This window comes from Sulfitobacter sp. D7 (genome assembly GCF_003611275.1).
Taxonomy (GTDB): Bacteria; Pseudomonadota; Alphaproteobacteria; order Rhodobacterales; family Rhodobacteraceae; genus Sulfitobacter; species Sulfitobacter profundi.
The window spans coordinates 1,914,789-1,970,809 of sequence record NZ_CP020694.1 but is presented as its reverse complement, the minus strand read 5'-3'; the positions used below and the strand labels follow the sequence as shown (position 1 = coordinate 1,970,809).

Annotated in this window: 54 protein-coding genes, 2 tRNA genes and 1 pseudogene (2 of these 57 cut by a window edge); 38 read left to right on the top strand and 19 right to left on the bottom strand. The window is 61.4% G+C overall.

Annotated features, from left to right (window positions below; translation table 11 throughout):
• The 7 genes from B5M07_RS09565 to B5M07_RS09535 form a co-directional block, all read left to right on the top strand.
• Positions 1-148: the final stretch of a polysaccharide pyruvyl transferase family protein gene (locus B5M07_RS09565; RefSeq protein ID WP_120351135.1), read on the top strand. 659 nt of this gene lie to the left of the window's left edge; only the last 148 of its 807 coding nucleotides appear in the window; the start codon falls outside the window, past its left edge; the stop codon is at positions 146-148.
• Positions 149-231: 83 nt separating this feature from the next.
• Positions 232-987: a Fe-S cluster assembly ATPase SufC gene (sufC, locus tag B5M07_RS09560; RefSeq protein ID WP_067625310.1), complete on the top strand. Its 756-nt coding sequence runs from the start codon at positions 232-234 to the stop codon at positions 985-987.
• Positions 987-2,267: a Fe-S cluster assembly protein SufD gene (gene sufD / locus B5M07_RS09555; RefSeq protein ID WP_120351134.1), complete on the top strand. Its 1,281-nt coding sequence runs from the start codon at positions 987-989 to the stop codon at positions 2,265-2,267. Before sufC ends, sufD begins: the two co-directional genes overlap by 1 nt.
• A complete protein-coding gene (locus B5M07_RS09550; protein ID WP_120351133.1) occupies positions 2,267-2,749 on the top strand; it encodes a YIP1 family protein in 483 nt (160 codons plus the stop codon). The genes sufD and B5M07_RS09550 overlap by 1 nt, the downstream gene beginning before the upstream one ends.
• 1 nt (position 2,750) lies before the next feature.
• The gene (locus B5M07_RS09545) at positions 2,751-3,329 is read left to right on the top strand and encodes a YIP1 family protein (protein ID WP_120351132.1); all 579 of its coding nucleotides are present in this window, start codon (positions 2,751-2,753) and stop codon (positions 3,327-3,329) included.
• A gap of 3 nt (positions 3,330-3,332) precedes the next feature.
• On the top strand, positions 3,333-4,553 hold the full coding sequence (locus B5M07_RS09540; RefSeq protein WP_120351131.1) for a cysteine desulfurase: 1,221 nt from the start codon (positions 3,333-3,335) through the stop codon (positions 4,551-4,553).
• 74 nt (positions 4,554-4,627) lie between these two features.
• Positions 4,628-4,704: transfer RNA gene (locus tag B5M07_RS09535), tRNA-Arg, on the top strand.
• A gap of 282 nt (positions 4,705-4,986) precedes the next feature.
• Here B5M07_RS09535 and B5M07_RS09530 read toward each other — a convergent pair.
• Genes B5M07_RS09530 through B5M07_RS09510 form a run of 5 tightly spaced genes read right to left on the bottom strand, consistent with a single transcriptional unit; the run spans position 4,987 to position 11,277 of the window.
• A complete protein-coding gene (locus B5M07_RS09530; RefSeq protein WP_120351130.1) occupies positions 4,987-5,769 on the bottom strand; it encodes a carnitinyl-CoA dehydratase in 783 nt (260 codons plus the stop codon).
• Positions 5,766-7,784, bottom strand: a complete 2,019-nt coding sequence (locus B5M07_RS09525) for an acetate--CoA ligase family protein (protein WP_120351129.1) — start codon at positions 7,782-7,784, stop codon at positions 5,766-5,768. The genes B5M07_RS09530 and B5M07_RS09525 overlap by 4 nt, the downstream gene beginning before the upstream one ends.
• A 9-nt stretch (positions 7,785-7,793) precedes the next feature.
• The gene (locus B5M07_RS09520) at positions 7,794-8,954 is read right to left on the bottom strand and encodes an acyl-CoA dehydrogenase family protein (RefSeq protein ID WP_120351128.1); all 1,161 of its coding nucleotides are present in this window, start codon (positions 8,952-8,954) and stop codon (positions 7,794-7,796) included.
• On the bottom strand, positions 8,954-10,372 hold the full coding sequence (locus B5M07_RS09515) for a carnitine 3-dehydrogenase (protein WP_120351127.1): 1,419 nt from the start codon (positions 10,370-10,372) through the stop codon (positions 8,954-8,956). Before B5M07_RS09515 ends, B5M07_RS09520 begins: the two co-directional genes overlap by 1 nt.
• Positions 10,369-11,277, bottom strand: a complete 909-nt coding sequence (locus B5M07_RS09510; RefSeq protein ID WP_120351126.1) for a 3-keto-5-aminohexanoate cleavage protein — start codon at positions 11,275-11,277, stop codon at positions 10,369-10,371. The genes B5M07_RS09515 and B5M07_RS09510 overlap by 4 nt, the downstream gene beginning before the upstream one ends.
• Positions 11,278-11,350: 73 nt before the next feature.
• Between B5M07_RS09510 and B5M07_RS09505 the strand changes: the two genes are divergently transcribed.
• Entirely contained in the window at positions 11,351-12,298 is a 948-nt protein-coding gene (locus tag B5M07_RS09505) for a GlxA family transcriptional regulator (RefSeq protein WP_120351125.1), read from the top strand.
• A gap of 54 nt (positions 12,299-12,352) precedes the next feature.
• Here B5M07_RS09505 and B5M07_RS09500 read toward each other — a convergent pair whose 3' ends face one another.
• The 4 genes from B5M07_RS09500 to B5M07_RS09485 are packed head-to-tail and all read right to left on the bottom strand — an operon-like array spanning position 12,353 to position 15,519.
• Positions 12,353-13,123 (bottom strand): ABC transporter permease, encoded by a 771-nt coding sequence (locus B5M07_RS09500; RefSeq protein ID WP_067937438.1) that lies wholly within the window; start codon positions 13,121-13,123, stop codon positions 12,353-12,355.
• Positions 13,120-13,866, bottom strand: coding sequence for an ABC transporter permease (locus B5M07_RS09495; RefSeq protein WP_386283966.1), 747 nt, complete (start codon positions 13,864-13,866; stop codon positions 13,120-13,122). Before B5M07_RS09495 ends, B5M07_RS09500 begins: the two co-directional genes overlap by 4 nt.
• Before the next feature lie 15 nt (positions 13,867-13,881).
• Positions 13,882-14,655, bottom strand: coding sequence for a transporter substrate-binding domain-containing protein (locus B5M07_RS09490; protein WP_120351123.1), 774 nt, complete (start codon positions 14,653-14,655; stop codon positions 13,882-13,884).
• Between the two features lie 30 nt (positions 14,656-14,685).
• Complete coding sequence (locus tag B5M07_RS09485) at positions 14,686-15,519, bottom strand: ABC transporter ATP-binding protein (protein WP_120351122.1); 834 nt, start codon at positions 15,517-15,519, stop codon at positions 14,686-14,688.
• Positions 15,520-15,605: 86 nt separating this feature from the next.
• Between B5M07_RS09485 and B5M07_RS09480 the strand changes: the two genes are divergently transcribed.
• From B5M07_RS09480 to B5M07_RS09455, 6 genes are all read left to right on the top strand, one after another.
• Entirely contained in the window at positions 15,606-16,253 is a 648-nt protein-coding gene (locus B5M07_RS09480) for a TetR/AcrR family transcriptional regulator (protein ID WP_120351121.1), read from the top strand.
• On the top strand, positions 16,250-17,437 hold the full coding sequence (locus tag B5M07_RS09475; RefSeq protein WP_120351120.1) for a pyridoxal phosphate-dependent aminotransferase: 1,188 nt from the start codon (positions 16,250-16,252) through the stop codon (positions 17,435-17,437). Before B5M07_RS09480 ends, B5M07_RS09475 begins: the two co-directional genes overlap by 4 nt.
• The gene (locus B5M07_RS09470; protein ID WP_120351119.1) at positions 17,434-19,041 is read left to right on the top strand and encodes a 5-guanidino-2-oxopentanoate decarboxylase; all 1,608 of its coding nucleotides are present in this window, start codon (positions 17,434-17,436) and stop codon (positions 19,039-19,041) included. The genes B5M07_RS09475 and B5M07_RS09470 overlap by 4 nt, the downstream gene beginning before the upstream one ends.
• A 1-nt stretch (position 19,042) precedes the next feature.
• On the top strand, positions 19,043-19,825 hold the full coding sequence (locus tag B5M07_RS09465) for a dimethylarginine dimethylaminohydrolase family protein (RefSeq protein WP_120351118.1): 783 nt from the start codon (positions 19,043-19,045) through the stop codon (positions 19,823-19,825).
• Positions 19,826-20,144: 319 nt separating this feature from the next.
• On the top strand, positions 20,145-21,140 hold the full coding sequence (locus tag B5M07_RS09460) for a zinc-binding alcohol dehydrogenase family protein (RefSeq protein WP_120351117.1): 996 nt from the start codon (positions 20,145-20,147) through the stop codon (positions 21,138-21,140).
• Between the two features lie 64 nt (positions 21,141-21,204).
• Complete coding sequence (locus B5M07_RS09455; RefSeq protein WP_120351116.1) at positions 21,205-21,999, top strand: SDR family NAD(P)-dependent oxidoreductase; 795 nt, start codon at positions 21,205-21,207, stop codon at positions 21,997-21,999.
• Positions 22,000-22,133: 134 nt separating this feature from the next.
• Here the strand turns inward: B5M07_RS09455 and B5M07_RS09450 are convergent, their stop codons facing one another.
• Genes B5M07_RS09450 through B5M07_RS09440 form a run of 3 tightly spaced genes read right to left on the bottom strand, consistent with a single transcriptional unit; the run spans position 22,134 to position 24,480 of the window.
• Positions 22,134-23,213, bottom strand: a complete 1,080-nt coding sequence (locus B5M07_RS09450) for a methyltetrahydrofolate cobalamin methyltransferase (protein WP_120351115.1) — start codon at positions 23,211-23,213, stop codon at positions 22,134-22,136.
• A gap of 10 nt (positions 23,214-23,223) precedes the next feature.
• Positions 23,224-24,153, bottom strand: coding sequence for a methylenetetrahydrofolate reductase (locus B5M07_RS09445; RefSeq protein WP_120351114.1), 930 nt, complete (start codon positions 24,151-24,153; stop codon positions 23,224-23,226).
• A 30-nt stretch (positions 24,154-24,183) separates the two neighbouring features.
• The gene (locus B5M07_RS09440; protein WP_067625152.1) at positions 24,184-24,480 is read right to left on the bottom strand and encodes a virulence factor; all 297 of its coding nucleotides are present in this window, start codon (positions 24,478-24,480) and stop codon (positions 24,184-24,186) included.
• A 297-nt stretch (positions 24,481-24,777) separates the two neighbouring features.
• On the opposite strand from B5M07_RS09440, the gene B5M07_RS09435 reads away from it, so the two are divergent.
• The 3 genes from B5M07_RS09435 to B5M07_RS09425 all read left to right on the top strand — a co-directional run bounded on the left by B5M07_RS09435 (position 24,778) and on the right by B5M07_RS09425 (position 27,273).
• Positions 24,778-25,896, top strand: coding sequence for a Ppx/GppA phosphatase family protein (locus B5M07_RS09435; protein WP_067266266.1), 1,119 nt, complete (start codon positions 24,778-24,780; stop codon positions 25,894-25,896).
• Positions 25,896-26,621 carry an RlmE family RNA methyltransferase gene (locus B5M07_RS09430; RefSeq protein ID WP_067627424.1) on the top strand — a complete coding sequence of 242 codons (726 nt, stop codon included), beginning with the start codon at positions 25,896-25,898 and terminating at the stop codon, positions 26,619-26,621. Before B5M07_RS09435 ends, B5M07_RS09430 begins: the two co-directional genes overlap by 1 nt.
• Positions 26,622-26,715: 94 nt before the next feature.
• Positions 26,716-27,273 carry a hypothetical protein gene (locus tag B5M07_RS09425; protein WP_120351113.1) on the top strand — a complete coding sequence of 186 codons (558 nt, stop codon included), beginning with the start codon at positions 26,716-26,718 and terminating at the stop codon, positions 27,271-27,273.
• Between the two features lie 131 nt (positions 27,274-27,404).
• Here the strand turns inward: B5M07_RS09425 and B5M07_RS19590 are convergent.
• Positions 27,405-27,560 (bottom strand): annotated as a pseudogene (locus B5M07_RS19590) (MBL fold metallo-hydrolase); the annotation flags it as partial.
• 57 nt (positions 27,561-27,617) lie between these two features.
• Positions 27,618-28,535: an MBL fold metallo-hydrolase gene (locus B5M07_RS09415; protein WP_120351112.1), complete on the bottom strand. Its 918-nt coding sequence runs from the start codon at positions 28,533-28,535 to the stop codon at positions 27,618-27,620.
• Positions 28,536-28,727: 192 nt separating this feature from the next.
• On the opposite strand from B5M07_RS09415, the gene B5M07_RS09410 reads away from it, so the two are divergent.
• The 17 genes from B5M07_RS09410 (at position 28,728) to ccoS (ending at position 48,689) form a co-directional block, all read left to right on the top strand.
• Positions 28,728-29,789 (top strand): methionine ABC transporter ATP-binding protein, encoded by a 1,062-nt coding sequence (locus tag B5M07_RS09410; RefSeq protein WP_067629386.1) that lies wholly within the window; start codon positions 28,728-28,730, stop codon positions 29,787-29,789.
• A complete protein-coding gene (locus B5M07_RS09405) occupies positions 29,779-30,453 on the top strand; it encodes a methionine ABC transporter permease (RefSeq protein WP_067629388.1) in 675 nt (224 codons plus the stop codon). The genes B5M07_RS09410 and B5M07_RS09405 overlap by 11 nt, the downstream gene beginning before the upstream one ends.
• A 41-nt stretch (positions 30,454-30,494) precedes the next feature.
• On the top strand, positions 30,495-31,271 hold the full coding sequence (locus B5M07_RS09400; RefSeq protein ID WP_067629390.1) for a MetQ/NlpA family ABC transporter substrate-binding protein: 777 nt from the start codon (positions 30,495-30,497) through the stop codon (positions 31,269-31,271).
• Between the two features lie 428 nt (positions 31,272-31,699).
• Positions 31,700-32,692, top strand: coding sequence for a taurine ABC transporter substrate-binding protein (locus B5M07_RS09395; RefSeq protein ID WP_120351111.1), 993 nt, complete (start codon positions 31,700-31,702; stop codon positions 32,690-32,692).
• A gap of 112 nt (positions 32,693-32,804) precedes the next feature.
• A complete protein-coding gene (locus tag B5M07_RS09390; RefSeq protein ID WP_067629395.1) occupies positions 32,805-33,608 on the top strand; it encodes a taurine ABC transporter ATP-binding protein in 804 nt (267 codons plus the stop codon).
• The gene (locus B5M07_RS09385) at positions 33,608-34,873 is read left to right on the top strand and encodes an ABC transporter permease (protein WP_120351110.1); all 1,266 of its coding nucleotides are present in this window, start codon (positions 33,608-33,610) and stop codon (positions 34,871-34,873) included. Before B5M07_RS09390 ends, B5M07_RS09385 begins: the two co-directional genes overlap by 1 nt.
• Positions 34,874-34,964: 91 nt before the next feature.
• On the top strand, positions 34,965-35,552 hold the full coding sequence (locus tag B5M07_RS09380) for a helix-turn-helix domain-containing protein (protein ID WP_120351109.1): 588 nt from the start codon (positions 34,965-34,967) through the stop codon (positions 35,550-35,552).
• A gap of 88 nt (positions 35,553-35,640) precedes the next feature.
• Entirely contained in the window at positions 35,641-38,103 is a 2,463-nt protein-coding gene (locus tag B5M07_RS09375; protein ID WP_120351108.1) for a GcvT family protein, read from the top strand.
• 1 nt (position 38,104) lies between these two features.
• Positions 38,105-40,552, top strand: a complete 2,448-nt coding sequence (locus B5M07_RS09370; protein ID WP_120351107.1) for a GcvT family protein — start codon at positions 38,105-38,107, stop codon at positions 40,550-40,552.
• Between the two features lie 120 nt (positions 40,553-40,672).
• Complete coding sequence (gene ccoN, locus B5M07_RS09365; protein WP_120351106.1) at positions 40,673-42,283, top strand: cytochrome-c oxidase, cbb3-type subunit I; 1,611 nt, start codon at positions 40,673-40,675, stop codon at positions 42,281-42,283.
• A 5-nt stretch (positions 42,284-42,288) separates the two neighbouring features.
• Positions 42,289-43,125 (top strand): cytochrome-c oxidase, cbb3-type subunit II, encoded by an 837-nt coding sequence (gene ccoO, locus B5M07_RS09360; protein ID WP_205570854.1) that lies wholly within the window; start codon positions 42,289-42,291, stop codon positions 43,123-43,125.
• Between the two features lie 10 nt (positions 43,126-43,135).
• Entirely contained in the window at positions 43,136-43,324 is a 189-nt protein-coding gene (locus B5M07_RS09355) for a cbb3-type cytochrome c oxidase subunit 3 (RefSeq protein ID WP_120351105.1), read from the top strand.
• Entirely contained in the window at positions 43,321-44,223 is a 903-nt protein-coding gene (ccoP, locus tag B5M07_RS09350) for a cytochrome-c oxidase, cbb3-type subunit III (RefSeq protein ID WP_120351104.1), read from the top strand. The genes B5M07_RS09355 and ccoP overlap by 4 nt, the downstream gene beginning before the upstream one ends.
• Before the next feature lie 98 nt (positions 44,224-44,321).
• Positions 44,322-45,911 carry a cytochrome c oxidase accessory protein CcoG gene (gene ccoG / locus B5M07_RS09345; protein ID WP_120351103.1) on the top strand — a complete coding sequence of 530 codons (1,590 nt, stop codon included), beginning with the start codon at positions 44,322-44,324 and terminating at the stop codon, positions 45,909-45,911.
• The gene (locus B5M07_RS09340) at positions 45,908-46,384 is read left to right on the top strand and encodes a FixH family protein (RefSeq protein ID WP_120351102.1); all 477 of its coding nucleotides are present in this window, start codon (positions 45,908-45,910) and stop codon (positions 46,382-46,384) included. The genes ccoG and B5M07_RS09340 overlap by 4 nt, the downstream gene beginning before the upstream one ends.
• Complete coding sequence (locus B5M07_RS09335) at positions 46,381-48,501, top strand: heavy metal translocating P-type ATPase (protein ID WP_120351101.1); 2,121 nt, start codon at positions 46,381-46,383, stop codon at positions 48,499-48,501. The genes B5M07_RS09340 and B5M07_RS09335 overlap by 4 nt, the downstream gene beginning before the upstream one ends.
• Positions 48,498-48,689, top strand: a complete 192-nt coding sequence (ccoS, locus tag B5M07_RS09330; protein ID WP_067628064.1) for a cbb3-type cytochrome oxidase assembly protein CcoS — start codon at positions 48,498-48,500, stop codon at positions 48,687-48,689. Before B5M07_RS09335 ends, ccoS begins: the two co-directional genes overlap by 4 nt.
• A 52-nt stretch (positions 48,690-48,741) precedes the next feature.
• On the opposite strand, the gene B5M07_RS09325 is transcribed toward ccoS, so the two are convergent.
• Positions 48,742-49,425: a helix-turn-helix domain-containing protein gene (locus B5M07_RS09325; protein WP_120351100.1), complete on the bottom strand. Its 684-nt coding sequence runs from the start codon at positions 49,423-49,425 to the stop codon at positions 48,742-48,744.
• Positions 49,426-49,581: 156 nt separating this feature from the next.
• Between B5M07_RS09325 and B5M07_RS09320 the strand changes: the two genes are divergently transcribed.
• Positions 49,582-50,316, top strand: coding sequence for a response regulator (locus B5M07_RS09320; protein WP_205570929.1), 735 nt, complete (start codon positions 49,582-49,584; stop codon positions 50,314-50,316).
• Here B5M07_RS09320 and B5M07_RS09315 read toward each other — a convergent pair.
• From B5M07_RS09315 to B5M07_RS09300, 4 genes are all read right to left on the bottom strand, one after another.
• The gene (locus tag B5M07_RS09315) at positions 50,313-51,842 is read right to left on the bottom strand and encodes a PAS domain S-box protein (protein WP_120351099.1); all 1,530 of its coding nucleotides are present in this window, start codon (positions 51,840-51,842) and stop codon (positions 50,313-50,315) included. The genes B5M07_RS09320 and B5M07_RS09315 overlap by 4 nt on opposite strands.
• Positions 51,843-51,965: 123 nt before the next feature.
• A complete protein-coding gene (locus B5M07_RS09310) occupies positions 51,966-52,379 on the bottom strand; it encodes a c-type cytochrome (protein ID WP_120351098.1) in 414 nt (137 codons plus the stop codon).
• Between the two features lie 29 nt (positions 52,380-52,408).
• Positions 52,409-53,263, bottom strand: coding sequence for a universal stress protein (locus B5M07_RS09305; RefSeq protein ID WP_162931838.1), 855 nt, complete (start codon positions 53,261-53,263; stop codon positions 52,409-52,411).
• Between the two features lie 223 nt (positions 53,264-53,486).
• A tRNA-Ser gene (locus B5M07_RS09300) sits at positions 53,487-53,576 on the bottom strand.
• A gap of 145 nt (positions 53,577-53,721) precedes the next feature.
• Here B5M07_RS09300 and B5M07_RS09295 point away from each other — a divergent pair.
• The 3 genes from B5M07_RS09295 to B5M07_RS09285 all read left to right on the top strand — a co-directional run.
• Positions 53,722-54,564, top strand: coding sequence for a DUF2059 domain-containing protein (locus B5M07_RS09295; RefSeq protein WP_409202454.1), 843 nt, complete (start codon positions 53,722-53,724; stop codon positions 54,562-54,564).
• Positions 54,564-55,373, top strand: coding sequence for a DUF2059 domain-containing protein (locus tag B5M07_RS09290; RefSeq protein ID WP_120351096.1), 810 nt, complete (start codon positions 54,564-54,566; stop codon positions 55,371-55,373). The genes B5M07_RS09295 and B5M07_RS09290 overlap by 1 nt, the downstream gene beginning before the upstream one ends.
• 204 nt (positions 55,374-55,577) lie before the next feature.
• A protein-coding gene (locus tag B5M07_RS09285) for a 50S ribosomal protein L21 (protein WP_120351095.1) crosses the window boundary here: on the top strand, positions 55,578-56,021 show its 5' portion. The gene runs 246 nt beyond the window's last position; only the first 444 of its 690 coding nucleotides appear in the window; it begins with the start codon at positions 55,578-55,580; its stop codon lies beyond the right edge, outside the window.

Below are 56,021 nucleotides of genomic sequence, written 5' to 3'. Positions count from 1 at the left end.
CATGCGCGCGCCGATTGCGCTGGCCGATATTCCGGTGGCCCGCAAACCCGATGCGCCGCTGGCCTATTACGACGGCATTGCTGCCTGCCGCGCGGCGCTGATCGAACACTTTCCCGCCGCGCTCTGTGCCCATGAGGGGGCGGCATGACCTTTAACACGCAGGGGCAAGCCCCTGATATAGCACTGAAATAGCATGAATTGCGGCGCAAGGCGCGCCAGAAGGAGACCGAAATGCTGAGCATCAAGAACCTGCAGGTGAAACTGGAAGAAGAGGACAAGCAGATCCTCAAAGGCGTCGATCTGGAAGTCGAAGCTGGCAAAGTACACGCCATCATGGGGCCGAACGGCTCGGGCAAGTCGACGTTGAGCTACGTGCTCTCGGGCAAGGATGGCTACGAGGTCACCGAAGGCTCCGCCACGCTCGAAGGCGAAGACCTGCTGGACTTGGAGCCCGAAGAGCGCGCCGCGGCGGGCCTTTTCCTTGCCTTCCAATACCCCGTTGAAATTCCCGGCGTCGGCAACATGACCTTCCTGCGCACCGCGGTGAACGCACAGCGCAAAGCGCGCGGCGAAGAGGAAATGTCGGCGGCAGACTTCCTTAAGGAAATCCGCGCCAAGGCGAAGGATCTGAAGATCGACGCCGACATGCTGAAGCGGCCTGTGAACATGGGCTTCTCGGGTGGTGAGAAAAAACGCAACGAAATCCTGCAGATGGCCATGCTTGAGCCAAAGATGTGCATCCTCGACGAGACTGACTCGGGTCTTGACGTTGACGCCATGAAACTCGTCGCCGAAGGCGTGAACGCCCTGCGCACCGAAGGCCGTGGCTTCCTTGTCATCACGCACTACCAGCGTCTTCTCGACCACATCAAACCGGATGTTGTGCACATCATGCACGACGGTCGCATCATCAAGACCGGTGGCCCCGAGCTCGCCCTTGAGGTCGAGAACAACGGCTACGCAGACATTCTCGCTGAGGTGGCATAATGGCCGAAGCGAAACTGCAAGAAACCCCGACCGAGGCGATGATCGCACGGCTCAACATGCCGCAGGGTGGTTGGGCCCAGGCGGCGCGCGAGGACGCGCTGGCGCGGCTCCGTGCCATGGGCCTGCCGCAACGCCGGGATGAATATTGGAAGTTCACCCGCCCCGACACGCTGACGCAACCCGAGGCGCAGCCTGCCGCGATTTTCGATCACGGCGAGGCGCCGCTTTTCGACGACACCGACCGTCTGCGTATCGTCTTTGTCGACGGTGAATTCGACGCCGAAGCCTCCGACGATCTGTCGCTGGAAGGCGTTAGCATCGAACGGCTCGCGGCGGCGGACAGCGACCTGCATTGGGCGCGTGACCTCTATGGTGCGCTGGAAAAGAACGGCCAGACACCGGTTCAACGCCCGCTGGCAGCGCTGAATACAGCCTTCGCGAGTGACGGGGTGCTGATCCATGTCACCGGTCAGGTGAGCAAGCCGATCAATCTGGTTTATAACCATAAATCAGAGACTTCGGATGCGATGTTGCACCACGTTGTGAAGCTCGAAAAAGGCGCCGAAGTGACGCTTTTGGAGAACGGCCCCGCTGCCGCGCGCTTCAACACCGTGATGGAGGTTGAAGTGGCCGACACCGCGCGCTTCCACCATGTCCGTGCACAGGGCCGCGATCATGAGCGTCGGGCCGCGACACATATCTTCACCCGTCTCGGCAGCGAGTCGCTGTTCAAGAGCTTCACCGTTACCGTGAACGGCGCGCTGACGCGCAACGAATGTGTGATCGAGCTCACCGGCGATGATGCCTCGGCCCATGTGGCTGGTGCCTGCGTCGGCGATGGTGACTTCCATCATGACGACACGGTTTTCATCACCCATGACGCGGTGAATTGCGAAAGCCGTCAAGTGTTCAAGAAGGTGCTGCGCAACGGTGCGATAGGCGTGTTCCAAGGCAAGATCCTCGTTAAAGAAGGCGCGCAGAAGACCGATGGCTATCAGATCAGCCAGTCGCTTTTGCTGGACGGCGACAGCCAGTTCCTCGCCAAGCCTGAGCTTGAGATCTACGCTGATGACGTGGCCTGTTCGCATGGCTCGACCTCTGGTGCGATCGACGAAGAGGCGCTGTTCTACCTCCGTGCCCGCGGCGTGTCTCATGCCGAGGCGACCGACCTTCTGACACTGGCCTTCCTTGCCGAAGCGGTGGAAGAGATCGAAGCCGAAGGGCTGCGCGAAGAGATCAACGGGCGTCTCAGCTCGTGGTTGGAGCGTCGTAGCAGCTGATGGCTGTCACCAGCGATATCGTTGCGACCTATCGCGGCCCCGGCAAAGTGATGTCGGGGCTGTTGGCGCAGGGCCGTAACGAGGTGCGCGTTCTGATGTTCGCGCTCATGGCGGGGCTGCTGATTTTCGTGGCCCTGTCCCCTTATCAAGCCCGCGCGGCGCATCTTGACCCCGAAGGACCGCTGGCCGTGCGGCAGTATTGGAGCGCGTTTTTCTGGATCTTCGTGATGCCGATGCTGCTCTATGGTCTGGCGGCGATGGTCTGGGCGATCAGCCACATCGCGGGGCAGCGGCTCACTGGCTACGCGGTACGCTTGACCTTGGTTTGGTCGCTGCTCGCTTCCGCGCCGATCCTGTTGTTGCTGGGCCTCGCGCTTGGCTTTATCGGGCCGGGCGTGCAGGCGCAGATCGTCGGCGTGCTCTGGTTGGCCGTGTTCTTCTGGTTCTGGATCGCAGGCCTGCTTGCGGCACAGCGGGGCTGAGATGGACAGCGCCGCCCTGATCCAACTCGCGCAAACCACACTGCGCAGCCCCCGCGCCGCAGCGCGGATGATCGCGGCCCTGCCTTTGGGCCGCGAGGTGATATGGACATCGCTCGCCTTGGTCGCGGCGCTGAACGCACTGGTGATCTCGGCGATGTTCGTGATCGCGCCGCCCGCCATGGCGTTGCCGAGTTATTTCCAATCGCCGCTGGTGCTTTTTGCGCTGCTGGCCGGTTTGATGGTCCTTTATGTTCATGCGCTGTCTTGGGTCGGCCGGGCCTTGGGCGGGCAGGGCGCGGCGGACCCGCTTCTGGCGGCCGTGGTCTGGTTGCAGGCGCTCCGGCTCTGTGCGCAATTGGGGATCCTGCTGCTGACCTTGGCTGTGCCGCCGGTGGCGCTGCTGGCTTCATTCGTCGTTACTTTTTGGGGTCTTTGGATCCTGCTGAATTTCGTGGCCGAACTGCTGCATCTGCCGGGGCTCTTCCATGCCGCCGCTGTACTGGCAGGGGCCGCGCTTGGGGTCTTGCTGGGTCTTGGCCTCCTGCTGTCTTTGATCGGGCTGACCGCCCAAGGAGTTTGAAACATGTTCAACGTTGATGCTGTCCGGGCGCAGTTTCCGATCCTCGGCCGCGAGGTGAACGGCAAGCCGCTGGTCTATCTCGACAATGGTGCATCAGCGCAGAAGCCGCAGGTGGTGATCGATGCGATCACCCAAGCCTACGCGAATGAATACTCTAATGTTCACCGTGGCTTGCACTACCTTTCTAATCTAGCGACCGACAAATATGAAAGCGTGCGCGGGACTGTTGCACGGTTTCTCAATGCCGGATCAGAAGATGAAATCGTGCTGAACACCGGTGCCACCATGGGGATCAACACCGTGGCCTATGGCTGGGCCATGCCGCGGATGCAGGCCGGTGATGAGATCGTCCTGTCGGTGATGGAGCACCACGCAAATATCGTGCCATGGCATTTCCTGCGCGAGCGGCAGGGCGTGGTGCTGAAATGGGTCGACGTAGACGCCACCGGCGCGCTGGACCCGCAGGCGGTGATCGATGCCATCGGGCCAAAGACCAAGCTGGTTGCGATATCGCATCTTTCCAATGTTTTGGGGACCAAAGTTGATGTGAAATCCATCACCGCAGCGGCGCACGAAAAAGGCGTTCCGGTGCTGGTCGACGGCTCGCAGGGGGCGGTGCATATGCCGGTGGATGTCCAAGACATCGGCTGTGATTTCTATGCCGTCACGGGGCACAAACTCTACGGCCCCTCGGGCTCAGGCGCGATCTATATCAAGTCCGAGCGGATGGCCGAAATGCGCCCCTTCATCGGGGGCGGCGACATGATCCGCGAAGTCAGCAAAGACGCGGTGAGCTACAACGACCCGCCGATGATGTTCGAGGCGGGCACCCCCGGCATCGTGGCCACCATCGGCTTGGGCGTGGCGCTGGATTTCATGATGGACCTGGGGATGGAGAAGATTGCCGCCCATGAAGATGATCTGCGCGACTACGCCGTGTCCCGTCTCAGCGGTCTGAACTGGCTTAACCTTCAGGGCACGACACCGGATAAGGCGGCGATCTTTAGCTTCACCTTGGATGGCGCGGCCCATGCCCATGACATTTCAACCGTGCTCGACAAAAAGGGCGTGGCGGTGCGGGCCGGGCACCATTGCGCGGCACCTTTGATGACGCATCTGGGGGTTTCTGCCACCTGCCGAGCGTCCTTTGGCATGTATAACACCCGCGCCGAGGTCGACACATTGGTTGACGCACTTGAATTGGCGCATGATCTTTTCGCCTAAGCTCAGTTTCGCCGCCCTTTCACCCGGATTTCCCATTGCAGGGGCGGCCCGCTCTGGCTATACCGCCCCTTAGTGGACCCTTAGCTCAGCTGGATAGAGCGCTGCCCTCCGAAGGCAGAGGCCAGAGGTTCGAATCCTCTAGGGTCCGCCATTAAATCCAGTCATTTAGTCGATCCGACTGATCTGCGTTTCTGTTACGGGTGACGGTTTGCGCTAACATTTCTGACTGCGTCTCCGTGAATTGGGATGTTTTTCTCACCAGCCGCGTGCAATCTCATGGAAAACGCTAGAAAGATTTGGGACCGGCTATTTTATCCCGTCGTCCACATCCGGGAGCAGGAAAGCCGCGGCTCAATCGTTCGTTGGTGGGCCATTACGGTGGCGCGGGACCTATAGCCCCGCGGGAGCCGGTGAAAGCCCGGATGCGACGCTCTTAGCGCCCTTTCCAGACCGGGTCCCGCTTTTCAGCAAAGGCCCGCGCACCTTCGGCGTTATCCTCCGACCCATAAAGCACATCGACAGTCTTTAGCTGGCGTTTGGTGACCCGGTTCATGCTGTCCTGAAAGTTGCTATCCTCAGCATCCCGCACGATTTCCTTGATCGCGGCATAGACGAGCGGCGGGCCCGAGGCCAATAGACGGGCCATATCCCAGGCCTGCGTCATCAGTTCATCTGCCGCGTGGACGTGGTTCACAAACCCCCAGCGGTTGGCTTCTTCGGCGTCCAGCCAGCGGCCCGTGAGCAGCATCTCCATTGCGATGTGATAGGGGATGCGTTTTGGCAATTTGATGGATGCCGCATCGGCCACCGTGCCGGACGTGATTTCGGGCAGTGCGAAACTTGCATGATCCGCCGCGAGGATAACGTCTGCCGACAGCGCCAATTCAAGCCCGCCGCCACAACAAATACCGTTTACCGCAGCGATCACCGGTTTGTTCATGTCGCGCAATTCTTGCAGGCCGCCAAAGCCGCCTACGCCGTAATCACCATCCACCTCGTCGCCATCCGCGGCGGCTTTCAAATCCCAACCGGGGCAGAAGAATTTCGACCCTTCGCCTGTGATAATCGCAACGCGCAAATCAGGGTCATCGCGAAAGGCGGCAAAGGTATCGCCCAAGATACGGCTGGTTTGCAGATCAATGGCATTGGCCTTTGGGCGGTCCAGAGTGATTTCGAGCACGGCCCCCTCTCGGCGCGTTTTAACGGGGCTTGTCATAATGTTCCTTTCACCAAAAGCGTATCGGCGATGATCGCGCGGTCTTCTGTACAGATGAGGGGATTGATTTCGATTTCGGCAATTTCGTCGGCGTGGTCGGTGACGAAGTTTTGCAGCTTTAGGGCCGCGTCAACAATGGCATCTATGTTGGCTGGCTCACCACCGCGATAGCCGCTCAACAGGGGGTGTATTCTTAATCGGCCCAAGGCGTGGCGAATATCTGTGTCCGTGGTGGGCAGCAGCAAGGATTGACCGTCCTCCAGAATTTCCGTCAGAGTGCCGCCCGCGGCCAATGTCAGGACAAACCCATGGGCGGGGTCCGCGACGATGCCTAGCAAAAGCTCCGCGACCGTGCCAATGACCATTTCTTCGACAAGGAAGGTTTCAGCCTGCATCGCCTGCGCCGCCCCGCCGACTTGCTCGGCGTCTGTCAGGTTCAGCTTTACCGCGCCGGCTTCGGTTTTATGGGCAACCCCTTCACCCTTCAAGACCACAGGAAAACCGATCTTTTCGGCGCAAGCGATCACATCTGCAACGGCGATGCCTGCACGGCTTTTTGGGATATCCAAGCCGTATGCCGCAAGGGCCCGTTTGGCATCGCCTTCGGTGGCCGTGGTGGTGGTTGCGAAGCTGGGGGCAGATAGCAGGGGCTGGTGATTTTGGGGTGTCGGCACGCGAACTGCGCTGATCGCTTCACAGGCTGTGCCAAAGTCGCACAGCGGCACGATCCCCGCGCCAAGCAGGCGTTTTGCAATCGCTTCGGGCAGGTTTTCAACGATGGACCCAACCACCCCAAAGGGACGGCCCGTTTGCCGGGCTGCCTCCTCGATCGCCTCGATTGCAATCATCCAATCATCGGCGGCACAGCTGTCTAGGCGCGGGAAATCTAGCACCACGAGCGTCAGGTTGATATCATCGCCCGTCATGGCCGCAAACACGGCTGTCATGGCGGCCTTATCGCGCCAGATTTGTGTGTGATAATCCAAGGGGTTCGTCAGATTGACCAGCGAACTGAGGTGCTGGGAAAGCGTATCTGTTTGAGCAGATGTCAGGGGGGGGAAAGTCAGGCCACAGTGCGCGGCGGTATCCGCCATGACGCTTGCCTCGCCGCCTGAGCAGCTTAACGACGCAATGCGCCCCCCGGACAGGTGGCCATGGCAGTGAAATAGTTTTAACGTCTCAAGCAGCGCAGCGGGGGAGCCGACCCGCGCAATGCTAAGCCGCGCCAGTACCGCATCTGACCCCGCGCTGCTGCCTGCGAGCGAGGCGGTGTGCGAAATGGTTGCCAGCTGCGATTCCTCCGAGCGGCCCACCTTCAGCGCCACAATCGGTTTGCCGAGCGCCTGCGACAGCCGCGCCAGTTCTTCAAAATCCGCGATGTCGCCAAAGCTTTCGATGTAAAGGCCAAGTGCCGTCACGCGGTCGTCGCGGATGACAGTTTGGGCGATGCTGGCAAGCCCTTGCTGGGCCTGATTGCCCGCGGTGATGGTATAGGCAATGGGCAACCCGCGTTGCTGCATCGTGAGGTTGATCGCGATGTTGGACGACTGCGCCAAGATCGCCACGCCGCGTTCAACGGGCACCAGCCCATGTTGATCCGGCCAAAGCGCCACCTGATCCACGGCATTCAGAACCCCGTAGCAATTCGGCCCCAGAATGGGCATTCCCCCTGCTGCGGCCAACAATTGGTCATTCAAATCCGCACCGTCGGCGGTTTCTTTGAACCCGCTGGCAAAACACACGGCACCACCTGCTCCCATTTGGTTCAGCTCGCCAACCAGATCGATGGTTGCGCTGCGGTTTACACCGATGAACGTCGCATCCGGCGCGTTTGGTAAATCAGCAAGCGTCTTGAAGGCCGGCAAGCCGCCAACACTGTCTTTTTTGGGATGCACGGGCCAGATATCACCCTTGAACCCGATCTTCTGGTTCTGCTCGATCACGGAGTCGCACCACGCCCCACCGCCGACGACGGCAATGGAACGTGGTCGCAAGAGACGCGCAAGATCACTCATGTCTTGGTCCTAGGCGCCAAGGGGGCGCAATAGATCGCGGCTGATGATGTGGCGTTGGATTTCAGATGTGCCATCCCAAATCCGTTCGACCCGCGCATCGCGCCAGAACCGTTCAATGGGGAAGTCATCCATCAAGCCCATGCCGCCAAAGATTTGCAGGGTGGCATCCGTCACCCGCGCCAGCATTTCCGACGCGTAGAGCTTTGCACTGGCGATTTCGCGGTTAGCAGGCAGGCCTTGATCCAGCCGCCACGCCGCCGCCAATGTCAGGTGATCTGCCGCATCGATTTCGGTGATCATGTCGGCCAGCTGAAAGCTGATGCCCTGATACTTGCCGATCTGCTGACCAAACTGCTTGCGTTCAGCCGCGTAATTCAACGCCATGTCAAAGCAACGTCGTGCGCGGCCCACAGACATTGCAGCGACCGTGATCCGCGTGGCGTAAAGCCATTCGTTCATCACCGCAAAGCCGCCATCGACCTCGCCCAGAACCTGAGCATCCGGCAGGCGGCAGTTGTCAAATTCGAGGATCATGTTCTTGTAGCCACGGTGCGAGACCGATTTGTAGCCATCGCGAATGGTGAAACCGGGCGTGCCGCGGTCGACCAGGAATGTCGTGATGCGCTTTTTGGGGCCGCGCGGCGTGTCGTCTTCGCCGGTTGCCACAAAGACGATCAGGAAATCCGCATGATCCGCGCCAGAGATGAAATGCTTGGTTCCGTTCAGAACCCAGTCACCGCCATCGCGTTTGGCTGTGCATTTCATGCCGCGGACATCGGACCCTGCATCGGGTTCGGTCATGGCCAGTGCATCCATCTTTTCGCCGCGAATGGCGGGGAAAAGATAGCGTTCAATCTGATCGTCCTTGCAGGCCATCAAGATATTCTGCGGCCGCCCGAAAAAATGGTTCAACGCCATAGAGCCGCGGCCCAATTCGCGTTCAACCAGCGCAAATTCAAGATGCGACAGACCGGCTCCACCCACGCTTTCGGGAAAGTTGCAGGCATAGAAACCAAGATCGATGGTCTTTTGCTTGATCGCCTGCGCGACGTCATCGGGGACCTCGCCAGTGCGCTCCACCTCAGCCTCGTGGGGGTAGATTTCGTTTTCCACGAAGGATCGCACGGTGGAAACGATCATCCCTTGTTCTTCGGTCAATCCAAAATGCATCAGCTATGCTCCGGCTTGGGCAGGGCGGCTTGGGCCGCGATGATGGAGGCGAGCTCGTCGCTGACATGCGCCGCAGGGTCGCAGGATTTGCGCGTTTCCAGACTGACGTGCAGCAGGAACTGATTGCAGGTCGCCACCACATCACCAGCGGAGTTTTTCAATTCGTGGAACAGCCGCAGCTTCTTACCCGCACCCTCAAGAATGGTCGTGACAACGGTGACTGTGTCGCCTGCATGGCATTCATTGCGGAACTTGGTGTGGGTATCGGCGGTAAAGTAGCTGAAGCCGGATTTGATATAGGCGTCATCGGCCCCGATCATGCGCATGAGCGCGTCGGCCGCATCTGACCACAGCTGCCCATAGCGGCTTTCGTTCATGTGCCCGTTGTAATCCGTCCAATCGATTGGAATGGCGCGGGCAACAGTGATGATGGGTTTGGTAAAGTCAGGGTCGGCTTTGCCCTCAAGGCGGGTGTCATGCGCGTTCAGCAATGCGCCTGCACCCCAGTCACGGCCTTTCAGGGACCGCATCATGGATACCAGATTGTCGTCGCGAATGCGTTCAAGCTCGCGGATCGTATGGGCACCGGATTGCGCGTCCGATTGGCTGGCGATCTTCTGTACCAAATCATCGGTCAGTTCGGGCACGTCCATCAACTTGGTCCAAGGCCACTGCAAGCAGGGCCCGAACTGTTCGATAAAATGGGCCATCCCGGCCTCGCCGCCCGCCACGCGGTAGGTTTCGAACAAGCCCATCTGACCCCAACGCAAGCCAAAGCCAAACCGGATCGCGTCATCGATTTCCTCGGTCGTGGCGATGCCGTCCTTGATCAGCCAAAGCGCCTCGCGCCAGACCGCTTCGAGAAAACGATCAGCCACATGCGCGTCGATTTCCTTGCGTAGTTTCAGGGGCTTCATGCCGATTTCAGTAAGCACTTCCTGCGCGCGCGTGGTCGTGGCATCGTCACCGACCAGTTCGATAAGCGGCAGCAAATAGACCGGGTTGAACGGGTGTGCGACGAAAATCTCGCCGGGGCGAAGCGCGCCTTGCTGCAGTTCGGACGGTTTGAAGCCCGAGGTTGAAGAGCCGATCAGCGCGTCTTTGCGGCAGTGGGACTGAATTTCGGCGAAGATCTTGTGCTTCATCTCAAGCCGTTCCGGCGCGCTTTCCTGAATCCAGTCGGCCTCTGCAACGGCGTCGGCCAATGTGGGGACGATTTTCACCTGACCTTCGGGCGGCAGTGCGACCTCGGACAAGGCGGGCAGGGACCGGCGCGCGTTCGCCATGACTTCGCTGACTTTGCGTTCGGCTTCGGGATCAGGGTCGAAAATAGCGACGTTCCAGCCTGACAACGCAAACCGCGCGGCCCAGCCGCCGCCAATGACGCCACCGCCGATGATTGCTGCTGTTTTGGTCATCGTGGCGCCTGCTTTGTCAGGCCCAGTTTTTGGCGCACGGCATCGGGGCCCATGATGGTCGCCCCCATGTTTTCGATGATCGACACGGCACGCGAAACAAGCGCCTCGTTGGTGGCAAGCTCGCCTTTTCCAAGCCACAGGTTATCCTCAAGCCCGACGCGCACATGCCCGCCTGCCAAAACAGATGCGGCGACATAGGGCATCTCGTCACGGCCAATCGAAAACGCGGACCAGTTCCAGTCGTGGGGGACATTGTTGACCATCGCCATGAAGGTGTTCAGGTCATTGGGGGCCCCCCATGGGATGCCCATGCAAAGCTGCACCAGCGCGGGCGAAGATAACACGCCGTCTTTAACCAGTTGTTTTGCATACCAAAGGTGGCCGGTATCAAAGGCTTCGATCTCTGGCTTCACGCCAAGCGCTTCCATCCGCGCGCCCATCGTTGTCAGCATGCCGGGCGTGTTGGTCATCACATAATCGGCTTCGGCAAAGTTCATCGTGCCGCAATCGAGGGTGCATATTTCGGGCAGGCAGTCTTCGATATGGGCCAGCCGTTCTTCGGCGCTGACCATATCGGTGGCATCGTTCAACGGCAGCGGCGCGGAGGGCGGACCAAAGACGATGTCGCCGCCCATGCCTGCGGTCAGGTTCAGGACCACGTCGACTTCGGCATCGCGGATGCGTTCGGTCACTTCGCGGTAGAGTTTCGGATCGCGTGAGGGCACGCCGGTCTCGGGGGCGCGCACGTGGCAATGCACAATCGCCGCGCCCGCTTTGGCGGCGGCGATGGCCGAATTGGCGATCTGCTCTGGGCTGCGGGGAACATGGGGTGACCGATCTTGGCTGCTGCCGGATCCGGTCACGGCGCAGGTGATAAAGACCTCACGGGTCATCTGCAGGGGCATCTTGGTCTCCTTTTAGCTTTATCTGCAGACTATCCGGATTGATCGGCGGATATGTGCAGTGCTAGTCAGAAACATGCAGGAAAAGACAAAATCATCAGGCGAGACGGTTAAGATCGACATTCTGTTGTTCGATGGTTTTTCGAACCATTGTCTGGCCAACACTTTGGAGCCGTTTCGCGCCGCGAACAGCATCACCGGGCAGGCGCGGTATGACTGGCGCCTGCTTTCGCTTGAGGGGGGGCTTGTGCGGTCTTCAAGCGGGATGTTGGTACAGACCGAATTGGCCACCGCGACAAAGCCCCCCTGTGATTACCTCATGGTGACCGCCAGCTATGGCCATCTTGCGTTGAGCAGCAGTCAGGTGCTGTCCGCGCTGCGGGGGCTTTGCGCGAATGCGAAATGTCTGGTGGGGCTCGATATGGGGGCCTGGTTGCTGGCGGCTGCAGGGCTGTTGGACGACAGGCCCGCGACCATCCATGGGCATCTTTTCGAAAGCTTTTCAGAGACATTTCCGCAGGTAGATGCCCGGCAAGAGCGGTTTGTCATTGATGGCAACCGGATCACCTGCGGCGGTGCCATGGCTTCCTTTGATCTGGTCCTGACGTTGATCGGGGCGCACTGCGGCGAGATCACACGGCTCGATGTCGCGTCGCTTTTCTTGCATCAAAGCGATCAGCCGTTTGGGCAGCCCGACAACATATCGGGGCGGTCCAAACTGGTGTCTCGGGCGCTTGTCCTTATGGATGAGACTATCGAAGCGCCGGTGCCAATTCCGACCATTGCGCGGCACTTGGGGTGTTCGCTCAAAAGCCTGCAAAGACGGTTCGCGCGCAGTTTGAATGCGACGCCGGGCCAAGTCTATCGGCACCGACGCCTGATCGCTGCGAAAAGCTTGGTCGAAGGGACCAACCTGTCAATCTCTGAGATTGCGACGCGCTGCGGTTACGAAAGCGCAAGTGCTATGACGCGCGCCTTCAAGGGCCAGTTTGGCACAACGCCCATGGATTTGAGGGCGGACTGATCGCGTTCTCGATCTCGTCTGAGAAGCTGGATCCCATCCAACCGTTGCCCTTCGCTATCCCGGCACTTGGTTCTCGAACCGCCGGAACAACAAGGCGATGACCCCGGCGATGATCATGTAAAACACAGCCAGCAAGATCAGCGGTTCATAGACGATAAACGTGTCCGAGCGCACTCGCGAGGATACGGCATAAAGCTCGACCACCGTGATTGTCGCGACCAGAGGTGTGGCCTTGAGTTGCAGGATGGTTTCGCCACCGAGCGTTGGCAGCACGTTGCGGATCGCCTGTGGCAGCCAGATGCGGCGGAACATGGTGAAACGCGGCATGCCGAAGGCGTTTGCAGCCTCAAGTTGCCCTTTGTTCACACTTGAAAACGCGCCGCGCATAACTTCGCCTTCATAGCCCGCATAAGACAGCGTCAGCGCCAGCACCGCATAGGGCCAAGCTTGGCGCAGGTAGGGCCAGAGTTCACTGCCGCGGATCCAAGGGATCTGCGGGAAAAGCGAGCCGAGGCCGTAGTAGAGCAGCCAGATCTGCAAGAGCAGAGGCGTGCCACGGATGACGGTGCAGAATATCCGGGCAGGGGCAGACAGGTACCAAGGCCCGATGGCCTGCGCGAGCCCCAATGGAATGGCCAAGAGAAAACCCAGCACGCAGGTGACGACCAATATCCAGATCGTGCGCCAGAGCCCTTCCAACGCCAGCGGGGCATATTCCGGTATCCAATCCCACCGCAGCGCCACGGCACACCAGATGACCACAGCCAGCAAAAGCGCCAGCATGACAATGCGGTGGGGCTGCATCAGAGCGCGAAAGGGGATCATCGGCCCGCTCCTTTCAGCGACGGCTGACCGCGCCGCGCCCATTTTTCGATCCGCGCAAAGACCGCGCCCGAACATAGGGTCACAATCAAATAGAGCGCGCCCGCGGCGAGGAAGAAGGTGAAATAGGCGCGCGTGCTGGCGGCAGCCTGTCGGGTCTCCAGCGTCAATTCGCTGAAGCCGACGATGGCCAGAAGCGCGGTATCTTTGGTCGCAATTAGCCACAGGTTCGCAAGACCCGGCGTGGCAAAAGACATCATCGCGGGGATCGTCACGCGGCGCAGCAGCATCAGCGGCGGCATCCCGTAAGCGCGCGCGGCCTCAATCTGGCCCGCGGGCACGGCTTGGATCGCGCCGCGCAGCACCTCGGTGGCATAGGCGCCCTGCACCACGCCGAGCACCCAGATCCCGGCGACGACACCGCTAATCTCGACCCGGCCATAGCCCATGGCGCCTGAGACTTTGTTAATGAGATCGGTGCCCACGTAATAGAGGATCAAGATCAGCACCAATTCAGGCACGGCCCGGATCACAGTCGTATAAACGGCGAGGAGGTCGCGCAGGACCACCCCGCCATAGAGCTTGCCGTAGGCCCCAAAGAGCCCGATCAGCAGACCAAACCCGAAGGCGCCAAATGCGATCTGCAGAGAGTTCGCAAGCCCGCGCAACAGGTTGCCGCCCCAGCCCGGCGGGCTGAGGGACAGTAGTTGCGCACTCTCGGCAAGCCCGAGCGTTTCGAAGATCATCTCCACGATGGGCGCTTACTCTGCGTAGATGCTGGTATCGAAATAGCGCCCGGTGATCTCTTCGTGGGTGCCATCTTCGAGTATCTGCGCGATGCCTTTGTTCAGGCTTTCCCGCAGCGCGTCATCGCCCTTGCGCACGCCAGCGCCGACACCTTGGCCCAAGATGGCCTCGTCATTCTCCACCGATCCCTTGATCTCGCAGCAGGTGCCGATGTCGGAGTTAACGAAATCCGCCATGGCGATGCTGTCCGCCTGTGTGGCATCAATCCGACCCGAGACCAGATCCTGATTGGCTTCGTCCTGCGTCTGATAGACCCGGATCTCTGCCGCATCGCCGAAATATTCATTGGCATAGGCTTGGTGGATGGTTGAGGCTTGAATGCCGATGATCTTACCGGACAGCGACTCGGCCGTAGGTTCGATGTCCATCGACTTATCCGCCACGATCACCGCGGGCGTGTTGTAGTAGGGATCAGAGAAATCGATCGTTTTTTGACGCTCTTCGGTGATCGACATGGAGGCCATGATCGCATCGACCTGCTGGCCCGTCAGCGAGGGGATGATGCCGTCCCAAGCCACGGGGGTGATCACACAGTCCAACTCGGCCGCTTTGCAGACCGCTTCGATGATCTCAACTTCCCAGCCTTCCCATTCACCGGAGGCATTGAGAGAGGCGAAGGGCGGGTAGGGTTCGGCTGCGATGCCGATTTTGACCTCTTCGGCGGCCACGGCACCGGCGCTCAGCACTGCTGTCGCGATCGCACTCGTCATGAGTTTCTTAAATGTCATTGGTAGTCTCCCTGTTTTTTTCTTGGTGGTTTAGCCGACTGTCTGCAAAAACTGCCGCAGCCGGGCGGATTGAGGGTTGCCGAAAAGCTCTTCCGGCGGGCCTTGTTCTTCGATGCGCCCCTCAAAAAGGTAGACGACATGCGTCGCCACCTCGCGCGCGAATTTCATCTCGTGGGTGACAAGCAGCATGGTGCGCCCTTCGGCGGCCAGATCGCGGATAACCGTGAGCACCTCACCCACCAACTCGGGGTCAAGCGCGCTGGTGGGTTCGTCAAACAGCATCACGCTGGGTTCCACCGCAAGGGCGCGGGCAATTGCCGCGCGTTGCTGCTGGCCGCCCGATAGAAAAGCAGGGAAGGTATCAGCCTTATCGCCCAGTCCGACCCGGTCTAGCAGCACCCGTGCGCGCTTGATGGCCTCGTCCCGCGGCACTTTGAGAACATGGACCGGCACCTCGATGACGTTTTCCAGCAGGGTGCGGTGGGTCCAGAGGTTGAAAGCCTGAAACACCATGCCAAGGCGGGTTCGGATGCGCTCGATCTGGCGGCGGTCAACGGGGGAGCCGTCTTGCCGCATCTTGATCTCTTCACCGTTGACGATGATCTGACCCGCACTTGGGGTTTCGAGGAAATTGATGCAGCGCAGGCAGGTAGATTTGCCCGACCCGCTGCCGCCGATGATGGCGACAACATCGCCCTTTTGCGCGGTCAGTGAGACACCTTTGAGAACCTCCAACGCGCCAAAGGATTTGTGCAGGTCGGTAATTCTGATCGCCTCGTTCTCCGCCGCGCTATCGGCACTGGCGTCTTCGGCTGCTTGTGTGGCTCTGATCGGCTCTCTTTGCAAAGCGTCCGCGCCCCTCATTTGATGTGTCCCAAATTTCTGTCTTGTAGTAAGGCCCGTATTTCGTAATCATGCAAGTGTATAATTAGGGGGTTCGGAAATCGCCTGTGTCGGACAGCACGCCTAAATTCAAACGTGAGCCAGCGGAACACCGCAGAGAGGCCCTGATAAAGGCCACTCTGTCGCTGATCGCCGAAAAGGGTGTTCAGGCCGCGACGGTCCGGGCAATCGCGGCCCGTGCTGACGTGTCACAGGGTATGATTAGGCACCACTTTTCGTCGAAAGAAGACCTGATTACCGCGGCCTATGAGCATCACATGGACCGGCTCACCGACCTGACATCGGCTTTCGCGGGGGGCGACTGTAGCGCGCCGGTGGCACGGTTGGCGGCCTTTGTCGTCGGTAGTCTGACACCGCCGGTTGTCGACGCGGGGTCGGTCAGCCTTTGGGCGGGGTTTCTGACCAAGGTCCATGACGACGCGCAGATGCGCGAAAGTCACAAACGGACCTATTACAATTTCCGCAACCGCCTTGAGGCGCTGATCGCAGCCGTATTGAACGAGGCGGGTCAGCCCCGCACAGCACAAGAGCTGCGCCATTTGGCCATCGCCTGCAACGCCGTGATCGATGGATTGTGGATGGAAGGCGGTGTTCTACCGAGCGCTTTCGCGCCGGATGAGCTTTCAGAAATCGGAATTCGCTCCGTCGGAGCACTCCTCGGGATAGACCTCACAAAAGCAGGGCAACAGACATGAGAACGACAGATATCACCCGACGGCTAGCAGGTCTTGGCGGCGCGAAATGGGAAGTGCATCTAAAGGCCCGCGAGCTTGCCGCACAGGGCCGTGATATTATTGAGCTGACCATCGGCGAGCCGGACGTGCCGACACCCGACGCGCTTATGGATGTGGCGGCCGATGCAATGCGCCGGGGCCGCACTGGTTATTCTGACGGTCGGGGTGAGACAGGTCTGCGCGCTGCATTGGCCGAACGATATTCGCACCGCGCGGGCCGTCGCATCACGCCGGACCAAGCCATGTGTTTTCCCGGCACGCAGACAGCGCTTTATGCCGTGCTGTTGGGCGTGGCCGAGGCGGGGCAGCAAGTTCTGGTCGGCGATCCGATGTATGCCACTTACGAAGGGGTTATCCGCTCCAGCGGTGCCGAGATGGTGCCCGTCCCGCTGCGCCCGGAAAACGGCTTTCGCCTTCATGCGGATGACCTCGCCGCAAGGATCACCCCGCAGACCACGGCAATCTTGCTGACCACGCCGCATAATCCTACCGGCGCGGTCCTGACCCGCGCGGAGATAGACGCGCTTGGTGAACTGGCCATTGCCCATGATCTGTGGATTATCTCTGATGAAGTGTACGAAGAACTGATCTTTGACCCCTCTGAATTCTGCTCGCCGCTGTGGCGTCCGCAACTGGCTGACCGCACCATCGTCGTCTCATCGATCTCAAAATCCCACGCCGCACCGGGCTTTCGCAGCGGTTGGTGTATCGGCCCCGAAGCCTTTACCGAGGCTCTCTTGCCGCTGTCGGAGACCATGCTTTTCGGCAACCAGCCCTTTATCGCTGACATGACCGAAAAAGCGGTGCGCGAGGGGTCGCCCGTGGCTGAAGGGATGAAACAACGCTTTGCCGCCCGCGCCGAGCGTTTGCACCGCCGTCTGTCGCAAGAAAGCCCGTTGAAGGTGCACCAACCGGATGCGGGCATGTTTGCAATGATCGATGTGTCCGCCACCGGTATGAGCGGCACCGACTATGCCATGCACCTGCTTGAGCAGGCTGGCGTGGCGGTCATGCCCGGTGCGTCCTTTGGGGAAACGCTCGATGCTTGGGTGCGTGTGGCGCTGACGACCGGCGACGCGGCCTTTGATGCGGCCTGTGACCGGATCATCCAGCACGCGGCGCAATTGCAGCTGGAAACGGCATGACCAGCCTCGGCGAGGCGCTGGTCGCCCAGCTTTCACAGCGCGGTGTCGACTGTGTCTTTGGCATCCCCGGGGTGCACACGATTGAGCTTTACCGGGGCTTGGCGGCCTCGGGCATCCGCCATGTGACGCCTCGGCACGAACAGGGCGCGGGCTTCATGGCGGATGGCTATGCACGGGTCTCCGGCAAACCCGGTGTTGCCTTTGTCATCACGGGGCCGGGGCTGACCAACACGCTGACCGCAATGGGGCAAGCGCGCGCGGATTCCGTGCCGATGCTGGTGATCTCTGGCGTCAACACGCTGCCCAGCCTTGGCAAGGGCAGGGGGCATCTGCACGAGCTACCGGATCAGCGGGCGATGGCACGGACCGTCGCGCTGATCTCCGAGCGGGTTGAGACCGCCGATGAATTGGCCCCCATGCTCGACCGGGTCTTTGAGCCGTTCCAGTCCGGCCGACCGGGGCCCACACATCTTGAGATACCGCTGGACGTGGCCGGCGCGCCCTATACCGCCGAAGCGCCCTCTATTTCTGCCACCTCTGTGACACCTCCGTCTGCCGAGCAAATCTCAAAAGCCGCTGCGATACTGGCGCAGAGCAAGGCGCCCCTGATCCTTGCCGGTGGCGGGGCTAGAAAAGCCGGGAATGCCCTGCAAATCCTCGCCGAAAAGCTAGGCGCGCCGGTGGTGCAAACGGTGAATGCCCGCGGCGTAATGTTCGAGCATCCTTTGGGCGTTCCGGCCAGCCCCAGCCTGCAAGCCGTGCGGGCACTGATCGCGCAGTCGGACGTGGTGCTGGCCTTGGGCACCGAATTGGGCCCGACCGATTATGATATGTACGCCAGCGGCACCATGCCCGAGATCCAAAGGCTCATCCGCGTCGATATTTGCGCTGAACAGCTTTCCCGCCATGCCGCCGAACTGTCGATCCACGGCGATGCGGCTCTCGCAATTGACGCGCTGAATGCCGCGGTCGACGGGGATGCCGCGCCAGACGGGGCAGCGCGGGCGGCCAAGGCCCGCCGCGAGGCGTTTGAAGAGATCGGCCCGGAGATGCGTGCGGCTTGCGACACCCTCGCTGAACTGCGCGGAGCCGTTCCGGGGGCGATCATCGTCGGCGATTCCGCCCAGCCAATCTATGCGGGCAACCTTTATTACGATCACGATCGCCCCGGCGGCTGGTTCAACGCCGCCACCGGCTTTGGCGCGCTTGGCTATGGCATCCCCGCTGCAATCGGGGCGGCGCTCGCGGCACCCGACACGCCGGTGATCTGCATTGCAGGCGATGGCGGCGCGCAGTTCAGCCTGCCGGAACTGATGTGCGCGGTGCAAGAAAACCTGTCGATTTGCTTCATCATCTGGAACAACCACGGCTATCAAGAAATCGCCACCTCCATGCAGGATGCGGGGGTAAGCGTCGTCGGATGTGACCCGGCCCCGCCGGACTTTGCCGCCGTCGCACAATCCTGCGGCTTGCCCTTCTGGCGCTGCGATACGCAAGCCGGCGCCGTTGCAGATGCGCTGCGCGCGGCCACCGCGACTGGCGGGCCGACGCTCATTGCAATTCAGGCACAGCCGACCCCCGCGCAAGCAAACAAGAGAGCATAACATGACAGACCCCACCTATGAATTCACCCGCGCCGTTACCCGTCGCCCCGCCGCCAGCATCGTCGATGGTCTGCGCGCCGAGGACATCGGCACCCCCGATCTTGCGCAGATGGAAAAGGCCCATGCGCATTACGTTGCCACATTGAAAGAAACCGGCGCTGAGGTGATCGAACTGCCCGCGCTGGACGCCTTTCCCGATTCCGTCTTTGTTGAGGATACCGCGCTTTGTTTGCCAAAGGGGGCCGTTCTGATGCGCCCCGGCGCACCGAGCCGCATGGGAGAGGTGGCCGAAATGGCACCGACCCTGAGCACCCTTTACAGTGACCTGCGCCAGATTGAAGGCCCCGGCCATATCGAAGGAGGCGACATTCTGGTCACCGGGCGCGAGATCTTGGTGGGCAGATCAGACCGTACCGATGCCGAAGGCGTGGCCGAGCTCACGCAGATCGTCTCGGACTGGGGCTATAGCCTCCGCGAGGTCTTTACACCGCCCGGCGTGCTGCATTTCAAGACCGATTGCTCGTTGCTCGACGGGGACACCATCCTCAGCACCAAACGGCTCGACGCTTCGGGCTGTTTCGAAGGCTACCGCGTGTTGCACACCGCCGAGGGCGAAGAGGCCGCCGCCAATAGCATCCGGTTTAACCAATATGTGCTCTGTCCTGCGGGCTTCCCCCGCACCGCGGAAATGTTGACGAAAGCAGGCTTTGAAGTGGTCGAGATCAGTAATGCGGAATGCGCCAAACTGGACGGCGGCATGTCATGCCTGTCGCTAAGGTTCTGATACTGAGGGTCGCTTGGAAGGTTTGATCCCCTTGCGTGAGTGCAGCGTTCTGCGGTGACGAATACCTTCGTGTGGAGGGGGCAAAGGTCAAACCGCCTCCGCCATATCTCTCAGCGATATGAGTTGATGCGGTTTGACCGCCCTGCAGTCGACAGCTTTTGACCTTGGGAGCCTGTGCGGAGTGCGCACCGCGCAGGCGCCTTGCGTCCCCATTGTCCTGCGTTTCGATAAACTCAATCCGGTTTCGCCCCGGTTTATACAGTCCGGCAAACTGATACCTTCTGTCCAACCACGTAATTCGGAAAGAAGGACAATCGAAATGAAAGCCATCGGCTATAACACCACCGGCGCGGCAGAGGTTTTGGAGGCGTTGGAAATCGACCGACCCACGCCGGGGCCGGGCGATCTTTTGGTTGAGGTAAAGGGCATCTCTGTCAATCCGGTGGATGTGAAGCTGCGCGCGCTTTCCGCCCCCGATGGCGGCCCAAAGGTCTTGGGGTTCGACGCGGCGGGGGTGGTCGTCGACTTGGGCACAGAGGTTACGGATTTCGCCATCGGGGATGCGGTGTTCTATGCCGGGGATGTGACCCGTGCAGGCACCAACGCCACTTTTCACGCGGTTGATGCCCGGATCGTGGGGCGAAAGCCGGAAACGCTCGATTTCGTTGAGGCCGCCAGTCTGCCGCTGACCGCGATCACCGCATGGGAAATGTTGTTCGATGCTTTCCGGCTGACGGAAGGCGCCGGTAAGGGGCAGGCGCTTTTGGTGATTGGCGGGGCCGGGGGCGTGGGGTCGATCCTTATCCAATTGGCCAAGACGCTGACCGGATTGACCGTGATCGCCACCGCCTCGCGTCCGGAAACCCAAGACTGGGTGCGCAAGATGGGGGCGGATCATGTGGTGGATCACCGGGGTGATCTGGTGGCGCAGCTTGCCGATCTCAACCTCGCGCCCAGCTATGTTGCCGCGCTGACGGCCACGGACATGCATTGGCCAGCCATTATCGAAGCCATTGCCCCGCGCGGCCAGATCGCATTGATCGACGACCCCGAGACGCCGGACATGAAAGCGGCGAAACCCAAAGCTTTGAGCGTGCATTGGGAGTTTATGTTCACAAGGTCGATGTTCCAGACCGAAGACATGACCGCGCAGCGCGACCTGTTGAACCGGGTCGCGCAGATGATCGACGCGGGCAGGTTGCAATCTACCGTGACCGAACATGCGGGCGTGATAAATGTAGAGAACCTTCGCGCCGCCCATCTGCGGCAAGAAAGCGGGCGGGTGATCGGCAAGCAGGTTTTGGGCGGTTGGTGATCACCCGACCGCCGCATGCCGCGCCATCGCAGAGACGCGCAGAGACCTCGATAAGGAGAAAGCCATGACCAAGACCATCCTCATCACCGGCGCGACTGACGGCATCGGTCTGCTGACGGCAAAGAAACTTAGCGGGCAGGGGCACACTATTCTGCTGCACGGGCGCAGCGCCGAAAAATTAAGCGCAGCAGCGGCAGAGGTGGGCGGCACCCCCCAGACCTACCGTGCAGATCTGTCGCAGCTAGATGAGGTCGCGGCATTGGCAGAGGCGCTGCGCATCGATCACAGCCAGATCGACGTGGTGATCAACAATGCAGGTGTCCTGAAACTGCCCGATCCGCGCACCGAAGCGGGGCTAGACGCGCGTTTTGTGGTCAACACATTAGCGCCCTATCTGCTGGTTCAACTCTTGCTGCCGGTACTGCCCAAAGCGGGCCGGGTGGTGAACCTTTCCTCTGCTGCGCAGGCACCGGTGGATGTGGCCGCTCTTCGGGGCAACGGCACCTTGGACGATATGGCGGCCTATGCGCAGAGCAAATTGGCGATCACGATCTGGACTCAGGAAATGGCCCGCGTGCATCAGGATGGCCCGCTCTTCATCGCGGTGAATCCCGGGTCGCTGTTGGCGTCCAAAATGGTGAAGGAAGGCTTTGGCGTTGCTGGAAATGACCTGAGCATCGGCGCCGACATCCTTTGCCGTGCCGCGCTTTCGGAAGATTTTTCAAAGGCTTCGGGAAAGTATTTCGACAATGATATGGGCGGCTTTAATGAACCGCATAGCGCCGCAGCGGACGCCGACCATGTCGCGGCGGTTATGGCCGCGATCCAAGAACTCGTGAGCCAGAACCGGGCCGACTAGATTTTGCAGGGGCCGTCGGGATGGCGCCGGATTTCCGCCGTTTGCCTATCGGAAAAAACGGCTCTCCGTGGAGGCCGACAACAAAAGGCCCCGTGCAGCGATGCTGGCGGGGCCTTTCATCGTTCCGAGCGGGCTCAGCGGCGGCGGCGACCGCCGGTGCGGCCCGCGCGGCCTCGGCCTTCTTGACCGGCCTTGGGGGCGACCTTGTTGAACTCGATCCATGCGCTGCCATGCGGGTCACGGTCAAAGAGGAAGTTGGCGGCGCGGATGGCCTCCATCTCCTTGCCCGGACGGGGCTTGGTCGATCCCAGATTGAAGAGCGTCACGAAGGTCTCGTCATCCATCTCTTCGGGCAGGATGATCCCCGCGGCCGCCATCTCGGCGCGCTTTTCGGCGATCTTGGTTGCGTTGAGCGGCACGGCCACCGGGTTCATGATCGCGCTTGTCATGCCAGCACCCATCGCCATCGGCAGGAAAGCATTGTTGATGCCGTGACGGTTGGGCAGTCCGAACGAGATATTTGACGCGCCGCAGGTGGTGTTCACGCCCAACTCTTCACGCAGGCGGCGCACAAGGGTAAAGACCTGATGACCCGCCGTTGCCATTGCGCCGATTGGCATGACCAGCGGATCGACCACGATATCATGCGCCGGGATGCCGAAATCTGCAGCGCGTTCGACGATCTTTTTCGCCACGGCAAAGCGCACGTCCGGGTCTTCGGAGATGCCGGTGTCATCGTTAGAGATCGCCACCACTGGCACATTGTATTTCTTAACCAACGGCAGCACGAGTTCGAGCCGCTCTTCCTCTCCGGTGACGGAGTTCAGCAGCGGGCGGCCTTCGCAGGTCTCAAGCCCCGCCTCCAGCGCGCCAGGCACAGAGCTGTCGATACAGATCGGCGCGTCGACGGCGTTTTGCACCACTCTGATCAGTTCCGGCATCAGCATCGGCTCGACGAAGTTGTTGTCGGCATAGCGGGGGTCTTCGGCCATTTTATTGGAGAAAACCGCGCCCGAGTTCACATCCAGAACTGTAGCTCCGGCGGCGACCTGTGCGATGGCGTCGGCCTCGACGCGGGAAAAATCGCCTTGCTCAAGCTCTTGGCTGAGGATCTTGCGGCCCGTGGGGTTGATCCGCTCTCCGATCACGCAAAACGGCTCGTCAAAGCCGATGACGGCGGTCTTAGTCTTGGATTCGATGACGGTTCTGGTCATGTAACTTCCTTTAGGCTGCGTCGGCGGGTACGCCAGAGGCGCCGCCGTTTTCTTGGATCCATGTGGCACTGGTCTTGATCCCGCCAAGCGGGAAAAGATGCACATGAGTGATGTTGAAGTCCGGATGCGCCGCTTTGTAAGCGGCCAATTCGCTGATCACATCTGTCGGCTCATATGGCAACAACAGCTTGGTGACATCCATCGCGCGCTTTTGAAGCACCTTCAGTGAAGGTCCGACACCACAGGCGATGGCGAATTTAATCAAGGTTTGCAGCTTGGCAGGGCCTGCGATGCCGATGTGGATGGGCAGGGTGATGCCCGCCGCTTTAAGGCTGTCGGCCCATTCGATGATCGGCTGCGCTTCAAAGGCGAATTGTGTGGCAATGGCCATTTCGGCATCCGTGCGAGACTGAAAGTCGTTCTTCCATTTCATCGCCGCATCTACATTCAGTCGGCCACCGTCGGCGTCAATGTCGCGGTTGCCTTCTGGGTGGCCCGCCACATGCAACCGGGTGAAACCGGCCTCATCAAACAAGCCCGTCTCCATCAGTTGCATGGAGTCGCTGAATTCCCCTACGGGAGTGGTAACACCGCCCGCCAAAAGCAGCGCTTGGCGCACGTTTGCTTCCCCTTGATAGCGGGCGATCCAATCGGCCAGTGTGGCGCGGTCCTTGATGATGCGCGCCGGAAAATGCGGCATGACGTTGAAGCCATCGGCGTTCAGCCGTGCGGCGGTGGCGACCATATCCTCGATCGGCGTGCCATCAATGTGAGCGATATAGACACGGGTGCCTTCCGGCAGCAGGGCGCGGAAATCTTCGACCTTCTCGGCGGTGCGGGGCATCACCTCAATCGAATAATCTTTCAACAGCGCCTCGACTTCGGCCACCGGCGCCTGCGGGGCCGGTGTTTCCTTTTTGCGGAAGTTCAAAAGTGCCATGAGCGTGTCCTTGATCATAGGGCTGGCAGGCTATGCCCAGCCGTCGTTGTCAATCAGTTGCTTAATCCGGTCGCGGTCGTATTCCGCGTCGATCCGGGCGGCTTCGGCGTCGGCGATGGCATCGGGATCGCCTTCAACCTCAAAGGGGTCCGCCTTGCGCCATTCCGCCAGATAAGCGTCGGAATCTCCGGCGCCGATCTTCATCGCCGCGCGGTCGATCGCCTGTTCAAAGCGTTCGGGCAGGGGGCGTTTCGACCCACGGCGGCCCTTGCCGACGATCACCTGAGCGGGGATATCGCGCCAGTAAACGATGGTGACTGCGGGCATGGGACGATTCCTCCGGTTTAAACCTGTCTAACGAGCGTCGCGGTCAGGACAGGGCCGTTTTTCGACGAAACACGACCCATCCGCGACTTGGGGCTCGTGATAGCGCATCGGGCGGGCCATCACGAGGGCCCTGCGCCCCCATTATTCTCAAGATGATTGTGAGGTGGTCCTGAGATGCCGAAGAGTTGGGGCATGGCGCAGGACGCCGCGGAAATTGGCCCAAGGCACTGCGACCACTTGCACCGGCCCGGCGCAGGGAATACCTTGGGGGCAACTCGATATGAAAGGCGCGTAACCATGGCGCCACAGCGTCCCAAAGGTGCGGGTGCGCTCGACAAAGACATCCCGGCTCTGAGCCCCGCGCCAGTTCCGCCCAGATCTAATGAGCTATATGCGGCCCTAGATCTGGGTACAAATAGCTGCCGCATGTTGATCGCCCAGCCTCGTGGCAGCGGTTTCCATGTGGTGGACAGTTTCTCAAAATCGGTACAATTGGGTGCCGGTTTGGAAAAAACCGGGCGTTTGTCGCGCGGATCGATGGCGCGCACCATCCAAGCATTGCGTATCTGTCAGCAGAAGTTGCGGCGCAATAAGGTGCAAAACATGCGGCTTGTGGCGACCGAAGCCTGTCGCCGCGCGCAAAACGGCGCAGAGTTCATGCGCCGTATCCAGCGCGAGACGGGTCTCAAGCTCGATATCATCCGCCCCGAGGAAGAAGCCCAACTTGCCGTGATCTCTTGCGCACCGCTGGTCAGCCGCAAGACGGAGAACCTGCTGGTGGTCGACATCGGCGGCGGCTCGACCGAGCTGGTCTGGATCGACATCTCCAAAGTCCCTCGGGCGGATCGCGCCCGGTCGATCATGCGGCTTCAGGGCGGCTTCTATCAGGCGAAATCTGATGTGCCTGCCGCACGGGTGGTGGATTGGATCAGCGTGCCTCTGGGCGTGGCGACGCTGCGCGACCAATTCTCTGACGTCGAAGACGACGCCGCGCGTTTCGCCCTGATGAGCTGGTTTTTCGAAGAGAACCTCACCGATTTCACACCCTATCAGACGATCCAGTCGCAAAAGCGGTTTCAGATCGTCGGCACCTCGGGCACCGTGACCACCGTGGCGGCAAGCCACTTGAACCTGAAACGCTATGACCGGACCAAGGTCGATGGCCTCAGCATGACCAGCGCGCAGATCGACAAGGTGATCCACTCTTATATCGCCATGGGGCCGGGCGGGCGGCGCGCGGACCCGCGGATCGGCCAAGACCGCGCCGCCCTGATCATGTCGGGCGCCGCGATCCTGCAAGCCTTGATGCGCTGCTGGCCGACCGACAGGCTGTCAGTTGCGGATCGCGGTCTGCGCGAAGGCCTGCTATATGCACAGATGAGCGCCGATGGCGTATTAGAAGAAGGGGTCTTTTGATGGCCAAGACACCGGACGGAAAGAACACCTCGGGGCGCGGTCAGCGTGACCTCAAGGTCAAGGTGAAATCCGCACGCGGGCGCAAGCTCAGTTCCACCCGCTGGTTGCAGCGGCAGTTGAACGATCCATATGTCAAACGCGCGCAGGCCGAAGGCTATCGCGGGCGGGCGGCATATAAGATTATGGAACTAGACGATAAATATCGTTTCCTTGTCCCCGGTGCACGGGTGGTGGACCTTGGCGCCGCGCCGGGCGGTTGGTGTCAGGTCGCGGTTAAACGCTGCAATGTGCTGGGCGAGAAGAAGGGCAAGACGCAGGGCACCATTCTGGGCGTCGACCTGCAAGAGATGGAGCCGATCGCGGGGTGCGAGCTGCACCAGCTCGACTTTATGGAAGACGACGCTGACCTCAAGGTAAAGGAATGGCTGGGCGGCAAGGCGGATGTGGTCATGTCCGACATGGCGGCGGCCTCTTCGGGGCACAAGCAGACCGACCACCTGCGCATCATTTCGCTCTGCGAGGCGGCGGCCTATTTCGCTTTCGACGTCTTGGAAGAAGGCGGCACATTCGTGGCCAAGGTGCTGGCGGGGGGCGCGGAGGGCGAGTTGCAAAAGCTGCTCAAGCGCCGTTTCACCAAGGTCGCCAATATCAAACCGCCCGCAAGCCGACCGGATTCATCAGAGAAATTCGTTGTGGCAACGGGGTTTAAGGGCGAAGAGGTTTAAGCGGTCATCGCCGTTCATGAGGCGTAAACCAATCGAACGCTAGGGTGTAGCTCTCCCGCGGTCTTCGCGCCGCCAACCTCATGAGGGCTCCCCGATGCTTCGACACCTGCCACTTGTATCGCTCATCTTCATCCTGTGTTCCGGGCTCAAGGTTACCGCGTCCGAAGTGCCTTGGGCGCTGAACGATTATATCGACCGGGATTTGCTGTCTTGGATCAATGACGCCCGCATCGTCGACGCGATTGCGCAGCAGAACCAGCGACACCGTGAGATGAATGTCTTGGCCGCCGCATCTGCCGCAGCGACCGCGCAGGCCACCCCGACGAGCCAAGCAAAGGCCCCTGTCGCCGCAGCTTTCTTAGCGGCGCAGATTGCCCGCGCCAAAGGTCAGATTGCCGAAGTGGCGCTGCTCGATGCCTATGGGTTGACCGTGGTCACCAGCGGCACCGCATCGGTCTATTTCAAAGGCGGCAAGCCCAAGAACAGCAATCGTTTCACGCCACCATCGGGGATGTTCGTAATCGATCAAGTGGCCATCGATGAAGGCTCCAAAGCGCATCAAAGCCGTGTTTCGATGCCCATTACAGAACCATCCAACGGCGCGATCATCGGGGTAATCACGGTGGAGTTGGAAGCGGCTGCCTTTTTCTGATGCGACCCTATGCCTGGGCGTGATCCGCCCTCGGGTCCTTAGGGTAAGCGGGGCCGAACTGGTGCTTGCGAGCGCTTTGGCTAGGATTATCGAAACATGACAGTGAAGTCTGGGACTATTAAATACAGCGAAACAACCTCGTCGCCGGTCGCGATGAAGCTTAGGTTGTTGTTATGGCTCGCGTTTTCATAGGTCTACGGGGCGGTCGCGCCGACGGCAGAGCGCGCGCCGGTGACGCCCGCATAGGGTTTGTCGTAGAGCGGCGAGCCGGGGTATCTGTCCGCAATTTCTACCGGTCGTGGTGTTTTAGGCGAGCAGTTGGGCGGTGATGCAAAGGAACCGCTTCATCGCGCGGCTCCGACGAAACGATAGCCCTCGCCATGGCGTTCAACCCGGCCCAGACCGCCCTGCGGCAGGTGAAAGCCCATCAGCCAGATCTGTTCGTCCGCCAGCCGGTCCAGCAACCGCTGCCGAGTCTCAGCGCCGCGCTCGGGATCTTGGTCCGATCCGCTGGCCCAGCCGGGCCGGGCGAAGGCGAGATGGTGATTGCCGATGGCATCGCCGCCGATCATCAGCGCGTCACTGCGGCCGCCCAGCAGGAACGACATATGCCCGGGCGTATGCCCGAAACTCGCCTGTGCCATGATGCCGGGGAGTACTTCATCGCCGTCGGAGAAATGGGCCATCCGTTCCTCGATCGCCGCCAACCGCCGCGCGGCTCCGACGGCAAAGGCGGCGCGGGCTGCGCCGATTGTCTCCACGGTCGCCGGATCGCGCCAATAGTCCCATTCGACCTGACCCATGTGGTAGCGCGCATTGGGAAAGACCAGATCGTCGAAATCGTCCAGCACGCCCCAAAGGTGATCCGGGTGGCCATGGGTAAAGACAACGTCGGTCACCGCCTCCGGGGCGACGCCCGCCGCGTCTAAGCTCTCTGAAAGCGATCCGGCCGATGGCATAAAGGCGGGGCCAGCGCCCGCGTCGAAGAGGATCACCCGGTCGTCATTGCGCAAAAGCGTCAGGTTGCAGGGCGGCGCCAACTGGTCCTGAGGGAGATCAAAGGGCGCCAAAACCTGCGCCAGTTCCTCCTGCGGCAAACCTTCAAAGAAGAAACTCCGCGGGAGCAGCAGATTGCCGTCGCTCACACTGACAAACTCATACCCACCGATCTGGGTAGAGGTTAGGGCAAAGGCACGCAGCGGGCCATGGACAAGGGCCGCCGCGCCCATCCCTGCCAGCACCGTCCGTCTATTGACCTTCATCTTATGCCCTCCCCGCATTCATTCCGATTCGTGAATATAATTATCCTCATCGGATGACGGCACAAGGGGCGAATGCCCCGGCAAGAGATAAGTGTGCAAAACAAAGCAGCTATGCATGATCGTGGCTTGCATCGGGGGCAGGGGTTCTATCTAGGGGACACCACTCGAAACCCACCCCGACCCGGACAGAAAATGACTGATATCACAACAGAAGGTGCCTCGATCGCCTTTGACAAGGTCGGCAAGGCCTTTACCAAAGCAGGCGGGGCGACCGTGAATGCACTTGAGGGGATATCCCTCGACGTGGCACCGGGCTCAATCACCGGGATCATCGGGCGTTCGGGGGCGGGCAAATCGACCTTGCTGCGCATGGTCAACGGGTTGGAGCGTCCGACCACCGGCAACGTGCTGGTCGGCGGTGAGGATGTCAGCACCGCCAAAGGCGGCAAGTTGCGCGCGATCCGACGTGACGTTGGCATGATTTTTCAACACTTTAACCTGCTGTCTTCACGTACCGTGGCGGGCAATATTGCGCTGCCGCTCGAAGTGGCCGGGATGCCGAGCGCGCAGATCAAACCGCGTGTGGCGGACCTTATCGACCGGGTCGGGCTAAGCGCGCAGGCGGGGCGCTACCCGGCAGAGCTTTCGGGCGGCCAGAAGCAGCGGATCGGCATCGCGCGCGCCTTGGCCACCGGGCCGAAAGTGTTGCTCTCGGATGAGGCGACCTCAGCTCTGGACCCTGAGACCACCCAAACGGTTCTGTCGCTTTTGAAGGACATCAACCGCGATTTGGGGCTGACGATCCTGCTGATCACCCATGAGATGGCCGTGGTGCGCGACATCGCGAGCCATGTGGCGGTGATCGACGCAGGCCAGATCGTCGAACATGGGGCCACCTATGACATCTTCACCGCGCCGCAACACGCGACGACGCGGTCCTTCCTTTCGGGCGTGACCGGCGTCACCCTGCCTGCTTTCGTCAAAGAACGGCTGACCCAAACCGCCCCTGCAACGGGCGGCGAAGAGGTGATCCGCGTCACCTTTGCAGGCGCCCATGCCACCGATCCGATGTTGGCGCGGTTGACGCAGGATATGGGCATTCCGGTCAATATCCTTGCGGGCGCTGTCGAAGAGATCGGAACCCGGCCCTTCGGTAACCTGCTGGTGTCTCTGCCGGTGGCGCAGGCCGCCCAAGCGCGCGCCTTTTTGGAACAACACGGGCTTCTGACGGAGGTGCTGGGCTATGTCGGCTAATCTGATTAACCTTTTGATCGAAGCGACGGGGCAAACGCTCTATATGGTGGCGGTATCCGCGATCCTTGGCACGGTCTTTGGCCTGCCGCTGGGGCTGTTTCTGGCCACCTCGCAACGCGGGGAACTGCTGTCCGCGCCTTGGGTGAACAAGGTGCTCGGGCTGGTGGTGAACGCCACGCGCTCCGTTCCGTTTATCATTCTCGTTGTGGCGATCATTCCCTTTACCCGCATGGTGGCCGGAACCTCTATCGGCACCACGGCGGCCATTGTGCCGCTGACTATCGCGACGGTCCCCTTCATCGCGCGTCTGGTGGAAAACGCGATCCGTGAAGTCGATTCCGGGTTGATCGAAGCCGCCCGCGCGATGGGTGCGACCCCGCTGCAGATCATCCGCAAAGTGCTGCTGCCCGAAGCGCTCCCCGGCATCACGCTGGGCCTGACCTTGGCGATTGTCAGCCTGATTGGCTATTCCGCCATGGTCGGGGCCGTAGGGGGCGAAGGGCTGGGAGACCTTGGTATTCGATATGGATATCAACGGTTTATGCCTGACGTTATGGCAATCGTCGTGATCATTCTTATCGTCTTGGTACAGCTTGTGCAGTCCATCGGCGAGCGTATCGCCAGCGCCGTGGACAAACGGGCCACCAAAAGCGGCGGCCAATAGGCCGCGCCTTACACCCGCTCTCTCAATCTAAGGAGACTACTATGCTTCGTCTTACGACACTCACCTCCGTTCTGGCGCTGATGGCCACCGGTCTTGCCGCCGAGGAAATCAAAGTCGGCGTTTCCCCCGGCGAGCACGCCGAGATCATGGAAGAGGTCGCCCGTATCGCCGAGCCGATGGGCTTGGACATCGATGTGGTCGAATTCTCTGACTACGTGGTCCCGAACCAAGCGCTGGCCGATGGCGACATTCAGGCCAACTCGTTCCAGCACGTGCCCTATCTTGAAGCGCAGATGAAAGACCGCGGCTTTGAGTTGAGCGTCGTTGGCAACACCATCACGACCCCCATGGGTGTCTATTCGGACAAGATCACCGCGCTTGCCGATCTGGAAGAAGGGGCCACATTCGGCATCCCGAACGATCCCACAAACGGTGGCCGCGCGCTGCTGGTCCTGCAAGAACTGGGTCTGATCAAGGTGGATGAGGCCGCAGGTCTGGTGCCGACCGTGCTCGACATCACCGAGAACCCCAAGGACCTGTCCTTCAAAGAGCTTGATGCCGCCCAACTGCCGCGGTCGCTGGCCGATCTGGATGCGGCTTTGATCAATACCAACTACGCGATTGCCTCGGGTCTGAGCCCCAAGGAAGATTCCATCGCGATGGAAAGCGCCGAGAACCCATATGTGAACGTCATCGCCGTGCGTAAAGGCGATGAGGAAGCCGCATGGGTTGAGACACTGCTCAAGGCCTATCATTCCGATGAAATCAAAGCCTTCATCGATGAAAGCTATCAGGGCACTGTTATCACCTCCTGGTAAACGCGCGCTTTCAGAGCGTCACGACAGACTTGACCCGCCCCGCGCGGGTCAAGATCACCATCGCCCCAAAGGGGCTGCATTTCGGCAGGTTAAGACTCCCTCTCCAATTAGGTTGAGTCTGACGGTCGGCCAAAACAATTAAATTACTGTTTAGGAATACCGCGTAGCTCTCGCCTATCGTTGCGAGGGGCAAAAGTGCCCCCGGCTAAATTCTACGCAGACTTCTTAACATGAAAATTATGTTGCGTTGCGGCGTGAGAATTTTGTTGAAAAGTTCAATTCCACCCGTATCGTGAAATCACGAGGGGTTTTTTCACATGACCCGGGGCTTGCCCTTCCTGATGTCTGACAGGGGCCGATGGTCGCGAAACATGTGAACGGGACGTTCAATTAGAAGAAGCGACCATAACAGACCTAGGGAGAATATCATGAAGACCGTGAAACTGATGGGCACCGCCGCCAGCCTGCTTGTGATGGGTGTCACCCAATCTGCCGCGCAGGATTTGACCGTGGGGTATTTCCTCGAATGGCCGATGCCGTTCCAATATGCCAAGGCCGAAGGAATGTATGACGAAGCCCTTGGCACCAGTGTGAATTGGGTCAGCTTCGACTCCGGCACAGCCATGTCGGCGGCGATGGCGTCGGGCGATGTGCATATGTCGGTAAGCCAAGGCGTGCCGCCCTTCGTGGTGGCGACCTCGGCGGGGCAAGATATTCAGATTCTTGATGTCGCAGTCAGCTATTCCGAGAATGATAACTGCGTGATCCGGGAGGAGTTAGAGATCGATAAATCCTCCGTCGCGGAACTGGCAGGCAAGAAGGTCGCCGTGCCACTCGGCACTGCTGCGCACTACGGTTTTCTCAAACAAATGAGCCACTTCGGCGTCGATGTTGGGTCGCTTGATGTGGTGGACATGGCGCCGCCTGATGGCGCTGCAGCCATCGCGCAGGGTTCGGTCGATATGGCCTGCGGCTGGGGCGGCTCTCTGCGGCGGATGCTGGAGCATGGCAATATCCTTTTGACGGGCGCCGAAAAAGAAGAACTGGGCATTCTCGTTTTCGACGTGACCTCTGGTCCGGCGTCTTGGGTGGCTGAAAATTCCGATACGGTGTCTGCTTTCCTGAAAGTCACGGCAGAGGCGAATGCGATGTGGGCCGATGAGGCCAATCAAGCCAAGATGCTGCCCGTGATCGCCAAGGACGCCGGCATGGACGAAGACGCCACGATGGAAACGATCGCGACCTTCACCTTCCCCTCGCTTGAGGACCAGATGGGAGAGAAATGGCTCGGGGGTGGCGCGCAGGAGTTCATGAAAGGCGTCGCAGATGTCTTTGTCGAAGCGGGCGCGATCGACGCGGCGCTCGACAGCTACGGCGACGCGGTCAACACCGGTCCGTTGCAGGCCGCAGGCGAGATGTAAGCCAAGACGGCTCAATACGGGGCCGCCCCCAATCTTTGCCCGGTTCTTTGTAGCCGAAGAGCCGGGCAGGCGGGGGCGGTCTTACAAAAATAGCAGGGGGCACCGGGGCGGCATGTCGGGACTAAAAATCGAAAATCTGTCGATGCGGTTCGACCTGCCCAATGGCGGTCACGTACAGGCGCTTGAAAACGTATCGCTTGACCTTGCCGAAGGCCAATTGATGTCGGTGCTGGGCCCCTCGGGCTGTGGCAAGACGACGCTTCTGAACATCGTTGCGGGATTTCTTGCGCCAACCTCGGGCGAGATCGTTTTGAATGGCCACAACGTGACCGGGCCGGATGCAGAGCGGGGCATGGTCTTTCAGCAGGGTGCGCTGTTTGAATGGATGTCGGTGCGCGAGAACGTGAGTTTTGGCCCTCGGATGAAGGGGCAGAGCGAAAAGCAATACGGGGCCGAGGTCGACCACCTGCTCGATATCGTCGGGCTGCGGGACTTCAAGGAAAAGGCGATCTACGAACTTTCCGGCGGGATGCAGCAGCGGGTGGCGCTGGCGCGTTGTCTGGCAAATGATCCTGACGTGATCCTGATGGATGAGCCTTTGGGCGCGCTTGATGCCCTGACCCGTGAAAAGATGCAAAGCCTTGTGCTGAAGCTTTGGAAAGAGACGGGCAAGACCATCATCCTCATCACCCATTCGGTCGAAGAAGCGCTGCTGCTGGGCGAGCGGCTCTTGGTCATGGCGCCGCGTCCGGGGCGCATTCACCGCGAATACCGTCTGCCCTTTGCCGATCTGGGTGTGGGCCATGATCTGCGCGAAGTTAAGAAACACCCTGAATTCGCCGAAAGACGCGAAGAGATCCTTGGTATGATCTGGGACATGGAAGAAGAGATTATGGGCCGGACGGAGGACGCATAATGGTTATCCTACTGATCTATATCGTTATCTTTGTCGTCTCATTCTTTTTGGTGCGTCTTGCCGTCGACCAGACTGCGAATGGATTTGTTGCGCGCAAGACCGTCACCTTTGGCGATGAAAGCGCTGTCACCTCGAACCGCACCGCCAGCGTAATCTCGATCCTGACGATCTTTTTGCTGTGGGGCGCTTTTACCGGCTCGTCGCTGCTGCCCCGGTTTTTGCATGCGCCCGGCCCTTTTGAGGGGCTGGCCGAGCTGACCTATACCGCAGAGGCCGAAGACGGCAGCCGCGATGATGCGACGATCACCGTCTTGGTGCATCCCGTGGGCGAAGATGCCGATACGCCGCAGGTCGATCCCGGCGAAGGCTGGGCCAAGAATGACGCTTTCACCATCGGCGCATGGCGGTCGGGGCTTTTGCGCGTCGATAAGAATGACGAGAAGGGCCGCGATGTCGGGCACCGCGTCGTCGCGGTGAACGGCCAGGAGATCGTGCCGGGTGGGGAGGTGCTGACTGACTTTGGCCGCGTCGGCATGTCGCCCAAGGGCACGCTTAATTTTGAGCCTGCGAAGGGCTGGCAGATGGAGCCGATTTGGCTGCCGCCACCTGAGGCCGTGGTCGCCCGGTTGGGTGAGATTTCCAGCCAAGGTTACCGGGACAGCACCCTGTGGGAGCATCTGGGCTATTCGCTTTTCCGCGTTGTCGTGGGCTTTGCCCTTGGGGCGCTGGTGGGCATTCCGCTGGGCTATGCCATGGGCCTGTCGGGCTGGTTTCGCGGGTGGTTCGATCCGATTGTCGAATTCATGCGCCCCGTGCCGCCGCTTGCGCTGATTCCGTTGGTGATCATCTGGGCGGGCATCGGCGAGGTGGGCAAGATCATCCTGCTGTTCCTTGCGGCCCTATGGATCATGGCCATCGCTGCGCGGTCGGGCGTGTCGGGGGTGAATATCACCAAGGTCCACGCGGCCTATTCGCTTGGCGCGTCCAAGGCGCAAATCATGCGCCATGTGATCGTGCCGAACTCTTTGCCCGAGATCTTTACCGGGGCGCGGGTGGCGATGGGCGTCTGCTGGGGCACGGTGGTGGCCGCCGAACTGGTGGCCGCCGAAAAGGGGGCTGGGATGATGATCATGGTCGCTTCCAAATTCCAGCTGACCGACATCGTACTGATGGGGATCATCCTGATTGGCGTCATCGGTTTTGGCATCGACATGTTGATGCGCAAGGCCGAGCGGCTGTTGGTGCCTTGGAAGGGGCGGTCTTAACCCCGCCCGCCTCAGTTCATCGCTTTCGAGGAGAAACACTTGCCAGACGCCGAATTCCGCGCCGCAGTGAAAAAATGGAGGATATTTTCACATGACCCGAGCGAAAAGGCAGGGGGCCGAGGCCACGGCGCCACGCTCACTAGGGGCCGATTTACGCGCGATCCGCAAGGGGCGCAGACTGACCCTGACCGATATGGCCGAGGCGTTGGACCGTTCCGTTGGCTGGGTCAGTCAGGTCGAACGCGATATCTCGACCCCCTCCATCTCAGATCTGCGACGCATGGCCGAGATCTTGGACGTGCCGGTCTCTCTGCTCTTTGGCGAAGCGACAGTGACCCCCGAAGAACGCGGCTATGTTGTGCGCGCCGGGGCACGGCGGGCCATGGGAAGTGCGGCCAACGGGTTGACGGAAGAGTTGCTTTCCCCCGATCTGACCGACAGTTTCGAGGTCATCCATTCGACCTTTGCAGCCTATTCGGGGCTGGAGGCGCCCGTCATGCGCGAAACGCAGGAGGTGGGCTTTGTCATCTCGGGCCGGTTGAACCTGAAGATTGCAGAGCGCAGCTTTACCGTCTGCCCCGGCGACAGCTTTCGCATTCGGGGCGAATATTACACTTGGGACAATCCCTACAACGTGCCCGCCGTGGTGGTCTGGGTGATCTCTCCGCCGGTTTACTGAACCTGGCTTTCATCAATTCAAATGGTTTCAAACTGACCGGGGGCGCCTTTGGTCAGCCTTTGGCAGTGCTTGGCGAGAGGAGCTGAACGTGGCTGATTTTCCGACAACGGCACGGGTCGTGATCATCGGGGGCGGCGTGGTTGGGGTCTCGACCCTCTACCACCTTGCCCGCGCGGGTTGGACCGATTGCGTCCTGCTTGAAAAGAACGAACTCACCGCGGGCTCCACTTGGCATGCGGCGGGCAACTGCCCCAATTTCTCGAATTCATGGGCGGTGATGAACATGCAGCGCTACGGGCTAGAGATGTACCGCGGCTTGGGCGAGGCGGTGGGCTATCCGATCAACTACCACGTGACCGGGGCGCTGCGTTTGGCCCATAGCCGTGAGCGGATGCAGGAGTTTGAACATGTCGCCTCCATGGCCCGCGCGCAGGGGCTGGGGATGGAGATGTGCACCCCCGCCGAGCTGAAAGAGCATAATCCGTTCATAGAGCTACATGATCTTGCGGGCGGGTTGTGGGACCCCTTGGATGGGGACATCGACCCGGCACAACTGACCCAAGCCCTTGCCAAAGGCGCGCGGGAGGCAGGGGGGCAAATTCACCGCTTTACCCCCGCCACCGGCATAGATCGCGATGGGGACGAATGGATCGTCCATACCGAAAAGGGCGATATCCGCTGCGAGAAGGTGGTCAACGCCGCCGGCTATTACGCGCAGCGGGTCGGCGAATGGTTCCGCCCCCATGGCGGCCGCCGGGTGCCTGCCGTGGTGATGAGCCATCAGTATTTCCTGACCGAAGAAATCCCCGAGCTGGCCGCATGGACCGCCGAAAAGGGCCACAAAATGCCGATGGTCCGCGATGTGGACAGTTCCTATTACCTGCGGCAAGACAAGAACGGTCTGAACCTCGGTCCCTATGAGCGCAACTGCAAAGCCCATTGGATCACCCCCGACGATCCGATGCCCGAGGATTTCAGCTTTCAGCTCTACCCCGATGATCTGGACCGGCTGGAATGGTATATCGAAGACGCCATGGCGCGGATGCCGCTTTTGGGCCAAAGCGGTGTGGGGCGGGTGATCAACGGGCCGATCCCCTATGCGCCCGATGGCTTGCCGATGCTCGGCCCGATGGCCGGCGTGCCAAATGCCTTTGAGGCGCATAGCTTTACCTTCGGCATCGCGCAGGGCGGCGGCGCGGGCAAGGTCATGGCCGAATGGATCATGGCGGGTGAAACAGAGTGGGACATGTGGGATGTCGACCCGCGCCGCTTCACTGCCCATGCCGATCACGACTTCACCCTCGCCAAGGCTTTAGAGACCTATGGTCATGAATATGCGATGCATTTCCCGCATCACGCATGGCCTGCGGGGCGCGATAAGAAACTGTCGCCGCTGCAAGACCGCCTGCGCGCGGCGGGCGGTCAGATGGGCGCCTACAACGGATGGGAACGGGCGAATTGGTTCGCGAAACCCGGCGATGATACCTCGGAAGAGGCGACCCAGACATGGGACAGGGCTGGCCCATGGGCCGTCCGGGTCCGGGCGGAGGTCGAGGCGGTGCGCGACCATGTCGGCGTGCTGGACCTGCCCGGTTTCTCACGCTTTGCGCTGGCGGGACCGGGCGCTGCGGACTGGCTGCTGGGGCGAATTGCAGGCGCGCTGCCCAAAGTGGGGCGGATGACACTGGGCTATTTCCCCGACAGCCGGGGGCGGGTGCTGACCGAAATGTCGATCCTGCGGCATGCGGAAGATGAATTCACCCTGATCACCGCCGCCCCCGCGCAATGGCATGACTTTGAACTGCTGCGCGATGCGTTGCCCAAAGGGGGGGCGATCAGCCTGACGGATCAAACAGGTCTAGTCTCGACCCTGATCCTCTGTGGCCCGAAATCCCGTGCGCTTTTGGCACCACTGGCTCCCGATGCCGATCTGGCATTGCCGTGGCTCAGCCATCAAAAGGCATCTGTGCAGGGCAAGCCCGCGTTGCTTGCGCGGGTCTGTTTCGCAGGCGAGTTGGGCTGGGAAATCCACGCGGCGCCCTCGGATATGCCCGCGATCTATGATGCGGTCATCGCGGGTGGGGCCGTGCCTTTCGGGATGTTCGCGCTCAATTCCATGCGGCTTGAAAAAGGCTACCGCACCTGGAAAGGCGACCTGTCGCAGGAATACACCCTGTTGGAGGCCGGGTTGGAACGGTTCATCCGGTTGGAGAAACCGCAGGCGTTTCCGGGCAAAGCGGCGCTGGTTGCCGAACGGGCGGCGGGGCCGCAGCGGCGCTTCGTCACGTTGGTCGTTGAGGGCAATCCACAAGACGCGCCAGCGATGGCCACACTGCGCCTGAAGGGCCGGGTTGTGGGCGAAGTGACCAGCGGCGGCTATGGCTACCGCGTCGATGCCTCCATCGCCCTCGGGGTGGTTCAGGCCGAGGCTGCCGTGCCGGGCACGGACCTCACGGTGGAAATCTTTGGCCAGAGTTACCGCGCCACGGTGCAGCCCGACGCGCCGCTTTGGGACAGTGAAAACACCCGCATCCGCGCGCAGGAGGTCTGAAATGGTACAACTGCCTTCCAAAGCCCGCGTCGTCATCATCGGCGGTGGCGTGATCGGCTGTTCGGTCGCGTACCATCTGACAAAGCTCGGCTGGACCGATGTCGTGTTGCTGGAACGCAAACAGCTGACCTCTGGCACCACATGGCACGCGGCAGGGCTGATCGCGCAGCTGCGCGTGACGCAGAACATGACGCGGCTGGCGAAATATTCCCAAGAACTCTACGGCGCGCTTGAGGCGGAAACCGGGGTCGCCACGGGGTTCAAGCGCGTGGGGTCGATCACTGCCGCGCTGACACCTGCGCGGCGCGAGGAAATTCTGCGTCAGGCCGCCATGGCCCGCGCCTTTGGCGTGGAGGTCGAGGAAATCACCCCCGCGGAAGTGCACGCCAAGTATCCCCACGTAGAGACCGAAGGCATGACCGGCGCGGTCTATCTGCCGAAAGACGGGCAGGGCGATCCGGCCAATATTGCACTGGCGTTGGCCAAGGGCGCGCGGGCGCGTGGCGCGATCGTGGCAGAGCGGATCAAGGCCACCGGCGTGGTGCGTGCGGGGCGTAGGGTCACAGCAGTAGATTGGGCCGGGGAGGATGGCAGCGCGGGGCAGATCGAGGCCGAGCATGTCATCAATTGCGCAGGCATGTGGGGGCGGGACGTGGGCCGGATGCTGGGCAGCAACGTGCCGCTGCAAGCTTGTGAGCATTTCTATATCGTCACCGAAGCCATTCCCTCCTTGCGCGAATTGCCGGTGCTGCGTGTCCCCGATGAATATGCCTATTACAAAGAGGATGCGGGCAAAATCCTGCTTGGTGCGTTTGAGCCTGTCGCCAAGCCATGGGCGCTGCAGGGCATCCCCGAGAGTTTCGAGTTTGACCAACTGCCCGAAGATTTCGACCATTTCGAGCCGATCCTTGAGATGGCCGTCAAACGGTTGCCACTGCTGGCGGACGCGGGGATACACACCTTTTTCAATGGTCCCGAAAGTTTCACCCCCGATGATGCCTATCACCTCGGTCAGGCCCCCGAGATGGACAATGTCTGGGTCGCCGCCGGGTTCAACTCTATCGGGATTCAGTCGGCGGGCGGCGCGGGCATGGCGCTGGCGCAATGGATGGAAGACGGGCAAAAACCCTTTGATCTGGGTGACGTGGACATCGCGCGAATGCAGCCGTTTCAGGGCAATAAGACCTATCTGGCGACGCGGTCGACCGAAACGCTGGGCCTGCTCTATGCCGACCACTTTCCCTATCGCCAAAAGGCGACCGCGCGGGGCATCCGGCGCAGCCCGGTGCACGCACATCTGCAGGAGCATGGCGCGGTCATGGGCGAATTTGCGGGCTGGGAACGGGCCAATTGGTTTGCGGATGCCGGCCAAGAGCGTGAATACCGCTACGCTTGGGGGCGGCAGAACTGGTTCGACAATCAAGCCGCCGAACACGCCGCCATCCGCACGGGCGTCGGGCTTTATGATATGTCGTCCTTCGGCAAGATCCGGGTCGAGGGGCCAGAGGCCGAGGCTTTCATGAACCATATCTGCGGTGCGCAGATGGCGGTGCCGGTGGGCAAGATTGTCTATACGCAATTCCTCAACCCTCGGGGCGGGATCGAGGCGGATGTCACCGTGACGCGGCTCAGCGAAACGGCCTATCTCGTCGTCACCCCCGCCGCGACGCGGTTGGCGGATGAAACATGGCTGCGCCGCCATGCGGGCGAGCGCCTTGTTGTGATCACGGATGTGACGGCGGGCGAAGCGGTCCTCGCCATTATGGGGCCAAAGGCGCGGGAGGTTTTACAGGCGATATCCCCCAATGACTTCTCTAACGAGACGCACCCCTTCAGCATGGCGCGGGAGATCGAGATCGGCATGGGGCTCGCCCGGGCGCACCGCGTGTCATACGTGGGCGAACTGGGTTGGGAGCTTTACGTCAGCACTGAAATGGCGGCCCATGTCTTTGAGGTGCTGATCGACGCAGGCGCGGCCTATGGGCTGAAACTCTGCGGGCTGCACGCGATGGACAGTTGTCGGATCGAAAAGGGGTTTCGCCATTTCGGCCATGACATCACCTGCGAGGACCATGTGCTGGAGGCGGGCTTGGGCTTTGCGGTGAAGACCGACAAGCCCGATTTCATTGGCCGCGACGCGGTGTTGCGCAAGAAGGAGGCGGGGCTGACCCTGCGAATGGTGCAATTGCGTCTGACGGACCCGGAGCCGCTGCTGTATCACGCCGAGCCGATCCTGCGGGACGGGCAACTCGCGGGCTATCTCAGTTCGGGCAATTACGGGCATCACTTGGGCGGCGCGGTCGGGCTGGGCTATGTGCCCTGCGAAGGGGAAAGCGTCCCCGACCTGCTGGGCTCGACCTATGAGATCGACGTCGCGGGCCGCCGGATCAAGGCCGAGGCGAGCCTGAAACCGATGTATGATCCCAGCGGGGCGCGCTCGAAAAGCTAGGCCCCGCGCCCGCCCAGAAATCGCGCCCTTCGCAGGCTTATGCCGCCCTCTTTGACATAGATCAAAGCGGTGGTCTCAGCCGCATGCGATCCGTCTCCCAAAGATGAAGGGATTCGGAATATGTTCGATACGCTCAAGTTGATCGTGCTTGCGCTTATAGTGTTTTTTGCAGCACTCGGGGCGGATTGGGCGCGCGATCCGGCTTATATGGTCCATGCCCTGCTGATCATGCTGGTGGCGGCGGGGTTGTTCTTTTGGCAGTTGCGCCGAATGCCTGTTGAGGATGCACGGCCTGCCGTGTCCATGGCGCCGCAGGGCTATATGGATGGTCCGATCCGCTATGGCGTGATTGCCACCGCCTTTTGGGGCGTGGTGGGGTTTCTGGTCGGTACCTTCATCGCCTTTCAGCTCGCCTTTCCGGCCCTCAATATCGAATGGGCGCAGCCCTATGCGAACTTTGGCCGGCTTCGCCCGCTGCACACCAGCGCGGTGATTTTCGCCTTTGGGGGCAATGCCTTGATCGCCACGTCGTTCTACATCGTGCAGCGCACCTCTTCGGCGCGGCTCTGGGGTGGGAACGCGGCGTGGTTCGTCTTTTGGGGCTATCAGCTTTTCATCGTGCTGGCGGCGACAGGCTATTTGCTGGGGGCCACCCAGTCCAAGGAATATGCCGAGCCGGAGTGGTACGTCGACATCTGGCTGACCATCGTTTGGCTAACCTACCTCGCCGTATTCTTCGGCACGATCCTGAAGCGGCGCGAGCGTCATATCTATGTCGCCAATTGGTTCTTTCTGGCCTTCATCATCACCGTGGCGATGCTGCATGTGGTCAACAACCTCGCCATCCCGGTGTCGATCTGGGGCTCGAAATCGGTGCAGGTCTTTGCGGGCGTGCAGGATGCCATGACGCAGTGGTGGTATGGCCATAACGCGGTGGGTTTCTTCCTGACAGCCGGTTTCCTTGGGATGATGTATTACTTCGTGCCAAAGCAGGCTGGCCGCCCGGTCTATAGCTACAAGCTGTCGATCATCCACTTCTGGGCGCTGATCTTTCTTTATATCTGGGCTGGGCCGCATCACCTGCATTACACCGCTTTGCCCGATTGGGCGGCGACACTGGGGATGGTGTTTTCGATCATCCTGTGGATGCCCAGTTGGGGCGGGATGATCAACGGTCTGATGACGCTCGAAGGCGCGTGGGACAAGATCCGCACCGATCCGATCATCCGCATGTTCGTCGCCTCGCTCGCCTTTTACGGCATGTCGACCTTTGAAGGGCCGATGATGTCGATCCGCGCGGTAAACTCGCTGAGCCACTACACCGACTGGACCATCGGCCATGTGCATTCCGGCGCGCTTGGATGGAACGGGCTGATCACCTTTGGCGCGCTTTACTTCCTGACGCCACGGCTCTGGGGTAGGGCGCAGATGCACTCCATGGCGGCGATCAACCTGCACTTCTGGCTCGCGACCCTTGGCATCGTTCTCTACGCGGCGTCGATGTGGGTCTCAGGCATTATGGAGGGGCTGATGTGGCGTGAGGTCGATGCCAATGGCTTCCTCGTCAACAGCTTTGCCGACACCGTCGATGCCAAATTCCTGATGTATGTGGTCCGAGGTCTGGGCGGGGTGCTCTACCTCGCGGGCGGTGCAGTGATGGTCTGGAACATGTGGATGACCATCCGCGCCCCGCAAGCCCGCCCCGTCACCGTCGCCCTGCCAGCGGAGTAAGATCAATGGCCAAGAACCCCCACAGCCCGAACTATGACCCCGCTGACGATCCCAAGGTCGTAACCGCCAGCGAAGGCGTGAAAACGGGCAAAATCCCCAACGAACTGCCGCCCGAGACGCAGACGATCACCTTTCACCAGCGGTTCGAGCGCAATGCGACCCTGCTGCTGATTGCCTCGCTCGGGGTGGTCAGCATCGGCGGGATCGTTGAAATCGCGCCGCTCTTTTGGCTGGAGAATACCATCGAAGAGGTCGACGGCATGCGCCCCTATTCGCCGCTGGAACTGGCGGGGCGGGAAATCTATGTGCGCGAGGGCTGCTATGTCTGCCACAGCCAGATGATCCGCCCGATGCGCGACGAGACCGAACGCTATGGCCACTACAGCCTTGCCGCGGAATCGATGTACGACCACCCGTTCCAATGGGGCTCTAAACGCACCGGGCCGGATCTGGCGCGGGTCGGCGGGCGCTATTCGGATGAGTGGCATGTCGATCACCTGATGGACCCGCAGTCGGTCGTGCCGGAAAGCGTGATGCCGAAATACGCTTTTCTCATGGATGCCAAGCTTGAGCCTGAGGATGTGACCGATCTGGTGGCGACCCACCGGACGGTCGGCGTGCCCTATAGCGATGAGATGATCGCGAATGTCAGCGGCGATTTCCGGGTGCAGGCCGATCCCATGGGGGACTACGACGGGCTGCTGCAACGCTACCCCGGCGCGCAGGTGCGCAGCTTCGACGGGCAGCCGGGCATCAGCGAAATGGATGGCCTGATCGCCTATCTGCAAATGCTCGGAACGCTGGTCGATTTCTCGACCTTCGTGCCCGACGCCACCCGCTGAGGAGCCTGCCATGGACACCTATTCTTTCCTGCGCGAACTGGCAGACAGCTGGGCGCTTCTGATCCTGACGTTGATCTTTCTCGGGGTCATTGGTTGGGCCTTCCGCCCCGGCGCGCGCGCCCTGCACGACGATGCCGCCGCCGTCCCATTTCGCAACGAAGAGCCTGACCAAGCCCGCCATGACGGAGCCCAGCCATGACCGACAATCGCAAGATCGACCCCGCCACCGGGACCGAGACCACAGGCCACAGTTGGGACGGGATCGAAGAGCTGAACACGCCCCTGCCGCGCTGGTGGCTCTGGACCTTTTACGCCACCGTCGTCTGGGGCGTGATCTATACCATCCTCTATCCCGCATGGCCGATGGTCTCGGGTGCTACGGCGGGGCTTTTGGGCTATTCCACCCGCGGTGAAGTCGCCGCCGAGATCGCCCGCGTGGACCTGTCGAACGCCGATCTGACGCAGAGCCTCGTGACCGTCGATCTGGCGGTGCTGAAGGACAACGAAGAACTGCACCGTTTCGCGACGCAGGCCGGGCGCTCGGTCTTTGCCGCCAATTGCTCGCAATGCCACGGCGCGGGGGCGGGGGGTGTCGTGGCCTCGGGCTACCCCAACCTTTTGGACGACGATTGGCTCTGGGGCGGCACGATGGAGGATATCGCCTATACAGTGCGCCACGGTATCCGTAACGAAGATGACCCCGACGCGCGCTTCTCTGAAATGCCGCCCTTTGACTGGATGGAAGAGGCCGATCTCGACGCCACCGTGCATTTCGTTCGCAGCCTGTCGGGGCTTGAGCATGACGCGGGCGCGGCGCGGGCGGGAGCGGAAGTCTTTGCCGACAACTGTAGCGCTTGCCATGGGGAACGCGGCCTTGGCGACCGTGAGATGGGCGCGCCGAACCTTGCCGATGCGATCTGGCTGCGCGGCGGCAGCCATGATGCGATCCTGCGGCAACTCAAAACGCCGCGCATGGGGGTGATGCCGCCGTGGCAGGCCCGTCTGGGCGAGGCCGAGGTGCGCGCTGTGACCGCCTATGTCCACGGTCTGGGCGGGGGCGAGGCTGCGGTCGATGCCGAGGGTGCAGCCGCCGATTGAGTAGGTATGACAAAATGATCTGCGGATTGATGCAGATCAAAACGGCCTGCGCCCCGCGGGTGTAGGCCGCAAGACGTAACCCCCGGAGCATACCGCCGATGTCCAACGCCGCCCCCCCGCTTTTTGCCGCACGAGAGCCGATTTTTCCCCGCCGGGTGAGCGGCTTCTTTCGCCGGTTAAAATGGGTGATCCTGATCCTCACGCTGGGGGTCTATTACGTCACCCCGTGGATTCGCTGGGACAGGGGGCCGAACCTGCCGGACCAAGCGGTTCTGGTTGATCTCGCCAACCGGCGCTTCCATTTCTTCTGGATCGAGATTTGGCCGCATGAGTTTTACTTTGTGGCCGGGTTGCTGATCATGGCGGGGCTGGGCTTGTTCTTGTTCACCTCCGCTCTGGGTCGGGTCTGGTGCGGCTATGCCTGCCCGCAAACCGTCTGGTCCGATCTCTTCATGACCGTCGAACGCTGGATCGAGGGCGACCGCAACGCCCGTATTCGTTTGCACAACGCGCCGTGGAGCCTGCGCAAGGCGCGGCTGCGGGGGGCGAAATGGCTGGTCTGGCTACTGATCGCGGTGGCCACGGGCGGGGCGTGGGTCTTTTACTTTGCCGATGCGCCCAGTCTGGCGCGCGACCTAGTGACCCTGCAAGCCGCCCCCGTCGCCTATGCCACCATTGCCGTGCTGACCGCCACGACTTTTATCTTTGGCGGCTTCATGCGCGAACAGGTCTGCATCTACATGTGCCCTTGGCCCCGCATTCAAGGCGCGATGATGGACCCCGGCACGCTGACCGTCGGCTACCGCAAATGGCGGGGGGAGCCGCGCGGCAAGGGCGGGGTAAAGCGCCAGAAAGCGGCGGCAGAGGCGATCGGCAGCGGCAATGCGGTGGCGCGCTACGGCGCGGCGCTGGACAAAAACACCGCAGGCGACCGCCAATCGCGGGATGGAGAGGTCTTGGGCGATTGCATCGATTGCAACGCCTGTGTCGCGGTCTGCCCGATGGGGATCGACATCCGCGAAGGCCAGCAGATGGAATGTATCACCTGCGCGCTCTGCATCGACGCCTGCGACGATGTGATGGCCAAGATCGGCCGCCCGCGCGGGCTGATCGACTACCTCGCGTTGGATGATGAGCCGCCTACTGCGCCCAAGGCGAGCGCCGCCGTGGCGGGACTTGGCGAAGCCCCGGCGGGGGATGTCGCCGGGGCCATCCAGCCTCCGTGGCAGCCCAAGCCGCTTTGGCAGCATGTCTTCCGCCCTCGGACGCTCATCTACACCGCCGCGTGGGCCACCATCGGTGTGGCGCTTGTCGTGGCCCTGTTCATCCGGCCCGAGATCGACATGACCATCGCCCCGGTGCGCAACCCGACCTTCGTTACCCTGTCGGATGGATCGATCCGCAACGCCTATGACATCCGTCTGCGCAACAAACATGGGGAGGCGCGGGCGTTCCGGCTGTCTCTCGCGGGGGACCATGGCTTGGGCCTCAGCATCGAGGGGGCGCCTGATCCGGTGGTTGCTGTGCCCGCCGACACCACCCGCCTGCAACGGGTCTATGTGATCGCCCCGCCGCAGACCGAAGTCGCCGCAGCGCCGCGCAGCGGTCTGCGTTTTTGGGTCGAAGATATCCGCTCAGGCGAGCGGGCCTTTGGCGATACGATTTTCAATGGAAAGGACAGCCAATGACCGCAGCAGAGTTGCAAAGGCAACGCCCCCTCACAGGCTGGCATGTGCTGGCGATCTTCGTGGGCGGCTTTTCGATCATCATCGCGGTGAACCTCGCGCTTGCGTTCAACGCGGTGCGCACCTTTCCGGGCAAGGAAACCGAGTCGAGCTACATCGCCTCGCAGAATTTCGACACGGACCGCGCGGCGCAAGAGGCTTTGGGCTGGATGGTTGAAACAAATCTGACCGCCACCGCGCTGCGCTTGGCGGTGCAGGACGCTGGAGAGGCGGTGGTACGGCCCGAGATCATCGCGGCGACACTGGGCCGTGCGACCACTGTGGCGGACGACATGACGCCTGCCTTCGCGTGGGATGGCCATGCATGGGTGGCCCCGGTCACCGCAGGCGCTGGCAACTGGAACCTCCGGATCGAGATGCGCGCCGCCGATGGCACGCTCTTTCGCCGCCGCATTTCGTTGCGGGTGACCCCATGACCGTTGCCGCCTGTCCGGGCTGTGTCGCAGCCGCCCCCTCGGCCGAGGCCGCAGCGCAGCGGGTTGCGGAGAACGACAAGGCACTTCACCTCGCCTTGCCACAGATCCGCTGCGCGGCCTGCATTGCGGGGGTCGAGGGGGTCTTGGTCCGAATGCCCTCAGTCAAAACCGCGCGGGTGAACCTTGGGGCCAAGCGGGTGCGGATCGTCCTGATGCCCGGATATGACGCCAGCGCGGCGCTTCAGGCGTTGAACGAGGCGGGCTTTGAGGCACATGAGTTGGATGCGACCGCCCTGCGCCCGGCGGGGGATGACACAGGCCGCCGTCTGCTGGCCCGTGCCGCCGTCGCGGGCTTTGCCATGATGAACGTGATGGCGGTTTCCGTCGCGGTCTGGTCCGGGGCGGGCGAAATAACGCGAGAGATGTTTCACTGGGTTTCCGCGGCCATCGCGCTGCCTGCTCTGGCCTTCTCCGCGGTGCCGTTCTTTGCCTCGGCAGGGGTCGCCCTAAGGGCCGGGCGGATGAACATGGACGTGCCGATTGCGCTGGCGATCCTGCTGGCGGCGGCCACCTCACTTTATGAAACTTTTGCCGCCACGGGGGCGCATACATGGTTCGACGCGGCGCTGTCGCTGACCTTTTTCCTGCTGGTGGGCCGCTACCTTGAGCACCGCGCAAGGGCGACGGCGCGCTCTGCCGCGGCGGAATTGACGGCGCTGGAACTGCCGCGCGCCACCCGTCTGACCGCAAAGGGCCGTGAGACGGTGGAGGTGAGCGCCTTGATGCCCGACGACCGCATCGCCCTTGCCGCCGGGGCCCGCGCGCCGGTGGACGGCATGGCCTTGGGGGCCGCGATGGTGGACCGCTCCGCCCTGACCGGAGAGGCCGACCCCGTTGCCGTAGCGGCGGGCGGGGCGATCTGTGCGGGCGAGGTGATCCTCGGCGCGCCGCTGAACCTGCGCGTCACCCGCCGCGCCGAGGACAGCACCCTGCGCCGTTTGGCGGCTCTGGTCGAAGTGGCTGAGACCGGCAAGCACCGCTACAGCGGGATCGCGGACCGCGCGGCGCGGCTTTATGCGCCGGTGGTGCATGGGCTGGCGGCGGCGGCTTTCGTCGCCTGGTGGGGGCTGACGGGGGAACTCTATCAGGCAATCGCGGTGGCCACGGCGACGCTGATCATCACTTGCCCCTGCGCCTTGGCACTGGCCATTCCAGCGGTGACGGCGGCGATGACGGGGCGTTTATTCCGCGCGGGCGTGCTGCTGAAATCCCCCACGGCGCTGGAGCGTTTGGCCGAGATCGACACGGTTCTGTTCGACAAGACCGGGACGCTGACTGAAGGCGTGGCGCGTCTGCCCGCTATTGATGCGCGCGCGGCTTCGGTGGCACTTGCCCTCGCGCAGGCGTCGGACCATCCGGCGTCACGCGCCCTGGCGGCGGCGCTGCAGGGTCATATGCCCGGCGAGTTGCGCGAATTGAGAGAGGTGCCGGGGCAGGGGATCAACGGTCTGTGGAACGGCGCGCCGGTTTCCTTGCGCCGGGGGCAGGATGGGCCAGAGCTGCAACTGCCAGACCGTTGCATCCCCCTGCCGCTGATTGAAACACCCCGCGCCGGTGCCGCAGAAGCGGTCAGCGCGCTGCAAGAGCGGGGGCTGGAGGTTGCCATGGTCACCGGCGATACCGCGCAGCGGGCGGCTATCTTGGCCCGAACATTGGGCATTGCAACGGTCCATGCCGCCGTCCGGCCTGAGGATAAGGCCGATCTGGTCCGCGATATGGCTGCGCAGGGCAGGCGGGTGATGATGGTGGGCGATGGGCTGAATGACACAGCGGCTCTTGCGGGGGCCCATGCGTCCCTTGCCCCGGCCACGGCACTGGATGCGGCGCGGGTCGCCTCGGACGGGGTGATGCTGGGCGGTGATCTATCTGCGGTGGAGGATACGTTGCGTCTGGCGCGGCGGGCGCGCAGCCGCATCCGGCAGAACTTGGCCTTGGCCGCGGCCTACAATGCGGTTGCGATCCCGGTGGCGGTCATGGGCTTTGCCACCCCGCTGATGGCGGCGGCGGTGATGTCGTCCTCCTCTATCCTCGTGGTTTTGAATGCGGTGCGCCGATGAATATCCTGATCGTTCTGATCCCCGTCTCCATCTGCCTTGGCGCGGCCGGTCTTGCGGCCTGTCTTTGGACGCTGCGCAATGGGCAATACGATGATCTGGAAGGCGACGCCGCGCGGATTTTGCTGGAGAATGGGGAGGTGCCCAATGGCGAGGACCGACAGAACCCTAGGCCGGACAAAACGGCCTGAAGCGCAAAGGGTGGGCCGAAACCCGCGCTTTTGGTTCTGTGGCAGATTGCTTTCAGTCAGCGGCCTGCGAGGCCGAGATCAGCGCGTCCATGTCCTTGATCAGGACCGTCTGAGAGGTTTCAAGCGCGATGATATTCTGTTTGCGCAGGCGGGTCAGGGTGCGGCTGACGGTTTCGATTGTCAGGCCCAGAAAATCGGCGATGTCGCCGCGTGTCATGGGCAGGGCGCAGGTGGTGTGATTGCCGATCGGCCGCCCGTTGCGCTCCGCCAGCGTGATCAGAAAGGACGCGAGTTTTTCCATTGCGGATTTGCGGGCCAGCATCATGAAGTGATCCTGCATCGCCGAGATCTCACGCAGGGCGGCGTTCAACAGCCGCTTATGCGTGTCGTTGTCTCCGCCGAAATCGTCGAGCGAATGGCGGCGGTGTGCGATCACCTCCGCCGCCTCGATCGCCTCGCAATCGCTGTGATGTAGCGCGCCATTGGGAAAGCCGATGATATCGCCCGGCAGGCCGAAGGCGATGACCTGCCGCCGCCCGTTGCCCAGCACGCGGGTCAGACGAAAGACACCCGAGGTGATCTCATAGATATGATGGGCGATGTCGCCTTCGCGAAACAGATGCGTCCCGACCGCCTGCCGCTTGCGAGGCGTCTGCGCGGCGGGGGCGCGGGGGCAAAGCTGTATCTCTGGCACTTTGACTGCGGGAGTGAACTCGTTTGATAGCGTCACGTACATGCGATCGTCCTTTCTGGGGCGCGGTCACATTCTCAGGTGTATGTCGCAGCAAGACCTGCGGTGTTGTATCCGTTTGTAACGCTTTGTCGCAGGGGGTGGTGCTGCGGGTGGTGCTCGCTTGGGTTGCGGACTATACAAGCGCAGCTTTTGTGAGTGATGGCCGTGACCGCGAAAAAAATCCTTGTTGTTGATGACGATGCCAAGATCCGAACGCTTCTGAGGCGCTGCCTTGAGAGCGATGGCTACCTTGTGACCGAGGCGCATAACGCGCAAAGCGTGCAAGCGGCCTTTGCGGCGGAAGCCTTTGATCTGGTGACCTTGGATCTCAACCTCGGCGCCGAAGACGGGCTGGACATCGCGCGTGAGCTGCAGCGCGACCATGACGTGCCGATCTTCATGGTGACGGGCAAAGACGATGTGATCGACCGGGTTGTCGGGCTGGAACTGGGCGCGGATGACTATCTGACCAAACCGTTCCATGTGCGAGAAGTTTTGGCCCGTGTGAAATCGGTTCTGCGGCGCAGTGGCAAACGCGAGGCGGGCGCGCCTGCGCCGCAAAGCGACGACCCGTGGCTCGCGCTCGATGGGTTGAAGATCAACCTCGACCGGATGCTGCTGCTGGGCCGTGACGGGCAGGAGGGTGATCTGACCACGGCTGATTTCAAACTCTTGGCCGCCTTTCTAACCCACGCGAAGAAACCGCTGTCGCGCGACCGGCTGATGGATCTGACCGACGGGCAGAACTGGGCGCCTTTGGACCGGACAATCGACAACCAAGTGGCGCGGCTGCGCAAAAAGGTCGAGCGTGATCCGGCCCGTCCACTGTTGATCAAGACGGTGCGCGGGGTCGGCTATGTGCTGACAGAAAGCCCTGCCGAAAGCGCGGATTAATCTTGCAGCAGGCTGCGGAATGCCTCGGCCAAATCCGCCTGTCTGTAGGGTTTGCGCAGGATGGCGAAGGCATGGGTCTCCTCCTCTCCGCGCAGGACGTTTTCGGAAAAGCCTGAGGTGATCAATATCCGCAGGTGGGGCATGTCTTGCGCGACCCGTTTGGCCAAGGCATGGCCCGAAAGTTCGCCGGGCATCACCAGATCGGTAAAGACCACATCGATGTCGTCGCGCCGTTGCAGGATGTCCCAAGCGGCATCGCCAGTCGTTGCCGTAACGCAGTCGAATCCCAGCGTTCTCAGCCGGGTTTCGGACAAACGCAGCACCATCGGATCATCCTCAACCAGCAGCACGCGTAGGCCAGTGCCGATGGCGGCGTGCCGCTCGGGGTCCTCACTCAATACGAGGCGCGCCCGTGCGCTGTCTTTAAGCGCCGGAAAATAGAGGCTGATCGTCGTGCCTTTGCCCAATTCGCTGTAAATCGCGATATGCCCGCCGGATTGCTTGATGAAGCCGTAAACCATCGACAGGCCCAGCCCCGTGCCCTGACCAACCGGCTTGGTCGAAAAGAACGGCTCCATCGCGCGGGTGCGGGTTTCGGGGGACATGCCTGCGCCCGTATCGGCGATCGACAGGCGGATGTAGTTGCCCATGTCGATGCCGATCTCTTGTGCGACATAGGTGTCATCAAGCTGCATGTTGCGGGTTTCCAAGGTGATCTTACCGCCCGAGGGCATGGCATCTTGGGCATTGAGGGCGATGTTCAAGACGGCGGTTTGGAGTTGGGTGGCGTCCACCTTGGCCTGCCAGAGGTCCTCGGCAAAGGCCGTCTCGACCGCGATATGGCCATGGATGGTACGCTTGAGCATCGCCACGGCCTTGGAGACTTCGGCGTTGAGGTCGATCACCGCGGCGTTCAGCGTGCTTTTGCGGGCAAAGACCATCAGACGAGAAGTCAGGTCCGCCCCGATCTCTGCGGCTTCAAGCGCGTCGGAAATCAATGCGCCGCTTTTGGCAGAGGTTTCCGACATTTCCAGCAGTTCCAGATTGCCAATCACCACCGTCAGCAGGTTGTTGAAATCATGGGCGATGCCACCGGTCATCTGGCCGATGGCGTCCATGCGTTGCGAGCGGGCGGTGGCCTCTTCGGCGGCCTTTCTGCGCGACAGATCGTGCATGATGCCGACAAAGGCGACCTCGCCAGAGATATCCGCACGGCCCACGGAAAGATGCAGCGGGAAAACACTGCCGTTGGCGCGCAGCCCTTCGACATCGCGGCCCACGCCGATGATGCGTTTCTCGCCGGTATCAAGGTGGTGGCGCAGGAAGCCGTCGTGTTGAACGGCCATATCCCCCGGCATCAACATACGCACGTTTCTCCCCACCAACGCCTCGACCGAATGGCCAAAAAGCGCCGCCGCGGCCTTGTTCACCCGCAGGATATTGCCCGCGCGATCCGCCACCACCATGGCGTCAACGGCGGCGTCCAGAAGGGCCAGCAGAACGGGGCTTTCATCGTTGATTTTCATGCGCGGGGTCCGTTTGTGGGGAGGCGGGGCAGGGCATGCGATAGCGCGGCTAAGGGCTTGGGCGCAATGGAGGGGGTGACGCTCAGGGCCGCGGCGGGTGCCTGCCCCCAGATCTCCATTACACTACCACTGGATCGCTTCCAAATAATCGAGCAGATTGGCGAAATCGGTTTCCAGCACCTCCCCATCCGCGCCGCCATTGGGGTAAACATGGCGCAGCCCAACGGCGGAAAAGTCGGGCATCGGGGAGGCAGGATCGTCTTTTGCAAGCTGGCCCATGACAAAGCGGCTGACAAATTCGCGCGGGAAATACCCGTCATTGCGCTGTTTCAGCCCAGCCAAGTCAGGCGGCACAACATCAAGCTGCAGCGACATGGGGCCAGCCCCTTCGCCCCGCGCACCGTGGCAGGCGGCGCATTCCTTTGCATAGACCCGCTGCCCTTCGCGGACCCGGTCGGCATCTTCGGAAGGCCCGTCTGAACAGGCAGCGAGAAGGGCGCAGGACAGCCCGACAAAGGCGGTTAAACAAGGGCGCATGTGCAGCAGGTCCTTTGTATCAGCGGGCATTAGTGCGACAGAAGCACGGGAAAGGCGCTTTGTTCAATCAGGCTGCGGGTCGTGCCGCCAAAAACCTTTTCGCGCAGGCGGGAGTGGTCATAGGCCCCCATGACGATCAGCTCGGCGCCGGTTTCCTTGGCGCGCTTCACGATCGCGGTAGCGATGTCCTCTCCGCCGCTTGCATATTGCTGCACCGCGACGTGGCACCCTTGGTGGGTCAACCATGCCGCGACATCTGTGCCGGGGTTTTCCCCGTCATAGGCAGAGATCGAGACCGGATCGAAGAGCGCCACAGTCACCTCCCGCGCGGTCCGCAGGCTTGGCAGAGCCGCCCGGATCGCCCGCCTGGCTGGGAGGCCCGCTTTCCATGCCACCAAGACCGATTGCGGGGCCAGAGCCGCCTGTGGGTTCGATATGTTCAGCAAGACGGGGGCAGCGGAATCGAACAGCGCGGCATGGACGATGTCTTCGAACAAGCGCGCGTCTTCGCGCAGGTCCGTCCCGATAAGCACCGCATCACAGGTCAGCCCCGCCCGCGCGACGGTGTTTCGTAGGGCCGTGGCTTCACCACAGACCGCGCGGACATCCGCGCTGGCACCTTGGTCGCTGAGATACTGCGAGAATTCCTTGCGCTGCTGTTCGACCGCGGCGCGGGCCTCCTCCACATCCGACTGCCAGCCAGCGGGAAGGGAATAGGTGCTGAGCTCTCCCACGCCCATGGAATAGACCGGAACCGGAGCGGTTTCGCTGAGCAGAAGAACGATCAGATGGGCGCCATGGGTCTGCGCCTCGCGCGCGAGGGTCTCTAACTGGTCGGGCCGGGCGTTGACCCCGAGAACGACTGTCAGTGTGGTATTTTGCATAGCGGCGCTCCTCATGTGACCGAGGCCAGTATGGGGCGGCGACGGGGAAGCTGCATTGATCTGGATCAATTGGAGGTGTGGGGATCACTTGGCGGCGGAGGTGCTGTGAAGGGGCATACGAGGGGCTAGAAAAACGCGCCAGCGCCTACTGGGGGTGAGCGATATTCAGCATATCGTCATCCATTATCGATCGGATAAAAAGTCACTACTCTCAAGGCGGTAGTGGCGGAGAGACAGGGATTCGAACCCTGGGAACCCGTGAAGGCTCAACGGTTTTCGAGACCGCCCCGTTCGACCACTCCGGCACCTCTCCGCGGGGGTCTGGGGGGCCCGTTTAGTCGCCTTTTCAGGCAGTGGCAAGAGGGGTTTTGCGCATCAAGGGAAAGTTTGGGGATTTTCATTGCGCCGGGGCTGGTACAGCCTAAGTTTAAAGGCAGAATTCCGCGAAAGGACAGCCCATGTTTCGCCAAAATAGATTGATCGCAGCCCCCTTCGTCATGGCGATGATGCTGCTTGTCGCCCTTGCCGTGCCGCTACGGGCGGCAGAGCGCGGCGCGTTGGAGCGGTTCTTGGAAGTGACCGGCTTTGACGTGGCGTTGGAGAGCATTCGCCTCTCCGCCGATTCCGCGCCCGAGATGTTGGGGTTGCAAAGCGAGGATTTCGGCTCGGAATGGTCGCGGCTGGTGCGGGATGTCTTTGACACCGAGTTGATGCACGGCATGGCGATGGATATCCTGTCTGAAACGCTGAGCGACGATCTGCTGGATCATGCCGCCGATTTCTATGCGAGCGATCTGGGCCAGCGTTTGGTGGCCGTAGAGAACAAGGCGCATATGGCCGAGGATGACGGGCTGAAGGCGGAAAGCGGTGCAGCGATTGTGGCGGGGCTTGAGCGCATTGGCTCGCCGCGATTGGAAACACTGCGGCGTTTGAATGTCGCCAGCGATGTCGAAGAGATCTCGGTCCGGGCCATTCAAGAGGTGCAGATCCGCTTCCTTTTGGCCGCCGCGGGCGCCGGGGTGATCGAATTGCAGATGGAAGAGCCTGACCTGCGCGAAGCGATGCGCGCGCAGGCCGATGAACTGGGCGCTCAGATTGCCGCGAATGCTTTGGCCAACGCGGCCTACACCTATCAATCCTTCTCAGACGACGATCTGCTCGCCTATGCCGAGGCGCTGGAGCATCCCGAGATGCAGCAGGTTTATACGCTGATGAACGCGGTCCAATATGAGATTATGGCCAATCGGTTCGAGGCCGTGGCCACCCGGCTCGCGGCGATGCAGCCCAGTCAGGACCTCTGATGCGGGCTTGGGTATTTGCGCCACTCCTGTGGCTTCTGGCTTTGCCCGCTTGGGCCGACGCGCGCATGACCGTGCTTGTCGATTTGTTGGAGCTTCGGCAAGCGGCGGTGATCCTCAGTGACGAGGGGCAGGCCCATGCCGAGATGCTGAACCAAGACATGCTGGGCGGGCAGGGCGGTCCGGGCTGGCAGATGCAGGTCGAAAGCATCCATGACGCCGGGCGCATGGTCGAAATGGTGCGCCGGGCATTGGAAGAGACGATGACCTCTGGCGAAGTCGAGCAGGCGATTGACTTCTATTCAACGGAATTGGGCGGTCGGATCGTCGGGCTGGAGAACGCGGGCCGTGCCGCCATTGCCGAGCCGGAAGTGGAGCAGATCGCGCGGGCGCACTATGGCGTATTGGCCGGGGATCATGATCCACGGGTCGCTCTGATCCGCCGCTTGATCGACGCCGCCGATATGGTTGACCGCAATGTCAGCACGGCGCTCAACAGCAATTTCCAGTTCCTGCGCGGAATGCGCGACGGTGGCGCCTTGGAAGACAGTGACGAAGACCTCTTGGCCGAGGTCGGCGCCGAGCTGGAGGCGGTTACCGAAGACACCTCTGTCTGGATGCACGCCTATCTGCTGCTGGCCTATCACCCCCTGCGCGACGCCGAGATTGCACAATATGCTCAATTTGCCGAGACAGGCGCCGGGCGTGCCCTCAACCGGGCGCTTTTCGACGGGTTTGGCCGGGCTTATGAGGATATCTCTTATGGGCTTGGACGTGCTCTGGCCCTGAATATGGTGGCCGAAAGCCTCTGACAGGGGCAGAGAATTGAGCGCGAAAACCTACTTGACTTGTCCCGCCATTCCGAAGATAAGCCCGCATCCCGGCGGGTAATCCGTCTTAGGGATTGTTTTTAATGACGCCCCATGGGCGCGCTGTTCGAGGCGGATTGGCCGGAAAGCCATCCACAAACTCCCAAGCGGGGGCCACAGAACGCGGATGACAGAAAAGGAAGACGCATGTTTGCGGTCATCAAGACAGGCGGCAAGCAATACAAAGTGCAATCCGGCGATATGCTGCGGGTTGAACGTATTGCGGCCAATGCTGGTGAAACAGTCCAGTTCAACGAAGTTCTGATGCTCGGCGGCGACAGCCCCGTGCTCGGCGCGCCTATGGTTAAAGATGCAGGCGTTCAGGCCGAAGTCGTTGACCAGATCAAAGGCGAAAAGGTTATCAACTTCGTCAAGCGTCGCCGGAAGCACTCTTCCAAGCGTACCAAAGGTCACCGTCAGAAACTGACCTTGATCAAGATCACCGACATCCTGTCTTCGGGCGCGGATAAGTCGGGCGTTGCTGCTGCCATCGGCACCGGCTCAGTAAGCGCTGCCGCTGTTGCTGCGATCACCGGCAAGTCCGATGATGCTGCAAAGCCAGCCAAGAGCAAGAAGGCCGCCGCACCTAAG

Coding starts and splice junctions, on each gene's coding strand:
- B5M07_RS09315 (WP_120351099.1), bottom strand. CDS start 51,842: ATGAAAATCAACGATGAAAGCCCCGTTCTGCTGGCCCTTCTGGACGCC.
- B5M07_RS09465 (WP_120351118.1), top strand. CDS start 19,043: ATGACAGACCCCACCTATGAATTCACCCGCGCCGTTACCCGTCGCCCC.
- B5M07_RS09425 (WP_120351113.1), top strand. CDS start 26,716: ATGCTTCGACACCTGCCACTTGTATCGCTCATCTTCATCCTGTGTTCC.
- B5M07_RS09390 (WP_067629395.1), top strand. CDS start 32,805: ATGTCGGGACTAAAAATCGAAAATCTGTCGATGCGGTTCGACCTGCCC.
- sufD (WP_120351134.1), top strand. CDS start 987: ATGGCCGAAGCGAAACTGCAAGAAACCCCGACCGAGGCGATGATCGCA.
- B5M07_RS09435 (WP_067266266.1), top strand. CDS start 24,778: ATGGCGCCACAGCGTCCCAAAGGTGCGGGTGCGCTCGACAAAGACATC.
- B5M07_RS09380 (WP_120351109.1), top strand. CDS start 34,965: ATGACCCGAGCGAAAAGGCAGGGGGCCGAGGCCACGGCGCCACGCTCA.
- B5M07_RS09455 (WP_120351116.1), top strand. CDS start 21,205: ATGACCAAGACCATCCTCATCACCGGCGCGACTGACGGCATCGGTCTG.
- B5M07_RS09545 (WP_120351132.1), top strand. CDS start 2,751: ATGGACAGCGCCGCCCTGATCCAACTCGCGCAAACCACACTGCGCAGC.
- B5M07_RS09485 (WP_120351122.1), bottom strand. CDS start 15,519: ATGAGGGGCGCGGACGCTTTGCAAAGAGAGCCGATCAGAGCCACACAA.
- B5M07_RS09415 (WP_120351112.1), bottom strand. CDS start 28,535: ATGAAGGTCAATAGACGGACGGTGCTGGCAGGGATGGGCGCGGCGGCC.
- B5M07_RS09460 (WP_120351117.1), top strand. CDS start 20,145: ATGAAAGCCATCGGCTATAACACCACCGGCGCGGCAGAGGTTTTGGAG.
- B5M07_RS09370 (WP_120351107.1), top strand. CDS start 38,105: ATGGTACAACTGCCTTCCAAAGCCCGCGTCGTCATCATCGGCGGTGGC.
- B5M07_RS09395 (WP_120351111.1), top strand. CDS start 31,700: ATGAAGACCGTGAAACTGATGGGCACCGCCGCCAGCCTGCTTGTGATG.
- B5M07_RS09295 (WP_409202454.1), top strand. CDS start 53,722: ATGTTTCGCCAAAATAGATTGATCGCAGCCCCCTTCGTCATGGCGATG.
- ccoG (WP_120351103.1), top strand. CDS start 44,322: ATGTCCAACGCCGCCCCCCCGCTTTTTGCCGCACGAGAGCCGATTTTT.
- B5M07_RS09550 (WP_120351133.1), top strand. CDS start 2,267: ATGGCTGTCACCAGCGATATCGTTGCGACCTATCGCGGCCCCGGCAAA.
- B5M07_RS09430 (WP_067627424.1), top strand. CDS start 25,896: ATGGCCAAGACACCGGACGGAAAGAACACCTCGGGGCGCGGTCAGCGT.
- B5M07_RS09355 (WP_120351105.1), top strand. CDS start 43,136: ATGGACACCTATTCTTTCCTGCGCGAACTGGCAGACAGCTGGGCGCTT.
- B5M07_RS09495 (WP_386283966.1), bottom strand. CDS start 13,866: ATGATCTTCGAAACGCTCGGGCTTGCCGAGAGTGCGCAACTACTGTCC.
- B5M07_RS09510 (WP_120351126.1), bottom strand. CDS start 11,277: ATGCCCCTGCAGATGACCCGTGAGGTCTTTATCACCTGCGCCGTGACC.
- B5M07_RS09540 (WP_120351131.1), top strand. CDS start 3,333: ATGTTCAACGTTGATGCTGTCCGGGCGCAGTTTCCGATCCTCGGCCGC.
- B5M07_RS09320 (WP_205570929.1), top strand. CDS start 49,582: ATGGCCGTGACCGCGAAAAAAATCCTTGTTGTTGATGACGATGCCAAG.
- ccoP (WP_120351104.1), top strand. CDS start 43,321: ATGACCGACAATCGCAAGATCGACCCCGCCACCGGGACCGAGACCACA.
- B5M07_RS09335 (WP_120351101.1), top strand. CDS start 46,381: ATGACCGTTGCCGCCTGTCCGGGCTGTGTCGCAGCCGCCCCCTCGGCC.
- B5M07_RS09405 (WP_067629388.1), top strand. CDS start 29,779: ATGTCGGCTAATCTGATTAACCTTTTGATCGAAGCGACGGGGCAAACG.
- B5M07_RS09525 (WP_120351129.1), bottom strand. CDS start 7,784: ATGAGTGATCTTGCGCGTCTCTTGCGACCACGTTCCATTGCCGTCGTC.
- B5M07_RS09450 (WP_120351115.1), bottom strand. CDS start 23,213: ATGACCAGAACCGTCATCGAATCCAAGACTAAGACCGCCGTCATCGGC.
- ccoS (WP_067628064.1), top strand. CDS start 48,498: ATGAATATCCTGATCGTTCTGATCCCCGTCTCCATCTGCCTTGGCGCG.
- B5M07_RS09490 (WP_120351123.1), bottom strand. CDS start 14,655: ATGACATTTAAGAAACTCATGACGAGTGCGATCGCGACAGCAGTGCTG.
- B5M07_RS09440 (WP_067625152.1), bottom strand. CDS start 24,480: ATGCCCGCAGTCACCATCGTTTACTGGCGCGATATCCCCGCTCAGGTG.
- B5M07_RS09400 (WP_067629390.1), top strand. CDS start 30,495: ATGCTTCGTCTTACGACACTCACCTCCGTTCTGGCGCTGATGGCCACC.
- B5M07_RS09515 (WP_120351127.1), bottom strand. CDS start 10,372: ATGACCAAAACAGCAGCAATCATCGGCGGTGGCGTCATTGGCGGCGGC.
- ccoN (WP_120351106.1), top strand. CDS start 40,673: ATGTTCGATACGCTCAAGTTGATCGTGCTTGCGCTTATAGTGTTTTTT.
- ccoO (WP_205570854.1), top strand. CDS start 42,289: ATGGCCAAGAACCCCCACAGCCCGAACTATGACCCCGCTGACGATCCC.
- B5M07_RS09385 (WP_120351110.1), top strand. CDS start 33,608: ATGGTTATCCTACTGATCTATATCGTTATCTTTGTCGTCTCATTCTTT.
- B5M07_RS09325 (WP_120351100.1), bottom strand. CDS start 49,425: ATGTACGTGACGCTATCAAACGAGTTCACTCCCGCAGTCAAAGTGCCA.
- B5M07_RS09445 (WP_120351114.1), bottom strand. CDS start 24,153: ATGGCACTTTTGAACTTCCGCAAAAAGGAAACACCGGCCCCGCAGGCG.
- B5M07_RS09475 (WP_120351120.1), top strand. CDS start 16,250: ATGAGAACGACAGATATCACCCGACGGCTAGCAGGTCTTGGCGGCGCG.
- B5M07_RS09500 (WP_067937438.1), bottom strand. CDS start 13,123: ATGATCCCCTTTCGCGCTCTGATGCAGCCCCACCGCATTGTCATGCTG.
- B5M07_RS09470 (WP_120351119.1), top strand. CDS start 17,434: ATGACCAGCCTCGGCGAGGCGCTGGTCGCCCAGCTTTCACAGCGCGGT.
- sufC (WP_067625310.1), top strand. CDS start 232: ATGCTGAGCATCAAGAACCTGCAGGTGAAACTGGAAGAAGAGGACAAG.
- B5M07_RS09290 (WP_120351096.1), top strand. CDS start 54,564: ATGCGGGCTTGGGTATTTGCGCCACTCCTGTGGCTTCTGGCTTTGCCC.
- B5M07_RS09340 (WP_120351102.1), top strand. CDS start 45,908: ATGACCGCAGCAGAGTTGCAAAGGCAACGCCCCCTCACAGGCTGGCAT.
- B5M07_RS09505 (WP_120351125.1), top strand. CDS start 11,351: ATGCAGGAAAAGACAAAATCATCAGGCGAGACGGTTAAGATCGACATT.
- B5M07_RS09530 (WP_120351130.1), bottom strand. CDS start 5,769: ATGACAAGCCCCGTTAAAACGCGCCGAGAGGGGGCCGTGCTCGAAATC.
- B5M07_RS09520 (WP_120351128.1), bottom strand. CDS start 8,954: ATGCATTTTGGATTGACCGAAGAACAAGGGATGATCGTTTCCACCGTG.
- B5M07_RS09410 (WP_067629386.1), top strand. CDS start 28,728: ATGACTGATATCACAACAGAAGGTGCCTCGATCGCCTTTGACAAGGTC.
- B5M07_RS09305 (WP_162931838.1), bottom strand. CDS start 53,263: ATGCAAAATACCACACTGACAGTCGTTCTCGGGGTCAACGCCCGGCCC.
- B5M07_RS09310 (WP_120351098.1), bottom strand. CDS start 52,379: ATGCGCCCTTGTTTAACCGCCTTTGTCGGGCTGTCCTGCGCCCTTCTC.